General features: G+C 46.0%; 46 protein-coding genes (2 of these 46 cut by a window edge). 22 read left to right on the top strand and 24 right to left on the bottom strand.

The features are described from left to right. Nucleotides 1-587 carry the 5' portion of a pyruvate formate lyase 1-activating protein gene (pflA, locus tag U9J37_RS05840; RefSeq protein WP_038213738.1) on the bottom strand. The gene continues 154 nt to the left of window position 1, outside the view, so the window shows 587 of its 741 coding nt (coding positions 1-587); it begins with the start codon at nt 585-587; its stop codon lies beyond the left edge, outside the window. Nucleotides 588-813: 226 nt separating this feature from the next. Between pflA and U9J37_RS05835 the strand changes: the two genes are divergently transcribed. Beyond that, the gene (locus U9J37_RS05835) at nt 814-2694 is read left to right on the top strand and encodes a methyl-accepting chemotaxis protein (RefSeq protein ID WP_005474961.1); all 1881 of its coding nucleotides are present in this window, start codon (nt 814-816) and stop codon (nt 2692-2694) included. On the opposite strand, the gene U9J37_RS05830 is transcribed toward U9J37_RS05835, so the two are convergent. From U9J37_RS05830 to U9J37_RS05820, 3 genes are all read right to left on the bottom strand, one after another. Beyond that, nucleotides 2691-3686, bottom strand: coding sequence for a lipid A deacylase LpxR family protein (locus U9J37_RS05830; protein ID WP_416200454.1), 996 nt, complete (start codon nt 3684-3686; stop codon nt 2691-2693). The two genes, U9J37_RS05835 and U9J37_RS05830, sit on opposite strands and share 4 nt — an antisense overlap. A gap of 184 nt (nt 3687-3870) precedes the next feature. After that, the gene (pflB, locus tag U9J37_RS05825) at nt 3871-6147 is read right to left on the bottom strand and encodes a formate C-acetyltransferase (protein WP_005474959.1); all 2277 of its coding nucleotides are present in this window, start codon (nt 6145-6147) and stop codon (nt 3871-3873) included. A gap of 327 nt (nt 6148-6474) precedes the next feature. Then, on the bottom strand, nt 6475-8022 hold the full coding sequence (locus U9J37_RS05820) for a DUF3360 family protein (RefSeq protein ID WP_005474992.1): 1548 nt from the start codon (nt 8020-8022) through the stop codon (nt 6475-6477). A 665-nt stretch (nt 8023-8687) separates the two neighbouring features. On the opposite strand from U9J37_RS05820, the gene U9J37_RS05815 reads away from it, so the two are divergent. The 5 genes from U9J37_RS05815 (at nt 8688) to U9J37_RS05795 (ending at nt 14661) form a co-directional block, all read left to right on the top strand. Further along, complete coding sequence (locus U9J37_RS05815) at nt 8688-9458, top strand: ABC transporter ATP-binding protein (protein ID WP_005475015.1); 771 nt, start codon at nt 8688-8690, stop codon at nt 9456-9458. Between the two features lie 64 nt (nt 9459-9522). After that, a complete protein-coding gene (locus U9J37_RS05810) occupies nt 9523-10293 on the top strand; it encodes an L-arginine-binding protein AotJ (protein ID WP_038134223.1) in 771 nt (256 codons plus the stop codon). A gap of 83 nt (nt 10294-10376) precedes the next feature. Further along, the gene (locus tag U9J37_RS05805; protein ID WP_005474978.1) at nt 10377-11117 is read left to right on the top strand and encodes an ABC transporter permease; all 741 of its coding nucleotides are present in this window, start codon (nt 10377-10379) and stop codon (nt 11115-11117) included. A 3-nt stretch (nt 11118-11120) separates the two neighbouring features. Then, nucleotides 11121-11798, top strand: coding sequence for an ABC transporter permease (locus U9J37_RS05800; RefSeq protein WP_005474963.1), 678 nt, complete (start codon nt 11121-11123; stop codon nt 11796-11798). 142 nt (nt 11799-11940) lie between these two features. Further along, nucleotides 11941-14661 (top strand): ImpA family metalloprotease, encoded by a 2721-nt coding sequence (locus U9J37_RS05795; protein WP_043887270.1) that lies wholly within the window; start codon nt 11941-11943, stop codon nt 14659-14661. A gap of 50 nt (nt 14662-14711) precedes the next feature. Here the strand turns inward: U9J37_RS05795 and U9J37_RS05790 are convergent, their stop codons facing one another. Further along, nucleotides 14712-16394, bottom strand: a complete 1683-nt coding sequence (locus U9J37_RS05790; protein ID WP_038191153.1) for an aspartate:alanine antiporter — start codon at nt 16392-16394, stop codon at nt 14712-14714. A gap of 192 nt (nt 16395-16586) precedes the next feature. Beyond that, on the bottom strand, nt 16587-16856 hold the full coding sequence (locus tag U9J37_RS05785) for a GrxA family glutaredoxin (RefSeq protein ID WP_038134227.1): 270 nt from the start codon (nt 16854-16856) through the stop codon (nt 16587-16589). A gap of 266 nt (nt 16857-17122) precedes the next feature. Here U9J37_RS05785 and U9J37_RS05780 point away from each other — a divergent pair, with 266 nt between their 5' ends. Next, nucleotides 17123-18382 (top strand): iron-containing alcohol dehydrogenase, encoded by a 1260-nt coding sequence (locus U9J37_RS05780; protein ID WP_322413939.1) that lies wholly within the window; start codon nt 17123-17125, stop codon nt 18380-18382. Between the two features lie 26 nt (nt 18383-18408). Here U9J37_RS05780 and U9J37_RS05775 read toward each other — a convergent pair whose 3' ends face one another. The 5 genes from U9J37_RS05775 to U9J37_RS05755 all read right to left on the bottom strand — a co-directional run bounded on the left by U9J37_RS05775 (nt 18409) and on the right by U9J37_RS05755 (nt 23828). Continuing rightward, nucleotides 18409-19263, bottom strand: coding sequence for a MurR/RpiR family transcriptional regulator (locus U9J37_RS05775; protein ID WP_005474070.1), 855 nt, complete (start codon nt 19261-19263; stop codon nt 18409-18411). Between the two features lie 282 nt (nt 19264-19545). Next, a complete protein-coding gene (gene panP / locus U9J37_RS05770; protein ID WP_005474061.1) occupies nt 19546-21192 on the bottom strand; it encodes a pyridoxal-dependent aspartate 1-decarboxylase PanP in 1647 nt (548 codons plus the stop codon). Between the two features lie 141 nt (nt 21193-21333). Next, nucleotides 21334-21846, bottom strand: coding sequence for a hypothetical protein (locus U9J37_RS05765; RefSeq protein ID WP_005474104.1), 513 nt, complete (start codon nt 21844-21846; stop codon nt 21334-21336). A 140-nt stretch (nt 21847-21986) separates the two neighbouring features. Beyond that, complete coding sequence (locus U9J37_RS05760) at nt 21987-22892, bottom strand: LysO family transporter (RefSeq protein ID WP_005474108.1); 906 nt, start codon at nt 22890-22892, stop codon at nt 21987-21989. A gap of 15 nt (nt 22893-22907) precedes the next feature. Beyond that, nucleotides 22908-23828, bottom strand: coding sequence for an HDOD domain-containing protein (locus U9J37_RS05755; RefSeq protein WP_005474131.1), 921 nt, complete (start codon nt 23826-23828; stop codon nt 22908-22910). Nucleotides 23829-24184: 356 nt separating this feature from the next. On the opposite strand from U9J37_RS05755, the gene U9J37_RS05750 reads away from it, so the two are divergent. Next, nucleotides 24185-24772, top strand: a complete 588-nt coding sequence (locus U9J37_RS05750; RefSeq protein ID WP_005474063.1) for a TfoX/Sxy family DNA transformation protein — start codon at nt 24185-24187, stop codon at nt 24770-24772. A gap of 91 nt (nt 24773-24863) precedes the next feature. Here U9J37_RS05750 and U9J37_RS05745 read toward each other — a convergent pair whose 3' ends face one another. The 3 genes from U9J37_RS05745 to U9J37_RS05735 form a co-directional block, all read right to left on the bottom strand. Next, nucleotides 24864-25412 carry a hypothetical protein gene (locus tag U9J37_RS05745; protein WP_005474055.1) on the bottom strand — a complete coding sequence of 183 codons (549 nt, stop codon included), beginning with the start codon at nt 25410-25412 and terminating at the stop codon, nt 24864-24866. Between the two features lie 164 nt (nt 25413-25576). Further along, the gene (locus tag U9J37_RS05740) at nt 25577-26074 is read right to left on the bottom strand and encodes a response regulator (RefSeq protein WP_005474065.1); all 498 of its coding nucleotides are present in this window, start codon (nt 26072-26074) and stop codon (nt 25577-25579) included. Nucleotides 26075-26094: 20 nt separating this feature from the next. Continuing rightward, complete coding sequence (locus U9J37_RS05735) at nt 26095-28020, bottom strand: ATP-binding protein (RefSeq protein WP_322413938.1); 1926 nt, start codon at nt 28018-28020, stop codon at nt 26095-26097. A 170-nt stretch (nt 28021-28190) separates the two neighbouring features. Here U9J37_RS05735 and U9J37_RS05730 point away from each other — a divergent pair, with 170 nt between their 5' ends. The 3 genes from U9J37_RS05730 (at nt 28191) to U9J37_RS05720 (ending at nt 31341) form a co-directional block, all read left to right on the top strand. Then, complete coding sequence (locus U9J37_RS05730) at nt 28191-29459, top strand: DUF945 family protein (protein WP_005474088.1); 1269 nt, start codon at nt 28191-28193, stop codon at nt 29457-29459. Nucleotides 29460-29584: 125 nt separating this feature from the next. Continuing rightward, a complete protein-coding gene (gene serC / locus U9J37_RS05725; RefSeq protein WP_005474092.1) occupies nt 29585-30667 on the top strand; it encodes a 3-phosphoserine/phosphohydroxythreonine transaminase in 1083 nt (360 codons plus the stop codon). 152 nt (nt 30668-30819) lie between these two features. Continuing rightward, a complete protein-coding gene (locus U9J37_RS05720; RefSeq protein WP_043887179.1) occupies nt 30820-31341 on the top strand; it encodes a hypothetical protein in 522 nt (173 codons plus the stop codon). A 43-nt stretch (nt 31342-31384) separates the two neighbouring features. Here the strand turns inward: U9J37_RS05720 and U9J37_RS05715 are convergent, their stop codons facing one another. Then, on the bottom strand, nt 31385-33709 hold the full coding sequence (locus U9J37_RS05715; protein WP_322413937.1) for a YgiQ family radical SAM protein: 2325 nt from the start codon (nt 33707-33709) through the stop codon (nt 31385-31387). Between the two features lie 248 nt (nt 33710-33957). Here U9J37_RS05715 and U9J37_RS05710 point away from each other — a divergent pair, with 248 nt between their 5' ends. The 4 genes from U9J37_RS05710 to U9J37_RS05695 all read left to right on the top strand — a co-directional run bounded on the left by U9J37_RS05710 (nt 33958) and on the right by U9J37_RS05695 (nt 40009). After that, nucleotides 33958-36405 (top strand): EAL domain-containing protein, encoded by a 2448-nt coding sequence (locus U9J37_RS05710; RefSeq protein ID WP_322413936.1) that lies wholly within the window; start codon nt 33958-33960, stop codon nt 36403-36405. A gap of 100 nt (nt 36406-36505) precedes the next feature. Next, the gene (locus tag U9J37_RS05705; RefSeq protein WP_005474109.1) at nt 36506-38983 is read left to right on the top strand and encodes an EAL domain-containing protein; all 2478 of its coding nucleotides are present in this window, start codon (nt 36506-36508) and stop codon (nt 38981-38983) included. Nucleotides 38984-39055: 72 nt separating this feature from the next. After that, nucleotides 39056-39736: an HI_1241 family integral membrane domain gene (locus U9J37_RS05700; RefSeq protein WP_005474134.1), complete on the top strand. Its 681-nt coding sequence runs from the start codon at nt 39056-39058 to the stop codon at nt 39734-39736. 72 nt (nt 39737-39808) lie between these two features. After that, a complete protein-coding gene (locus tag U9J37_RS05695; RefSeq protein WP_005474111.1) occupies nt 39809-40009 on the top strand; it encodes a DUF4250 domain-containing protein in 201 nt (66 codons plus the stop codon). A gap of 41 nt (nt 40010-40050) precedes the next feature. Here the strand turns inward: U9J37_RS05695 and metR are convergent, their stop codons facing one another. Beyond that, nucleotides 40051-40962 carry an HTH-type transcriptional regulator MetR gene (gene metR / locus U9J37_RS05690; protein ID WP_005474037.1) on the bottom strand — a complete coding sequence of 304 codons (912 nt, stop codon included), beginning with the start codon at nt 40960-40962 and terminating at the stop codon, nt 40051-40053. A gap of 268 nt (nt 40963-41230) precedes the next feature. Between metR and metE the strand changes: the two genes are divergently transcribed. Then, on the top strand, nt 41231-43513 hold the full coding sequence (metE, locus tag U9J37_RS05685) for a 5-methyltetrahydropteroyltriglutamate--homocysteine S-methyltransferase (protein ID WP_005474043.1): 2283 nt from the start codon (nt 41231-41233) through the stop codon (nt 43511-43513). Nucleotides 43514-43590: 77 nt separating this feature from the next. Here the strand turns inward: metE and U9J37_RS05680 are convergent, their stop codons facing one another. Beyond that, on the bottom strand, nt 43591-44013 hold the full coding sequence (locus U9J37_RS05680; protein WP_005474031.1) for an organic hydroperoxide reductase Ohr: 423 nt from the start codon (nt 44011-44013) through the stop codon (nt 43591-43593). A gap of 113 nt (nt 44014-44126) precedes the next feature. On the opposite strand from U9J37_RS05680, the gene U9J37_RS05675 reads away from it, so the two are divergent. Continuing rightward, nucleotides 44127-44585 carry a transcriptional regulator OhrR gene (locus U9J37_RS05675; RefSeq protein ID WP_005474045.1) on the top strand — a complete coding sequence of 153 codons (459 nt, stop codon included), beginning with the start codon at nt 44127-44129 and terminating at the stop codon, nt 44583-44585. 66 nt (nt 44586-44651) lie between these two features. Here U9J37_RS05675 and U9J37_RS05670 read toward each other — a convergent pair whose 3' ends face one another. Further along, entirely contained in the window at nt 44652-46538 is a 1887-nt protein-coding gene (locus U9J37_RS05670; RefSeq protein ID WP_005474033.1) for a bifunctional diguanylate cyclase/phosphodiesterase, read from the bottom strand. 256 nt (nt 46539-46794) lie between these two features. After that, nucleotides 46795-47496 (bottom strand): DNA-3-methyladenine glycosylase I, encoded by a 702-nt coding sequence (locus U9J37_RS05665; RefSeq protein ID WP_005474079.1) that lies wholly within the window; start codon nt 47494-47496, stop codon nt 46795-46797. Between the two features lie 129 nt (nt 47497-47625). Here U9J37_RS05665 and U9J37_RS05660 point away from each other — a divergent pair, with 129 nt between their 5' ends. Beyond that, on the top strand, nt 47626-47796 hold the full coding sequence (locus tag U9J37_RS05660) for a hypothetical protein (protein WP_005474100.1): 171 nt from the start codon (nt 47626-47628) through the stop codon (nt 47794-47796). Nucleotides 47797-47843: 47 nt separating this feature from the next. Here the strand turns inward: U9J37_RS05660 and U9J37_RS05655 are convergent, their stop codons facing one another. Further along, the gene (locus U9J37_RS05655) at nt 47844-48443 is read right to left on the bottom strand and encodes a thiol:disulfide interchange protein DsbA/DsbL (RefSeq protein WP_005474127.1); all 600 of its coding nucleotides are present in this window, start codon (nt 48441-48443) and stop codon (nt 47844-47846) included. A gap of 487 nt (nt 48444-48930) precedes the next feature. Further along, the gene (locus U9J37_RS05650; protein ID WP_005474102.1) at nt 48931-50007 is read right to left on the bottom strand and encodes a helix-turn-helix domain-containing protein; all 1077 of its coding nucleotides are present in this window, start codon (nt 50005-50007) and stop codon (nt 48931-48933) included. Between the two features lie 197 nt (nt 50008-50204). Here U9J37_RS05650 and U9J37_RS05645 point away from each other — a divergent pair, with 197 nt between their 5' ends. Then, nucleotides 50205-50537 (top strand): DUF805 domain-containing protein, encoded by a 333-nt coding sequence (locus U9J37_RS05645; protein WP_043887178.1) that lies wholly within the window; start codon nt 50205-50207, stop codon nt 50535-50537. Next, nucleotides 50534-51016 (top strand): hypothetical protein, encoded by a 483-nt coding sequence (locus U9J37_RS05640; RefSeq protein WP_005474077.1) that lies wholly within the window; start codon nt 50534-50536, stop codon nt 51014-51016. Before U9J37_RS05645 ends, U9J37_RS05640 begins: the two co-directional genes overlap by 4 nt. A gap of 27 nt (nt 51017-51043) precedes the next feature. On the opposite strand, the gene U9J37_RS05635 is transcribed toward U9J37_RS05640, so the two are convergent. Next, the gene (locus U9J37_RS05635; protein ID WP_005474136.1) at nt 51044-51892 is read right to left on the bottom strand and encodes a sterol desaturase family protein; all 849 of its coding nucleotides are present in this window, start codon (nt 51890-51892) and stop codon (nt 51044-51046) included. Nucleotides 51893-51904: 12 nt separating this feature from the next. Then, nucleotides 51905-52924 (bottom strand): DUF2804 domain-containing protein, encoded by a 1020-nt coding sequence (locus U9J37_RS05630; protein WP_005474041.1) that lies wholly within the window; start codon nt 52922-52924, stop codon nt 51905-51907. Between the two features lie 130 nt (nt 52925-53054). Between U9J37_RS05630 and U9J37_RS05625 the strand changes: the two genes are divergently transcribed. Both U9J37_RS05625 and U9J37_RS05620 read left to right on the top strand, forming a co-directional pair. Then, nucleotides 53055-54140, top strand: a complete 1086-nt coding sequence (locus tag U9J37_RS05625) for an AraC family transcriptional regulator (protein ID WP_005474047.1) — start codon at nt 53055-53057, stop codon at nt 54138-54140. 147 nt (nt 54141-54287) lie between these two features. Beyond that, entirely contained in the window at nt 54288-55463 is a 1176-nt protein-coding gene (locus U9J37_RS05620; protein ID WP_005474084.1) for a lytic polysaccharide monooxygenase, read from the top strand. A gap of 59 nt (nt 55464-55522) precedes the next feature. Here U9J37_RS05620 and U9J37_RS05615 read toward each other — a convergent pair whose 3' ends face one another. Beyond that, nucleotides 55523-57671 carry the 3' portion of an Hsp70 family protein gene (locus U9J37_RS05615; protein WP_005474120.1) on the bottom strand. The gene runs 662 nt beyond the window's last position, so the window shows 2149 of its 2811 coding nt (coding positions 663-2811); the start codon falls outside the window, past its right edge — the gene reads right to left on this strand; the stop codon is at nt 55523-55525.

Raw genomic sequence — 57671 nt, 5'->3', positions numbered from 1 at the left:
TTTTCGATATTGTCCATATCTTTGATGAATTCACCGAGCATGTGAGCGGCTTCTTCATCATCTGTGTAGCCAGGTACCACAACGTAACGGATCCAAGTTTTTTGCCCCAGCTTATGTAGGTAACGAGCGAAATCCAACGTACGCTTGTTCGACACACCGATAAAATCATGATGGATTTCATCTTTCATATGCTTGAGATCAAGCATGACTAAATCCGTTGCTTCGAGGACTTCATCAATCACATCGGTGTGTTTGCGGATGTAGCCATTGGTGTCTAGGCAAGTGTGGATACCCTCTGATTGAGCTGCACGGAAAAAGTCTCTAACAAATTCTGGTTGCAGCATGGCTTCACCACCAGAGCAGGTCACACCGCCGCCCGAAGCGTTCATAAAATGACGATAGCTTTTTGCTTCGTTGATGATTTCGTCAACGGTCACTTCCTTGCCGCCATGAGTGTCCCAAGTGTCACGGTTGTGGCAGTACATACAGCGCATCAGACAGCCTTGCATAAAGACAATGAAACGGATTCCAGGTCCGTCGACGGTGCCACAGGACTCAAAAGAATGAATACGACCAGTTGTTGACATGAGCTCATCTCTAATAGGTTATTTGCGTGTCATTTTATTACAAAAAGTGTGGTTTAAATAGGGAAAGGGGGAGTTTCAAACAACATTTTACCGAATAAGAAAAAAAAACGTACTTAGGCTAAAATGTATGTTATAAAAATGTTGCGAATAATAATATTAATAACAAAAAATAAATAATAGTGGCTAGGCAAGTATTTTACATCCCACTGATGTTTAAGGATTATTTATGGATATGCTTGCGCTTTCACAGAAACAAAAAGTGATTGTCTTTTTGGTTATACTGACGATTGGATTTATTGCGTTAGCAGGGTACTCGTCGTCCAGGCTAACGCAAATGAGCGATCAGTATCACTCTAGTGCCGATATTGCTTCAGGTTCACTCTCTATTTATCAAACACAAAGTAAGATTCTTACACTGAGCAGCAACCTAGACAATTTGTCGGGGGCAAGTGTCAGTCAAGCCAAACAAGACATTTCAGTAATAGTTGCTTCTGTACAGGAAGACGCGGAGTTTTTAAACCGTGTCGGATTTGCCTCTCAGGCTGACACGCTCACCCAAAATGTGGCTCAGTTTGAGTCTGCAGCCAATCCGTGGTTAAAGCTAAAGTCGGAGCTAGGTTTTACCATCGATGAAGGGAAACTAGGCGAACTCAAACAACTTGCTACAACGATCGAAAAGAAAATCGAAGAAACAGGTATGGTGACCCTCAATTCAGATTTTCAGGCGATGGTGAAATCTCAGCAAAACTATCTACTTCAGCCCAATGAGCAAAATCTAAAACTGTTTAATCGTGCTATGGCTGGCTTTGAAAGCATGTCGAATGTTTATGCGATGTTGGAGCTATACGAAAAAGAAATAGAGCAGTATAAATCGACGTTCGTTAGAGTCAGTGAACTCTCACAACAGCTAGGCAGTGTTGAGCAACAGTTATTGGTGTCAAAAGCGCAACTCACCAAGATCATAGGGGCGATTACTCTTGAGCTTGCTTCTTTATCTGAGCAATATCAAACGTCTGCTACTAAAGCGTCAAATCAGACCCTTTGGTCAATTTTGGTCGCGTGTACAGTGTTGGCTGTGTTGACCATTACCATATTTGTGATGCAGAGCTCATCACTATCACGTTCGTTGAACAAAACAAGAAAAGTGCTAAGCGGTGTATCCGCAGGTGATCTCTCTCAACGAATGTCGCTAACGAAAAATAAGAACGACGAGTTTAATCAACTGGCACAGAGCATCAACGAGAGCTGTGAAAATCTCGGTGGTTTAGTTCAGGGGGTGCAGCGAAGCAGTCAAGAGTTATCAGGTAACGCGGCGGAACTTAATCAGGGGTTGGACAAGCTTGCTCATCATCAAAGTGAGGTGTTGGGGCAAACGGAGTTGTTGGCGTCGGCGACAGAAGAAGTGAGCGTAACGACGCAAGAAGTTTCGAATTCATTAGAGTTTGTTGCAGAAATCAGCCGATCATCAACTCGTTCAGCAGAAGATGGCGCCAAAGTCATTGGTGCGGCTATCGGCTCTCTCGATGAAGTGGCGACCATTTTGACCTCAGCTGCTGGACACATTCAGCAGTTGGAAGATGCGTCTGCGAAAGTCGATTCGGTAATGGAAATCATCAATGGTATCGCTGAGCAAACAAACTTGTTGGCACTGAATGCTGCGATTGAAGCGGCACGTGCTGGTGAGCAAGGACGCGGTTTTGCTGTCGTTGCTGATGAAGTGCGAAGTCTTGCGGTCAGAACTGTAGATGCGGTCTCTGAGATTTCTGAGACAATCGACACCATGAAGAAAGAAAGCGCGGAGGTCATTCAATATATTGGCCAATCGGAATCGTCCATGGCGACCGGACGAGAGCGCGGGCAAGAAGCGATGGATGCGCTAAAAACCATTACAGACAAAGCGGACGAAGCGTCCCATCAAACAGAAGTCATATTCCGTTCCATCAAAGAGCTGGCAACAACGAGTCAATCAATGGCTGATAACATGACTCAAATATCGGGTGCAATGAAAGATCTTGAAGAAAACAACGAACAACTCAAGGCAATCAGTGCGCAAGTTGAAGGAAGCGCGAGCAGCCTAAACACAGACTGCCAGCGATTCAATATTTAGAAAAACGCATACAACGAGAGGCTGCCATTTCCGTATAAGGAGTCGGACGCCTCTCGGTAATCTGGGGTTTTCGCCGCACTGCTCAAAGTCGCTCCAAAGCCGCGTCCATACCATGCAATGCCCGCCACAGCCGTCGCCTGCCAGTTTTCGAGTGTGACATCATAAATGCTCGGATCGGAGATTGAAGGATTCTCTTCAATGGCAGGACGATAGCCTTCGACGGTGAAATCATTGAACCTATATCGTCCCTCGATACCTGCAAACAAGAACCACCCTCCTTTTGAGCCACCTAACATTCCCGGTCTGAATGTGTATTCGTTGTCGATGTTTGCCGCACCCATGCTACCGGCAAGATCCGTCCCCCACCGGAACATAAAGCCAGTCGAGACATCAGAACGGAAACTACCGAAGTTACCTTCCGAAACGTTCGAGATTTCAAAATCCGTATTGGCAATTGAGCGCGCTCTCATCACATTAAAGTGAGACAGATATCCAACGCTACCTACTCGAGCATCTTCGATCTGGTAGTCCCAGCCGTTTGGCTCTTTTGACCCCGTGAGGCTGTGTACGATACTTTGAGCTCTATCAGCAAGAGAGCTCTCACCCGTTGTACCAATTGTCAAATTGAAGCGTTGCGCTTGTTGCGGGTGGAGGCTGATGTAGTTGAATTCAGTGTGTAAGTAACCCGCGTATGGACGCTCATTTTCCAAAGGATAGTCGGCTGAAATGTCGCTAGGAGTATACATTTTGTGGCCGAGCGTGAACTCAATTTTATCGAGAGACGCTGCACCCCAAATCGATAAACTCAATGGACTGAGAAGCCAGTGAGGGTTTATCGCGCTAGAGGTGTAAGTGAGAAAAAGACCATTGGTGTAATCTTGATCCACACCAAACAGCCCATCATTGTCTAATGCAAATGTAAAAGTTGAACGCTCTGATGCTTGAGCATTCAAAGAGAGTAAGAGCAATGGAACTAAGCAGGTTTTTTTAATCATCATTATTGTTAACCGCGGTAGACAAAGTGTGAAAGCTAAGCGAAAAGTAAATTTAGATCTATCACTAGCATAAGCAATTATTATGCCGGGGAAAATTTGACGATAGGGGATACATTGGGGGGTTTAGGGTACAAAAAAAGCCCCGCTTTTAAAGCGGGGCTTTCGATTCATTCAACTGAGATTATAGAGACTCAGTGAAAGTACGTGCGATTACGTCAGCTTGTTGCTCTGCAGTTAGAGAGTTGAAGCGTACAGCGTAACCAGATACGCGGATTGTTAGCTGAGGGTATTTCTCAGGGTGCTTAACTGCGTCTTCTAGAGTGTCACGGTTAAGTACGTTAACGTTCAGGTGCTGACCGCCTTCGATACCAGCTTCGTGGTGGAAGTAACCATCCATTAGACCAGCAAGGTTAGCGCGCTGTGAGTCTTCTTCTTTACCCAGTGCGTTCGGTACGATAGAGAAGGTGTAAGAGATACCATCTTTAGCGTGAGCAAACGGCAGTTTACCTACAGATGTTAGAGATGCTACCGCACCTTTCTCATCACGGCCGTGCATTGGGTTTGCACCTGGAGCGAATGGAGCGCCTGCACGACGACCATCTGGCGTGTTACCTGTCTTCTTGCCGTATACAACGTTAGATGTGATAGTAAGGATAGACTGAGTAGGAACAGCGTCACGGTAAGTCTTAAGCTTACGGATCTTGTTCATGAACACTTCAACAAGTTCACAAGCGATGTCATCTACGCGAGCATCGTTGTTACCGAATTTAGGGTAGTCGCCTTCGATTTCGAAGTCGATCGCTACGCCATCTTCGTCACGGATTGGTTTAACTTTCGCGTGCTTGATTGCAGATAGTGAGTCCGCAGCGATAGATAGACCAGCAATACCACAAGCCATAGTACGGTAAACGTCACGATCGTGTAGCGCCATTAGTGCAGACTCGTAGCTGTACTTGTCGTGCATGAAGTGGATGCTGTTTAGTGCAGCAACGTACTGCTTAGCTAACCAGTCCATGAAGTGGTCTAGGTTGCTCCACACTTCGTCGAAGTCTAGTACTTCTGAAGTGATTTTCGGCATTTCTGGACCAACTTGCATCTTCAGCTTCTCATCAACACCACCGTTGATTGCGTAAAGCATCGTTTTAGCAAGGTTCGCACGAGCGCCGAAGAACTGCATTTGCTTACCAACAACCATTGGAGATACACAACATGCGATTGCGTAGTCGTCTGACTCCATGTCTGGGCGCATTAGGTCATCATTTTCGTACTGGATAGAAGACGTATCGATAGATACTTTCGCACAGAACTTCTTGAAGCCATCAGGTAGTTGCTCAGACCAAAGTACAGTGATGTTTGGCTCTGGAGAAGGACCCATTGTGTATAGAGAGTTTAGGAAACGGAAGTTCGTACGAGTAACTAGCGTACGGCCGTCAAGACCCATACCACCCATAGATTCTGTTGCCCAGATTGGGTCTCCAGAGAATAGGTCATCGTACTCTGGAGTACGTAGGAAACGAACCATACGTAGTTTCATTACGAAGTGGTCAATCATCTCCTGAGCTTCTACTTCAGTGATCTTACCTGCAGCGATATCACGCTCGATGAAGATATCTAGGAACGTAGAAGTACGACCTAGAGACATAGCAGCGCCGTTTTGAGATTTAACAGCAGCTAGGTAACCGAAGTAAGTCCACTGAATAGCTTCTTGTGCAGTTTCTGCTGGGCGAGAGATATCGTAACCGTATTTCTCAGCCATAACTTTCATTTGGCCAAGTGCACGGTGCTGCTCAGCGATCTCTTCGCGAAGCTGCATAGTCATTTGAAGATCTTCACCGTTCTCAAATTTCTCTTGTAGAGAAGCGAATTGAGCTAGCTTGTCTTTCATTAGGAAGTCAATACCGTAAAGTGCAACACGACGGTAGTCACCGATGATACGACCACGACCGTAAGCATCTGGAAGACCTGTTAGAACACCAGATTTACGACATTTTAGGATATCAGGAGTGTAGATATCGAAAACACCCGCGTTGTGTGTTTTACGGTAATCTGTGTAGATTTCTTTGATTTTAGGATCCAGTTCACGACCGTAAACTTTACAAGAACCTTCAACCATGCGGATACCACCGTTAGGGATGATAGCGCGCTTAAGAGGAGCATCAGTTTGAAGACCAACGATAGTCTCTAGATCTTTTTCGATGTAGCCTGCATCGTGAGCAGTGATGGTAGAGATAACGTCAGTATCGAAGTCAACAGGTGCGTGAGTTGAGTTCTCAATTTTGATACCTTCCATTACCTTAGCCCAAAGCTTGTTAGTTGCTTCAGTACCTTCAGAAACTAGGAAAGATTCGTCGCCTTCATACGGTGCGTAGTTCTTCTGAATGAAATCACGAACGTTTACTTCATTTTGCCAATCACCTTCAGCAAAACCTTCCCAAGCTTTAGCAAATTGCTCTGCCATGACATACCTACCTTTTTAGTAGAAAAAACACGTACCTATCTGATCCGTTGAGCGAGTCAGATTCCCTATAGTGGGACGGTACACTCTTATGAATAACAATATGTATAGCCTTTAAATACGTTTATCGAAAGAACATAAAGCTATAAATATTGTCACTAGTTTTTACATGCTGTCTTATCAACTTGGCTTTAAGGGTAAACTAAAATTTTTTTGCAAACCTTAAACTAAATCAATAAAACGCCTTCTAGCTAAAAAAAATTTTAAAATATTTATTGAAACTAAAAAAAAGTTGAGAGCCCAAACAGGCTCTCAACGTCTATTGTGTTTTTATAGGAATGCTGGGATTCCATATTGCCCTTCTAGCATACCAACGGCAAGCATAGCAACTAAACAGATAATCAGAACGCCAACTGGGATAACGATTTTATCGACAAACGACAGGCGTGCTGCACGCTCTTTGTCACCAATTAGACCGTTGTTGTCTAGCAGCATTGTTAGCGCCCATGCAAGAACTGGGTTAACAACTGCTGAACCAAAGATACAGATACCTGCTGCTTGAGAATCTTTCGAATCTTTTACCATTTGCATACCCGCTTCAAGTAGAGGTAGAGATACACCTACAAGAAGAGCAACACGCATTACTGGTGGCCATACCGCGATGTCCATTGGGAAACCAAGGATTGCGATGATCATTACTAGCAGACCTAGAAGGATTGCACCACCAGGGATAGGACGCTTAGCGATTGCTGCAGGGATCATGTAAGTACCCCAAGATGATGTGATGTTACCACCACCAACCGCTGTACCTACCATCTGACGGATAGAACACATAGTCATCGTGTCATCAACGTCCATCAGTACTTTTTCAGTTTTCTTAGGGTAGTTCAGTTCTTGGAAGATACGGTGACCTAAGAAATCAGGAGACCACATCGCCACTGCAAGGATTGCAAACGGTAGTGATGCGATGAAGTGTTCCATATTAGGAAGACCTAGCATCCAACCTTCTTCTGTGCTGCCCCACCAGTAAACAGGGTTTAGGTTAGGAAGACCAGTTTCAGTAACGAACTTGATATCGAAACCTGCACCTAGAACAAGTGCAATCACCAAACCTGTGAAAGCACAAACTGGGATAGCTAACCAACGCTTGTTTACTTTCGCAAGGAATGCGTACAGTGCGATAGTCACAGCCAGTACGATAAGACCAACATAGCCCATGCTGCCAGCTGCTACTGTGTCAGACTGTAGACCAACCGCCCAAGCTTGGATCGAGTTGATTTGGCTCATGGTTCCGGTTAAACCAAGGAAGATAAGCAAACCGCCTGCGGTCCCTTGAGAGGTGAGGTTTACCAGCTTAGAGCCACCTTTAAGGAAGCTTAAAAGCAGACCAAATACACCGATAAGGATTGCCAATGCAAGAGGGTGTGCACCTGCTAAAGCGATGGTGCCGATAAGAGGGATCATTGGGCCGTGGTTACCGGCGAGGTTCGCTTTCGGGTTAATGAAGCCTGATGCGAGTACGCAGAATAGTAACGCAGGGATTAGCATTTCTACACGAGCAACCTCGATGGCGAAATCTTTACCAAGGTTTACGTGATCCCATGCTGCTGTAAGACCCTCTGCCCAAGACATCATTACCGCAGAGTACATCGCGATAATACCGATAGTACCTGCAAGTGCTGGTACCAAATCTTCTAATTCGAAACGGAAATCGCGACCAGGTAGGTTCAAACCAAAGCGGCGTGGCTTCATGATCTGAAGTTCGTGATCTAGATAGTCGCTACGGCTTTCAAACTCTGAAGCTGGACGGTGCAGCTCTCGGTAGCTCTTGTTTTCGATATCCGAATCAGAGTGCGGTTTATTGACTGCGTCTGACATAGATTCCTCATATTTAAAAAAGTTAATGATTCTTGGAAGAGTCGCCCTTAATTATTGTTTTCAGGCGTTCCTATAAAAACTCGCACAGCTTCCTGCATAAAAGTCCTTGTTCTATTGTTCTGTAGCGCAAACCCTTCGTGCTTAAGCTTAGACAATAGAAAAGACAAAAATTCGCTTATTGAGGCTTTTATCTTTGAGGCGAGTTTAACGTGCTAACCCTTAAGAGTGATTGATTTAGATCACTTTATGACAGAATGTGAAAGAAAACTACACACTTATAGGTTGTGGTTTAAATGGTGCAAACCCAAGCTGAAATTAATTTTCATAATGTAAGGTTTATAAGACAAGTTTTATAGTGTGCTTTCTGGTTCATATCGATTTCATGTTGAAGATTGCGTTAGATCTTGTTTTTATAAAAATGTTAATTGCTAGGCGTGTGATTAATTGTGCCTCTTGGTTTGATTTATGCGATAAATAAAGCCTTTTAAACTAAAAATTGAATTATTAGTCGTAGGATCTAACTTAATATCCTAAAAATGCAGGTTAATAATTTGTTGCAACTTGCGAGTCGTAGTGCTAGTTTGTAGCGAAATGTGAGTTAACACTCCACATTTACCCATCACACTGATGAAGGATGGGCAAAATAATAACAGGGAGTTGAGCGCATGAATGAAGTAGCAGCGCTGGATATAAAAGATTTACACAAGACCTTTGGTCAAAATGAAGTGTTAAAGGGTATCTCATTAGAAGCCCACAAAGGGGACGTCATTTCTATTATCGGGTCATCGGGCTCCGGTAAAAGTACCTTTCTTAGATGCATTAATCTTCTTGAGACCCCAACTGCTGGGGAAATTTGGGTTAACGGTGAGCTAATCCAAATGAAAAACAATCGTCAAGGAGAAGCCATTCCTGCCAACGAAAAGCAAGTTCAGCGTATCCGTTCGCGCTTAGCTATGGTTTTTCAAGGCTTTAATCTTTGGTCACATTTGACCGTCCTGGAAAACGTTATAGAAGCACCTGTGCACGTATTAGGTGTACCAAAAGCTCAAGCGATCGAAAACGCAGAACTTTTACTGAAAAAAGTTGGCCTGTATGAGCGCAAAGATTACTACCCAGGTCACTTGTCAGGAGGCCAGCAGCAGCGTGCGGCCATTGCCCGCGCGTTAGCCGTAGACCCAGAAGTTATGTTATTTGATGAGCCTACATCGGCTTTGGATCCAGAGTTGGTAGGTGAGGTTCTTGGTGTAATGCGTGATTTGGCTGAGGAAGGCCGAACCATGTTGGTGGTTACGCATGAAATGGCATTCGCTCGAGATGTGTCTAATCACGTAATGTTCTTGCATCAAGGGTTAGTCGAAGAGCAGGGCCATCCCGACAAGCTATTTACAAATCCAGATTCTGAACGCTTGAAGCAGTTCGTATCTTCTATCTACTAGCTGTAGTGACACAGCAAACACAACATAAGCAATATTTAAAATAAGAAATCACAGGAGTATGGAAATGAAAAAGTGGTTATTAGCAGCAACTCTGGCAGCAACAGCGGTATCTGGCGTTGCTCAAGCGAAAGATTGGAAAACAGTTCGCTTTGGCATTGAAGGCGCATACCCTCCATTCAGCTGGACAGAAGCAGATGGCTCTCTGAAAGGCTTTGACGTTGACATGGCCAACGCGCTTTGTACTGAGATGCAAGTCAAATGTAAGATCGTTGCGCAAGACTGGGATGGCATTATCCCTTCATTACTTGCTCGTAAATACGATGCAATCATTGCGGCAATGTCTATTACAGAAGAGCGTAAGAAGAAAGTAGATTTTACTGGTAAGTACGCGCTTATCCCTAACAAGTTCATCGCTAAGAAAGGCGCAGGTCTAGATTTTGACAACCTAGACGGGCAAAAAATCGCGGTACAACGTGCAACAACGCACGACAAGTACCTAACTGACAACTATGGCGATAAAGTTGAAATCGTTCGTTACGGCTCTTTCGATGAAGCGTACCTTGATCTAGCTAATGGTCGTGTTGCCGCAGTACTTGGCGATGCATCGGCATTAGAAGAAGGTGTATTGAATAAAGCGGGTGGCGAGGCATACGAATTTGTTGGTCCATCACTGACTGACCCTAAATGGTTCGGCGAAGGGTTTGGTATTGCGGTTCGCAAACAAGACAAAGACCTAACTCAGAAGCTAGATGCGGCGATTCTTTCTCTACGTGAGAAAGGTGTCTACCAAGAAATCGCAGCAAAATACTTCAACTACGACGTTTACGGTAAGTAAGCTCGATAATAAGGCCGCTGATAGGTTCCTAGAGGTAATCAGCGGCCAAGTTATATTTGAGTCTAGGGATCAGGAACTCACCTATGCTAGATCTACAAGGATACGAAGCCTCAATATTCAAAGGGGCCATAGTGACCATAGAAGTGGCACTACTTTCATTATTGCTCGCTGTTGTATTGGGCATGCTTGGTGCGCTTGCAAAAATGGCACCTTACCGTTGGGCGAGAGCCATCGCTACTCTCTACACAACAGTAATTCGCGGCATTCCCGATTTAGTCCTCATGATGCTGATTTTCTTCGGTGGACAAATCTTACTTAACAATAGTCTGTATTCCATCAATGAGTCGCTTAACGAGTGGTTTGCTTCTAGCGATCCAAATCATGAGTGGACATCTTACTTGCCTGATTATATTGATGTCAGTCCTTTCATTGCGGGGGTGTTGACGATCGGTTTTATCTTCGGTGCATACATGGCGGAAACCTTCCGTGGTGCGATCATGGCGGTTGATAAAGGCGAACTTGAAGCGGGTAAAGCTTATGGTATGAGTCCAATCATGTCATTTCGTCGAATTCTTTTACCACAGATGATTCGTCATGCTTTGCCTGGCTTTGGTAATAACTGGCTGGTATTGCTCAAGACCACCGCTCTGGTCTCCATCATCGGTTTAGAAGATATGGTTCGCGTGAGTGCGTTAGCGGCAGGCTCAACAAAAATGCCATTTACATTTTATATGGCGGTCGCGATGATTTTCCTTCTATTCACCAGCATCTCAACGGGCCTTCTTAAGGTGGTTGAGCGCAAATTTAGCATTCATGCGAGGTAGAGTATGGACTTTTCATTGATCGTCGAAAGTTTACCTGTCTACTTGGAAGGTTTGTGGACGACCGTATGGCTGGTTTGCCTTGCATTGGTCATCGGTTTAGTTGTTGCCATACCACTTGGTGTTGCTCGCAATAGCCAGAGCTATTTTATTTCAGGACCAAGTTGGGCGTTTATTTACTTCTTCCGTGGTACCCCGTTACTGATTCAACTCTATTTGATCTACTACGGAATGGATCAGTTTTTCCCAGTTAAAGACACGCTGTGGGAGAATGCTTGGTTCTGTGCTTTAGTCGCATTTGTACTCAATACCTCCGCTTATACAGCAGAGATCATCCGTGGCGCCATCAACGGTTTACCAAAAGGTGAAGTGGAAGCTGCGAAAGCTTATGGCATGAGTCATTTTATGACTTACCGAAGAATCATTTTGCCAAGTGCGTTGAGACGAGCGTTGCCAGCTTACAGTAATGAAGTGATCTTCATGCTTCACGGAAGCGCAGTTGCAGGCATCGTGACTATCGTTGACTTAACGGGTGCTGCTAGATTGGTGAATTCGCGTTACTACGCGCCGTTTGAGTCTTTCTTAACGGCCGGATTATTCTATATGGCGCTGACCTTTATCATTCTTTGGTGTTTCAAACATGCCGAGAAGCGCTTCTTGGCTTACCTAAGACCTCTGAGCTAAGCAAAAACGGCACCTTTTGGTGCCGTTGTTATTTTCGTTTTGTTATCACGCTTCAAACTTTCAAATTCGCTTTTCACCACCAGATTACTTTGCCTCTTTGCTCACTTACACTCGCGATACTGACATAACAATAATCAAGAACATGAGTAAAAAACAGACATACACAGGTTTAGCCTTTACCTTATCTTTCTTTCTAATAGGTTGCGGTGGCGGAGGAGGTAGTGATTCGCCCGCAAAGGAGACGTTAACCGAAGTAGAAAGAGCACTTATCTCCGGAAATGCACTTGCCGTGAAAGACGCGAATGCGTTTATCTCTTACAACCGAACATGGGTTGCAAGTCATAAAAAGGTATTTGATCAGGTCAAAAAGTCCATTAATGGTGAGACAAGCGGCTTATTCTGGGATCCGACTCATGACGCGGCGATTTTGTCTCCAACCTATGGTTTCAACGATACCATCTTAATGACCAATAAAGCGATGCAAGATGGCTACACGGATCAGACGCTATCGATTGGTGTCGCTGGAGTTGAACCCAGTCGATATGCCGTGTTAGCAAGTAATCCATTTCGTACGTCAAAGCGCTTTCCATCATCGGTCAATGACCAAATGGCACAATGGATGGATAACTTACTGGTTTGGCTAAATGGGGCTCCATTCGCTGGCGAGACCAAGGTGGTCATAGCGCAAATGGATCAGTCTTACTACTTTCCAGACGAGACAGCAACGCGAGAGTGGCTAGATGCTCGTTACGGAAACAGGCTCAAATATAACGACGCAAACACTTGTGACGGTGCATCGCTGCTGGCTTGTGTTGAAGCCAAACCTAATTTACTGATTCTCTCTCAGCATCTTGAGCAAGCAGACGAGCTTGAGTTGGTCAAGCAGGCTGTGGCGAGAGCTAAGCAACTTAACATCCCCTTCTTGTATCTACATTGGGATGGCGGAATGACCGCATTAGGACAATCGCTGTTTCGCGAATTTCGCGTCAACTATGTTGGCGATAACTACTGGCGCAAGCTCGGTGTTTCCGATTGGAATGGTAACGAACTACTGAATACGGTTCCTGAACACATTGAGTTGCAGCAAGCATTACTCAAACGTTTGGAGGATGACTCATTCACGGTTGATTTAACCCTATGTGACGACAAATCCTGTCCCGATGAGGCGAACATGGCGACGGAGTTTTACTCCGCGGCGCAAAGTATTCGAAATCAGCTAGGTTCGTTGGATGAGCAGGGGATTCGTTTGTTCGACTCAAAAGGCTATGAGTATGAAAAATCGATTGTGCTATTGGCAGACCACTTTCGCCAAGACGTACAGTTCCCAATGGATAAAAGCACCACAGAGCGTATCAATTTTCTGCGTTCCTACTTTGCTGACTACGTTCAGTACAATAGCCGCGACATTAACCCCGCGCAGCCAGACATGGGTAACTTCAGCCGCAGCGAATTCGATGATCAAGTCGAGCGCGTTACCCATACCGTAAATCTGGATTCAAAACGGAACTTTCGCGCTGCGGGTGTTTATGCTTTGCCTGGAGAAACATTCACTGTTACCCGAAATGATCGCTCTCCGGTGACAACAAAAATTGTCGTCAACACATTGCGAAGCGGCGCCACGCATGAGTTTTCCAAAAATGGTTACTCTAGACCTAAATTGCTAACGTCACATGCCTACACTGTACAACCTGGTGAAACGATTCACTTAACGTCGTCCTACGGTGGCCCTGTTCAAGTACACTTTAATACCAATAATCAACCTGTGAAGCTTACATTCCAAGGCGTGGCCCGTCATCCCGTTTGGCGAAGTAGTGAAGATAACGAGAATTTTGTGACTCAACTGAATGCGGGCCAATTTGACTGGGCGGAGTTGATAACCCCGGGTTTCGAAGTACATTCAAAAACAGACAAAATGATGGAATCAATCGGCGCGGAGGACTGGGCACAACCTGCCGATATGGCACTAGCAACCGAGCGCTACGTTCATAACTTGCCTCATGCACTGGCGGGATTTAAAGGACCGGGAATTGATAGGATCGTCGATATCCATCAATACGCTGAAACCAAAGGTTGGCAGATCGAAACGATTGATATCGTGAAACACATGAATGCGGACCAAGCGACGTGTGGTTATGGCTGCTCTGGAAATCCATATGATGCGTATTGGTCTTTCCACCCATTGGGGCATGGAGATTTGCACGAACTTGGTCATGGATTAGAAAAAGGGCGTTTCAGATTTGCTGACTGGGAAGGACACTCGACAACGAATTATTACTCCTACTACAGTAAGTCACGCTACCTCGCTGAGACGGGTAGGGAATCAACCTGCCAGAATTTGGATTTTGCTGGTCAATACCAGCTGTTGCAACAAAGTCGTTTGAACCCAGACCCTAACGCTTTTATGGCGGCACAAAATCAGACTGGCTGGAGTTGGGGCGCACGAGTTTTTATCCAAATTATGATGCAAGCAGAGAACCAAGGTGTGGTTAACAATGGTTGGCATTTGCTTGGTCGGTTGCATATCTTGGAACGAGAGTTCAATCGCCTAAAAAGTGATGATGAACTCTGGTTGGCAAACCGAGCCAACATTGGTTTTACGAGCTACAGTCGTGATGAAGCAAATGCAATCAGCAATAACGATTGGCTGCTAATTGCATTTAGTACGATAACCAGCCGCGATATGCGCCAGTACTTGGATATGTGGGGATTCAGCTTCTCGGACAAAGCGAAGCAAGAGGTGATCGCGAAGAGCCTAGAGTCGATGCCTCTGAGCTACTTTGCAACAAGTGGGACGGGCTATTGCCGAGATGAGTTCGCGAAGACAGAGATTCCTGTTGATGGGACAACCGTTTGGCCGCTATAAGCAGTAAACAAAAAGAGGAGGCAATGCCTCCTCTTTTACGTTGTCTGGGGTCAACTCAATATTATCAAAATAGTACCTGCCAACGTCATCAAGATATTGGCGATAGCATATGTGCCCGCATAGCCTAAGGCTGGAATCGTCGACTTCGCATAGTCATTCACAATGTCCATCGCCGGAGCGCAAGTGCGCGCACCAATGATGGCACCAAACAACAAGGCTCGGTTCATCTTAAGTAAGTAGGCGCCAACTAAGTAAGCACAAACAACAGGCAGTACACTGACCAAAAATGCTAACCCGATGACCTGAACGCCCACTTGTGATAGATGCTCAAACATTTTTCCACCGGCACTTAAGCCAATGCCGACCATGAATATCATCAAACCTAAGTCTTTGACCATGTTGAGCGCCCCTTGAGGGACATAGCCGAACGTAGGGTGATTCGCACGTAAGAACCCTAAGGTAATGCCAGAGAGTAAAAGACCAACCGCATTACCCAAGCCAAATGACACATGCCCGAAGGTCATTGTGATCAAGCCGAACATGATGCCAAGAATAAAAAAGCTACAAAAAGCGAGCAGATCCGCCATTTGGCTATGAATTGAGATGAAACCGATTTTCTCTGCAAGACCATGGACGCGACTTTTCTCGCCACTGACTTGCAGGACATCACCTTTGGCTAGAACAATGTCCAAGTCCATCGGCATTTCAATTTGAGCGCGAACTACACGGTTCAAGAAACAGCCGTATTCAGACAGGTTGAGGTCAGAAAGACGCTTTCCTGCAATCGCATCACTTTTCACGACGATTTCTTCTTCGACGATGCGTAGATCGAGCAGGTTACGATCAAATACTTCTTTGCCGTTTCTAAAGCTTGGGTCAAGGCGAGCGTGGCTATCAGGGAAGCCGACTAACGCTATTTCGTCACCTTCTTGCAAAATGGCGTCACCATCAGGGTGAGCGAGAATCCCATTACGACGGATTCGTTCAATATAACAACCTGTTTGACGATAAATACCCAGCTCTCGAAGGTTTTTGCCATCAATCCAATCGATCAGCTCCTGGCCGACTCGGTAAGCGCGGATGATCGGTAAGTAGACCTTTCTTTGCCCAGTGCTACCAAGCCCACGTTCTTGAGCAATTTGCTGGGCGGAATCCGATAAGTTTTGTTTTTGTAACTTGGGTAACAGCTTTGCAAACATGATCATGCTGATCAGTCCAATCAGGTAAGCCATCGCGTAGCCCACAGAAAGATTCTCAAGCACCAACGAGAAGTCCATGTTGCGTGGAACCGTTGCTAGACCTGAAGTTAATGCATCCTGGGCGCCAACTAAAACAGGAGTCGAGGTGAGTGCACCTGCCATCATACCGGCTGATAATCCGAACCCTAAGCCGAGGTAATGACTGCCAAAGTAAGTGATGCACACAGCTGTCGACAACACCACCATACTCAATATGAAATAGTGTTTACCATCACGGAAGAAAATACCAAAGAAGTTTGGCCCTGCTTCTATACCAACACAGTAAATAAACAGCATGAAACCAATGGTTAATGCGTCAGCGTTGAAGGTGAAACCAAGGTGTCCCATGACCAACGCGGTAACCAATACGCCGATTGAATTACCAAGTTGAAGGTTTCCGAAACGAATTTTGCCAATCGCGAGACCGATGGCGAGAACCACAAAAATGAGGAGGATAGGGTTTTGCTCGAGCAATTGTACGACGTCGATGTTCACTGGGCAGGTCTTGTATTTTGCCGGGGTAAGTTAAGTATGTGAATTGTATCTCAATGCTGTGAAATGGATAGTGAAATTTTTTATATTTTACTCTGAGTTTACATAACAAGAACGAATGCCAAATATCGGTCAAGCGGAGCTAACTATAGGCATTAAAAAAGCCGCGTTAAGCGGCTTTCTTGAAACAGTGGATTACTCGTCGTCGAATAAACCTAGGTGCTCTTTTGCGTATGCTTCGAAGTCATCACAACCACCGATGTGGTCTTGGTCGATAAAGATTTGAGGTACAGTCTCAACCGGTTTGCCTACTGTCTTCTCTAGGTCAGCTTTCGAGATGCCTTCCGCATGAATGTCTACATAGCGGTAGTTGAAGTCATCGCGCTTTGCTTTAAGCGTTTCTGCGTGCTCTTTCGCACGAACACAGTATGGGCAAGCTGGGCGACCAAAGATAACTACGAACATATTCTTTCTCCTATTTTTTGTTAAAGCAACTATGCCCGATCCAGAGTCGGAAATAAAGAAGCAATTACCTGTTGTTTCGATAGATGAAACCTATTGACGAAAATTTGATCGGTACTAGTGAGTTCGCGGTATAAAAAGCGAATTTGGTCGATAAAACACTATTATTAACAAGGTTATTTTGTACAAGTTGCACCAGTTCAATTTTATTTCACCTAGACAAAGGCATGCTAGAAAGAGTTTAGGCTTGCTTAAGGGGAGTCCTGTTTATGTTTCAGTTTATGACCTCCACAAGAATCATATTTGGTGAAGGAGCGCTTCAGTCCTCGCTGTCTGTACTCAACCAGTTTGGGTATAGCGTTTTATTGGTTTCCGGAAAAACGACTGATCGTGCCTCAGTGCTTATCAATTATCTCAAATCACAAAACATGCGTTATCAGCATGTTGCTATATCTGGCGAACCCAATATCACAATGGTTGAAGAAACGGCGTTAGTCGGACGCAAGTTCAAGCCAGATATGGTGGTGGCGATAGGTGGTGGTAGCGTACTTGATATGGGTAAAGCGCTCGCTGCTGTGATACCCAATCAAGGGGATGTGTATGACTATGTTGAGGTGGTAGGGCGAAATGTCCCTCTTAAATCGAAACCTTTACCCTTTATTGCCATTCCAACGACTGCAAGCACGGGATCGGAAGTGACTAAAAATGCTGTGCTGCGCTCAGGACAGGATCAAGTGAAAGTCAGCCTTCGTAGCCCTGATATGCTCGCTGACGTTGCGATCGTTGACCCAACGTTAACCTATGGCACCGATCTCTATACTTCGGGTAGAGGGGCCATGGATACCTTTACTCATTTAATGGAAGCATACGTGTGTGGTGATCCTAATCCATTAACGGATATGATTTGCGAAGAGGGACTCCGACGGTTAAGCCGCTCGTTACTTGCAGGGTGTATTGACGATGATTTTCGAGCCCGCTCTGATTTGTCTTTTGCGGCGATGCTAGGAGGCATGGCCATTACCAATGCGAAATTAGGTGCGGCTCACGGACTTGCGTCTGCACTAGGGGGGAAGTTGGAAGCACCGCACAGCGTTATTACGGCTAGACTTGCTCCTCACGTTATGGCTGAGAACATCAAGGTAGCGCAACAGCAGGGAAGAAACGATTTGTTAAGCCGCTATACCCATATGGCGAAGCTGTTAACTGGGAAAGAAGACGCAAGTCGAGAAGAAGCGATCACTTGGGTAAGTTGGGCGCTCGCTAAGCTAAACTTGCCGCAACTCAGTCAGTTTGGGGTGTGCGCAACGTCGTTTGAAACGGTCGCGGAAGATGCGCTTAAATCTGTGGCGATTCGTGGCAACCCAATACCACTGACGAAAGAGAGGCTCACTTACATTCTTGAGCAAGTGTGCGAATGTCGGGGTGATTGTGAGCAAGCTCAGCCTGTTGGTGAGCTGTCGAAAACGGAACTGATCCACAGTAGTGGTTATGTGGAGCCAAACAAAACGTCAAACTTACAACAAGAGTAATAAAAAAGGAGCCTAAGGCTCCTTTTTTAAAACTGAGATAGCTTGTCGTAACGAGAATCTTTTAATGCGTCTTTAACACGCTTAAGGTTCTCTCTAAAGCCTGTGCCTCTGCGCAATGTAAAGCCTGTTGCAAGAACGTCAATCACGGTCATCTGAACAACTCGACTTGCCATTGGCATGTACACGTCTGTGTCTTCTGGGACATCAAGAGAAATCGACAATGAACTTGCTTTATCAAGCGGTGAATCTTTCGCGGTAATCGCTATCACCGTTGCACCATTTTCGCGAGCAAGGTTGGCAATTTCAACCAGACTTTTGGTACGACCTGTATGAGAAATCAACACAACCACATCATTGTCAGTACAGTTAATACAACTCATGCGCTGCATTACGATGTCTTCAAAACAAGTGATTGGAATATTGAAGCGAATGAACTTGTTTTGCGCGTCTTTCGCCACTGCAGAAGACGCACCCAAACCGAAAAACGAAATTCGTTTCGCTTGGGTTAGCAGATCTACAGCACGATTGATTTGCATCGAATCAAGGCTATTTTTCGCAACATCCAGACACGCCATAGTCGATTCAAAAATCTTGTGCGTGTAGGCGTCTGGTCCATCGTCTTCTTCAACGTTACGATTTACGTAAGGCGTACCGTTCGCCAAACTTTGGGCCAAATGCAGTTTAAAGTCTGGAAAACCTTTGGTATCCAAGCGTCGACAGAAGCGGTTAACCGTTGGCTCACTTACATCAGCCATCTTTGCCAGCGTAGCAATACTAGAGTGAATCGCAGTTTGTGGAGACGCCATAATAACTTCCGCTACTTTGCGTTCTGACTTACTGAAATTCTCTAGGTTTTTCTGAATTTTTTCTAATGTGTTCATAGTGTTCACGAGGGTAAGAGAACAACTCGCTAGACATACCAATCGAAATATTCGAGAGGAAACAAACTGTTCCCTAATAGGTACTCACTATCTAGCGCCATAGGGCCAGTATAAACCTAAGCCATAGGTTTACAGTAACAATTATCGGCTCGAAGTGGTGATAATATGACAAGCCTCAAACTAAATTTTGTCAAAACTACACAAATGAAATCTAACCCGCACATTTCATTGCTTATTTGGCCAGTATTGTTGCTCGAATTACAAGATCTTAGAAAGAAACTTTCACTTGTTGCTGATTGAATCGACGACTGATTCGATTCTAGCCATTAAATTCGGTGCTGTTTTTGCGATCTCACGTTGCTCGACCAAAACAGAGCTAAGAATGTCTCGGCTGGTTAACGGGTTGGCTAACACCACTCGGAATACGATGGTATTCAAACGCTCCCACTGACTAGGATTTAAACGAGTCCTTGATACGAAGGACTTACCCGTTTCACGCTGACGCTTTTGAATGTATTTCGTTAACTCGTTGAGAAGCTCATTGAGTTCTGCTTTTTGGGTGGAGTCTGCTTTTTCTAACGCGTGACGCACATGAGTTGGGATGTAGCGATAGGTAAGTAAACACAGTTCTGGTTCTGAAACGAGTTCAAAGTCAGGCTGCTGTTTGATCAATGAAGCAAAGTACTTGGCTTTCTCGATACTCTGATCGATCAACAATTCATACCCAGGACGGCTGATAATGTGCATGGCTGCGTAAACCAGCATCGCCATACCGGAACGCGATCCTTCCAGTGTGTGGCTACCAAGGTCTTTCGAGCCCTTACGCAGAATATATTGAGCGTGGTGTTCAATAGACTTCATAGCGTCTGGGTTTTTAAACAGCACCATTCCCGCACCCATTGGGATGTAGAGCTGCTTATGCGCATCAATAGTCACTGAGTCAGCCAGTTCCACCCCATCGAGCAATTGACGGTAGTTGTTTGACATTAAAGTCGCGCCACCCCAAGCAGCGTCGACGTGGAAATGGCAGTCTTCTTGTGAACAAATATTGGCGATATCACGCAAAGGATCGATATTGCCTGTTTCCGTCGTGCCAGCTACCCCAATCACAGCGAAAGGTTTGATGTTGCTTTGCTTTAACTCGGCGATTTTCTCTTGCAAGGCAACAGGGTCGATGCGGTTGTTGTTGTCTGTTTTGACAGCAACCAACCCTTCTTGGCCGATGCCTAAAACATCTGCGGCTTTTTTCAATGAGTAGTGGCCGCGCTCTGAAACCAATACCGCTAATCCTTCATAGCCGTAATGCTTCATCGCTTTAAATAAGCCTTCTTTTTCTACACCTTTGAACTCACCTTGTGCTCTCAGCGCATTATTGCGAGCGACCCAAAGCGCGGTGATGTTGGCGATGGTACCACCCGAGCAGAAAGCGCCAAGGGAATGATTTGCGCTGTGCATCCACTGGCTGTAGAAAGAGTCTTCGCGGTGATAGATAAGGCGATGCAGCATCCCAAGAACTTGACGCTCTAGCGGAGTAAACGCTTTTGATGTCTCAATTTTCACCAAGTTTTGGTTAAGTGCGATCATGATTTTAGACAAGGGCATTAGAAAATAGGGTAATGCGGATGTCATATGACCAATGAAGCTTGGTGCCGAAGTATGGACGGAGTGAGAGACGAGTGTATCGAGCAGGTGTTGTGTATGGTCCGAAACGAACTCCGGTTGCTCAGGAATCGTCGCGTTAGAGAAATCTTTCTCAATCTCCCAAAGCGGTTTTTCTTCAGCAACGATATGCTCACGCAAAAACTTATTTAAGTTGCGTGATAGCTCTTCGTCAATTTGGGTTAGCGTTGAGTCTGGCCCTTCAGGTACTGTGAAAATTCGAAGTAAACTTTCGAAGCTCACATCAGCCGTTTTATGTTCAGATACCATACAGCTACATTGCTCTAATCTTTTTTCTTGCAAGCGGGACAATCTAAACGAAAACGGGCACAAAGTCCCGTTTTAAATTCGCTAATCTTAGTTTTAAGTCCGTCAAATTGGTTGCGATTTGAGCGAAAAATCGGCAATACGTTATTGACAGTTAATCGACTCCAACTCTTTGATCGCTGCATTATAGCGCTGCAATGCGGAGTCGATTTTTGTAGGGTGACTTAAAAGATCGGCAAACGCTGAACGCAATTCGTAGTTCTTTTCGTGTGGCTTGGCTTGGCGGTCTGCAAAAGTGGTTTTGGCCAGTTGCCCTAGCTCATCACTACGCGACGCAAGCACTTTGATGTCTTTTTGTTCCAACTGTAACCAACCTTCGACGGGTTGGGCTGTTGCAACTTTCGTTGCGTCATTGTCAAGGTAGTAGTGGACAGCGGCACGATTAAGCTCAAAGTGATTCACACGACCGTTCAGAAACCATTTAGAAACTTCGGCTAAATCCGGATATTGCTCAGCAGTGAGTTTTGACAAATCTTCATACCAATGCAGTGATGCATCGATATAAGCATCGTATTTTTTTGATAGACAAGCATTGTCGGCTGCAACAGCGAGGGACGATGAGGCACTTAGAGCGAGTGCAACAATCAGGCGTTTCATATTGATTCCTTTTGAATAATCGTTCTTATAGGCTCCGTAGATTGTATTTCAATTCTACGGGCGACTTTAAATTAGGGCTTTCTAAATTAATATTGAGCGTCGTGGTTAATATAGTGAATTTTGACAATGATTCCTGAGATCTAGCTTGCAAGAGAGACAAAGAACAGCATCATAACTGGCACAAGCAGACTGAGAATAAACCCACTGACGATAGCAATAGGCACGCATCGAACGCCACCTGTGGTTTGTATGACCGGCAAAGTAAAGTCCATGGCTGTTGCACCCGCGTAGCCGATTGCAGTGCATGGTCGCGTGCGAATGAATAAAGGAATCAGCACCAATGCGATCAACTCTCGCAGCAGCTCAATCATAAATGACGCGCCACCGTAAATCGGACCAAATGCATCACCCATCAAGATGCCTGCTAATGAATACCAGCCAAATCCAGAAGACATCGCGAGCGCTTTGAATAGGTCAATTTCGAGGATTTGCGCGGCAATAATCCCTCCAAGCATCGAGCTCACTATAATGAGTAATGCAATCACCATCCCATGCTTGTTGAGAAGTATTTGGCGTAATGTTAGACCGCTATTGCGCAATTGGATACCAATGAAGAACAGCAATAAGAAGAGAATCCATTCGCTCGCGGTATCGACCCAATTGAGTTCATAAGGCAGTGCCAATCCGACAATTAAACCGCTGCCGACCACAAGGATGAGTTTAACTGATTCCAACGCCATACTAGACAAGGGAAGTTTGCTATTGCTGGCGTCGGTTTGGATGGGTAAAAACTTATCGACTAAGGGCAATACCGCTAGGTTAGCTAAGCTCAGGCAAGTAAAGAACACCGCAGTGAACTTTAAAATAATTTGCAGATTTTGCCCGAGGTTGTCGAGGGCAGCCAAGCTCAAACCCATCAGTGCAAGTATGACGTAGATAAGGTTTGAGGTGGTCTTATTGATTTTATTGAGCAGTGACTGGCTTGATATCGAAATGAAATACCCGACAACAAGCGGGGTAAAGATAAACAACATCCCTGAAAACATGATACTTCCTGTACATTACAATCCACTCGCGCTGATTAACTCATCAATTTGCGCATTGAACTCAATATCACTTAAATTACTGAGTTTGTACAGTATATCCGCACCTGTAACGTCAAATTCTACCGAATGTTCATCTATGTTTTCGTCTTGACGGCGGAACATTAAGATATGATTTGCGATTCTCGCCAACGCAAGATAGCTGACCGCTTTCTCCGATGGTTTAATCGCTTGATTTGAAGCAACCTCTAAGAAGTCATCATCAAACCCCCAGCTTTCTAAAACAAGTTTGCTCGCTTTGGAACATTGATTGTCGAAGATCTGGAAAGCGATTTCTTCGTCAAGGTAGTTGCCATTTTCCAAATAGTAGTGGTACTCGTTGACGATACAGAAAAGACCGATGTCAGCGAGCAAACCAGTAAGTAGCGCTTTGTCCGCTTCTAGGTGCTTGTATGCCTGTGAGCCACTTTCACGGAATCCTTTTGCCACTAGGACCATCGTTGCCGCCAATTCGCGAGAATTCGCCGCACTTTGAACTAAGATTTTGTTGCAAGAACCGCTTAAATTGACAGAGTGTTTCAACTGCTCAATCGCTTGTGCAGTCACGATATCTCGTACTCGAAGAATGCCCAACCGAGACACCGCGGTAACCAAGTCGGTACATGTGATGTTTCGGCGGTTAAATATCACCGAATTTGCCACGCGAATAACAATAGCGGCGAGCCCAGGATCTTCCAACAGTGAGTCTGCGACATCTGCTACCGTGGTTGTATCTTGGGTGCACAAACGCTGAATCTTTAAGACTACGTCAGGAATTGGAGGAAGTGATATTTTCTTATTAGCGATAGAATGCTCAATAAGTTGAGAAAACTCAGTCTCAATACCTTTGACTAATAGGTCTTTATTTTGTGGGAGCCAGTAAAATGCTAGGTGATTCATACAGTATTAGAAAGTAAATTCAACGTTTACAGTGTAACGTTTCTCTCTGTATTTAAGCAAACAATTGCTTTCTAATATTGATATTTTTCGCAACGACATATTTCACGAGCGAAATTGCTCGCACTTCTGCATGGTGGGGACTTAGGCGTGATTGATCTCTCATAAAATTCGTCATTAAGTTTAATCGATGTGACGTATGCACAGACTTATTTCGTTTCGTTAACTATCATTTGGGTACTTGCTGTGGTTGGACGAACAACATTATAAATTTCATAGTTCAACCGACAGATTTTTCGCTTATAACTGCTGCTATCTGGTGATCGTAAATAATCGGGGTTTCGATATTTGAAGGATCAATGGATATGACAGAGCAACATTTTATTCAATATGTAAACAAGTTTGGCATGTTTCAAAAGCGTTCGATGTTTGGTGGAACAGGATTGTTCAGGGAAGACGCCATGTTCGCTTTACTTAGCGCAAACAAGATCTTTATCCGTGGTGGGGACCATTTAGATAAAGAGTTTTCTCAGCTTGGTTGCGAGAAATATCGCCATGTTAAGAAACAGACAACGGCGACCGTAAATTATTATGATATTACGGAGCTGTTTGAATCGGACAGCGATCGTTTGGATGACCTTGTTAAGCAATCTATCGATTACTCGGTTTCTGAGCGACAGTTTAAACGTTCTGCGGCAAATCGTAGACTGCGAGACTTGCCAAACATGCAGCTCACTTTAGAGCGTATGGTAAAAAAAGCAGGCATCGATGATGTTGATACGTTTATGGAACTAGGTGCTCCGGCGGTATTTGCTAAAGTTAAGCAAGCCTACGGAAGCGATGTAGACGTTAAGCTACTTTGGAAGTTTGCCGGTGCTATCGATGGTATTCACTGGAAATTAATCCAAGAGCCACGCAAACGCCAGCTATTGGCAAGCTGCCCATAAAGGTTGGTATATCAACTTGTTATTATTGCAGCAATCAGAATGAAAAAACCGAGGCAAGTGCCTCGGTTTTTTGTTTAAGATTCTAAACGGATTAGAATTTGAAACGCGTGGTAAACATCAATTGATCACCATACGTGTCATTGATGCGCGCTTCACCGCCGATCGAAAACAGCTCTGTTGAGTGGAAACGTGCGTATGCAGAACCAATCCAATCTTCTTCACTATCGATAGAGGTGTAACCAACTTTGCCACCCACTTCGAGTTGCGGACCAAGCCATTGGCGAACACCTAGGTTCAGTTCAAGACCTGTGTCGGTGCCGCTTGTGTCATCATTGTCCACCAAACGGAATAACATTTCACCAGTGAAATCAGCCCAGTTATTGATAGGTGCGTGGAAGCCAAAACCCGCGCCTGCGTCAAAATCACCTTCGAATTCAGAGTCAATACGGCCAATAAGGTGGGCATTTGGGTGAACAGTTTTGCTCATTGCAGCACCAAAAGTCACTGGGCTTGCGCCAATTCGAGCTTCAACGTAGTCGTAGCTAAAGTTGCTCATTACGGTTGGGCTGTTTGGATCAATTTGAGCGAAAGATTGACCAGATGCTAGCACTAAAGCTGCGGCTAAGATTGTTTTACGCATAAGGACGATAAACCTTTATCTTGTTAATTTCCTTGGTCTTAAGCGACGACTCGCTATGACGATAAATCGACATCATAATGCATCCAAGCGGTTGCCACTATAAAAATGTCATTGTTTTGTCGTGATAATAAGAATCTAGCAAGCTATGTGCCAAAATCGTTTAACTACTCACCATAATTGAGGCGATTTTTCGCCATTTCCTCAAATATTTTTTCAGTGTTCAGTACTGATGCCCAGGGCATGAGTTCAGGCTCGTTCTCAATCATGTATTGGGTCAATTGTTCTTTGATGACGTTACGTAACTCATCGCCACGCCAAGGTTTAGCAATGTAAAAGTGAAGGCTAGAGTGGTTAATGGCTTCGACTGTATCTTCGAGTCCTGCTTGGCCAGTGAGGAGCAGTTTTCGTGTCGCTTGAGTGGATGCTTGCTCGTTTAGTTCAATAAGAAAACTGATCCCGGTTTGCTCGGGCATGATATGGTCGCAAAGGATGAGCGCCAATTTTATGCCGTCGCGTTCAGCATCTTCAATGATCTGTTTGGCTTCTTGAACAGATTCGGCTGCCTCTAACGAAAAATGCTCTTCGAATTCATCCAAATCTTGGACAACGCTATCAAGAACTTCTCTTTCATCGTCGACGCATAAGATAAGGTATTTACTCATGTTAAGTTCCTCGTTATTGGTTAGTCTTGGCTAAAGGGCAGCCAAACCGACATTTTTGTGTATTGGTGTTGTTCTGACTCGACGCTGATGAAGCCGCCGTGTTGTCGAACGATTTGTTGGCAAACGGACAACCCAATCCCTAAACCGAAGTTGCCTTCTTTTTTAGTCGTGAAATTCAATTCAAAAATCTGCTGCTGAAGTTCAACAGGGATACCGTGTCCATTATCTTCGAAGCTCGCCACAAACCATTGGCGTCTGTCTTTTGTCACCAGTTCAGTCGTGATGCGCAGTTTTCCTTTTGCAGGGAACGCATCAATGGCGTTAGAAATTAAGTTGGTCCAAACCTGCTGAAGGGCGATGGGCAAACAGTACACTGAGTTTGTCGAGCAAAACGCTTTTTCTACCTTGTGAAGTTTGAGTTTGCTTTCGAATATCACCAAGGTGTCTTCGATACCCTCGTGGATATCCGCTCGGTGGAATCGTTCATCATCAGAACGCGCGTACCCTTTAAGGCTTTTGACCATATCGGCGATTCGTAGCGCACAGACGTTGATTGATCTGAGCGTCGACCCTGCAAGGTAATAGTGTTCAAGTTGCTCTAGATCGCCGAGCAGGGTTGGGTCTGAGTTTTGGGCGCGATCGAGCCAAGGTTGATATTGGTGTAAGTTTAACTTAACCAGTTTTTTAGCTACTCTCCGGTTGTTGATTTGCTCGTTGACCGTGTTGACTAACGCACGTTCGTCTGCAGTTGATCGCGGTTTTGCCGAAAGTGCGTGCGTCAATATTTCGATGTTTTTGCTATTACTATCGAGTTTAGGTGCGTCGACCAAGATCTGTATTTTATCGGTTAACGTCTCTGTCCCACGTAAGATGGCGGCGACGGGGTTGTTGAGCTCGTGTGCGACGCCCGCGATCAACTGGCCAAGCATGGCCATTTTTTCCCTCTCAACCAGTTGTTTTTGTGCCTGTTCGAGTGACTCTAGCGTTTTCTGCAGTTCAAGTTTTGTCGTGATGCTTCGCTGCAAGCGACGATTAAAGTGACGCAGCAGTAAGTTAGTGAATAGCGGCAATAATTCGGTGTTTGAGTGCATTACCTCGGCAAACACTTCCCGCTTGAGCTTGATCACCTCGGTCGGTTTAAGCGTAATCGCCGTTGAAAAAGAGGGCTCTCCTGTCACAAAGGACATCCCTCCAACAATGTTACCTTGTGTATGCCTAACGACTTCTCGTTGTACGCCCGTGTCGTCTTTCTTGTATAGCGCAACTTCACCTTTGGTAATGAACCACAAAAAGCTATTTTCTTCCCCTTCTCGGGTTAGTAGGTGATCGGTGGAGTACGTGCGGCAGGCTTTGGTTTCATCTTTGTCTGCGAAAAAGGCGAGTAGGGCATCGGTGACTTGTTGGGCGAGCTCTTGATCGGAGAGTCGATGGTGTTCACTAATAAACCCTTCTCGATACGAGCGCATTTTGTTGTCGATGTGAGCCCTAAGTAGGCGCTGGTGGTCGAGTATTTGGCTGTAATGGAGCAGGTTTTCCGAGTCATTCTCGAGAATGAAGGTCGTGAGCTCTTTTTGGACGGTTTTATGGACGAGGTTGTCTTGTAGCGGTTTAGTTAAACAGTGATCTAGGCGTCCGTCGTTGACAGCAGACAGAATGGCTTGAATGTCTTGACCGCAACTGATCAGGATTTTACGAGCTTGCTGAGTGTGGCTCATTTTGTCGAGCTGGATTAAGAAATCAGCGCCATTGAAACTTTCGTTGTGGCTGGCGATAACTAATGCGACGGTCTGCTTTTGCTCCAAGCAGTAATCCAATGCAGCGTTTGCATCGTCAATTGAGTCTTCAGTATGTAGATCGAATCGAGATGAAAAAGGGCTCAACTCACGACGCAGTTGTTCGACACTGACGGGATTATTATCAAGACACAAAACGGCAAATTGATTCACGTATGGGCTCTCATTCGACAAATACATTGGCTACTGTATCAGGCTCGCGCGAGTTTGTTTGAGAGCTGAGTACTAGAATGCTTGCTCATTTTGGAAGAAAGCCAATACTCTGATTTATCTCAATGTTTTTTGGTGTACACTAAATCAAATTTATTGTTAAAGATGATGACATGAACCAGCTTAAAAAATATGGCGCTATTGGTGGCGCGATTGCTCTTGCTTTGTGTTGGCCACTTGCGGTTGGTCAAATCGGCCAGAATGTGGTGACTGATGGTATAAACCAACTGAATTCGGGGAGTGTAACGGCAGAAATCGTCAAGTATGACCGTGGCTATCTCTCTTCAGAAGTGCAAACGCGATACGTGGTCACTGACCCAGAAATGGCAGAGATGCTAGCCGCAGATGGCTTACCTAACCAGTTTGTAGTGAATAGTCATGTTTCTCACGGTTTACTGAGCCTAAAAGCGCATTCAGTACTGGATGATGTCGATGAACTACCCGTGACTCTTGATACGGTGACACAGTTAAACGGCAATACCGACTTTACCCTCACGTTTGACGCTTGGCATCAAGCCACTGACGATGTTGACGGCGCGATGGTGTCTATTTCTCGTTCTGTCCTTAAAGGTCATGCGACTGTCCTCGGGGAGATAACCTATGATCTCAACGTACCTTCAGTCGAAGTGGATTTTAATAGTGGTGAGAAATTACTGCTGTCTGCACTGAAAGGTAGTGGCCAAGGTCGTATGTCAAATGGCTTATGGCTTGGTGAGCAAATGATGCGCTTTGGTGATGTTTCTATCTCAAGCACTGACCAAGTGACTATGTTTGGCATGAAAAACGCACAGTACGAGTTTTCTTCACTAGTAGAAGAAACGACCCAGCGTGTCAGTAGTCAGCATGTCTTTTCGGTAGAAGATCTGGTGACCACAGAAGGAACGGTAGACAAGTTATTGGTTGATGTTGAACTGGGTAACCTCGACAGCGAGTCGTTTGAACATTTGTTGAATCTTTATCAAAGTAATCCAGTGTTAACGGAAGAAGATGTACAAAACGCGATTCCTTACGTTGAAACCTTGGTCGAAAAAGGTTTCTACTTGTCGATGAACAAAATGGCCTTAACGTTAGGAGAGAATGGCGAGTTTGAAAGCCAGTGGAAAATCACCTTGCCTGAGGGTACAGACAACATCACCCAAAACCCTGCGATGATCCTTCCAGCACTGACTGGTCAATTGGATACCTTCTTCTCCAATGAATTGGTTGAGCAATACCCATTTATTAAGCAAGGTGTTGATGAAGCGATCGTGATGGAGTTTGTCGAGCAAACGGACAAAGGTTATCAAATCAACGCAGAGCTAAAAGAAGGCAATTTATTGTTTAAGAGTGGCCAAGAAATTCCCCTTATGGCGCTGCTGATTTCAGGTGCGATGCAGCCATAAGTATTCTTTTTCAATGTTTATTAAGAAAAGAGGTCTAAAGACCTCTTTTCTTGCTTTTTATCGCTGAAAAAACGTGGTATTAATCCTGTTAGTTCTCAATTGAAGCATGAGCAAGGAAACTCAGAATGGATAATGTATATAACTTTAGTGCAGGCCCTGCCGGATTGCCTAAAGCCGTGATGGAACAAGCGCAAGCTGAATTTATCAACTGGAATGAACTGGGTACTTCGGTAATGGAAATCAGCCACCGTAGTAAAGAGTTTATTAAAGTTGCTGAAGATTCGGAGCAAGATCTGCGCGATCTACTTAATATTCCTGATAACTACAAAGTTCTATTCTGTCAGGGTGGTGCTCGTGCCCAGTTTGCTGCAGTGCCACTCAATTTGCTTGGCTCGGCCAAAAAAGCAACGTACATCGATGCGGGTTACTGGGCAGAAAGTGCGGTTCAAGAAGCGCGTAAGTACTGCGACGTTGATGTGTTTGACGCAAAAGTAACCAAAGCAGGCAAAACTGCGGTACGTGAAGTTAGCGAGTGGGTTATTGATCCTGAAGCGGCTTACGTTCACTTCTGTCCAAATGAAACCATTGATGGTATCGAGATCAGTGAGCTTCCTGATACAGACAAACCGATCGTAGCGGACATGTCGTCAAACATCTTATCTCGTCGCATTGATGTGTCTAAGTACGGCGTTATTTATGCGGGTGCGCAGAAAAACATCGGTCCAGCGGGTCTTTGTATCGCGATTGTTCGTGATGACCTTCTCGGTCTTGCGAACGACTTGCTGCCAAGCTTTATCAATTACAAAACCTTGGCTGAGAAAGATTCGATGTTCAACACGCCTCCGACCTTCGCCTGGTATTTGTCGGGCTTAGTGTTTAAGTGGCTGAAAGCCAATGGTGGGGTTGAAGCGATGGAGCAAATCAACCAGGAGAAAGCGACACTGCTTTACAATGCGATTGACCAGTCAGACTTCTATCGCAATGAAGTGCATCCAGACAACCGTTCGCGTATGAATGTGCCATTCCAATTGGCGAAACCAGAACTTGACGAGTTGTTCCTAGAGCAAGCTAAGCAACGAGGCTTGGTCTCTTTGAAAGGACATCGTGCTGTTGGTGGAATGCGAGCGTCAATCTACAACGCGATGCCATTAGCAGGCGTACAAGCGCTTGTAGACTTCATGCAAGAGTTTGAAGCACAAAACGCTTAATTAAGCAGCCGCATCTTATTGAGTAAGGCTTAACCTATGGGTTAAGCCTTTTTTATTATTTCTCGTTCACAACGCAGACGAATCTAAACTAAGCTATTAACTGAATTGTCATTAAATGTGTGGTTTCCGTGACTTTCTATCAACGAAACTTGATGGCTTTATGCGCTGCTGTTGCCGGGATTCAGATCTTACTGCTAGGTTTCACTCTGCCTGCTCTTGTGAGCACAGTAATAATCTGTGGTCTAGTGAATATGGCGATGAAGACGGCTGAAAAAGAAGCGAATGAAGCGTTATTGCGAATCACGACGTCGTTGACGGATTGGGTTCTCCCTGAGCTTGAGCAGCAGGCTGAGTCCCTTCAAAAATATACAACTAAAACATTTTCTGACGTATCTAGTGCATTAAGCCGCTTAAAAAAGTGTCGCAGTGTGCTAGACAAAATCCCTGATCGTGCGCCAAAAGAGATCAAGCTCGCCCTGAAAGGCATCACTTTGATGCAAAATGAAATGTCAGAGTCACTGATCGAAAGTAAGGCGCTAGGTATAAAGCACGAACACCTAGTGAAAAGCCTCGAGATGACGAAGAAAGAGCTAAAACGGGCGAAAATATCTCAATGGCAAGATGAACATCTCCTCAAAGTGATCAGAAGGCGCGATAACTCGAGTACTCATTGAACTGATGAAAAAAATCGCAGCCGAAGCTGCGATTTCTCAATGTTTAGCGGTGTTTAGGTTTTCGATTGCCGCTCGGTTTTCCACTGTTGCTGGGTTTGTTGGCGCCAGTTGGTTTACCACCGCGGCCGTTTTGCGGTTTGGCGTTAGGCCCAGCGTTTGGTCGACTGCCTGACGGTTTACTGCCTGGTTTACCATTGCGGTTACCTGGCTTACCGCCTTTGTTTCCACCACGGTTGTCACCATGCATTTTCTCAAAACCAGGTTGGCTTTTGGTGTGCTTAGTTGCAAATCGTTGGGAGCCATGACGTCCTGATTTTCTGCGCTGCGCTGGCGTTTTCGCATCAAGATCTTCTGCTGGTATCAAACAACCAGGTTTATCACCGATTAGATGCTTTTTGCCCATGTTGATCAATGCTTCACGAATCATTGGCCAGTTTGCTGGATCATGGTAACGCAGCAGCGCTTTGTGGAGTCGACGTTGTCGCTCACCTTTTGCCACTGGCACGTCTTCGCGTTTTTTGTATTTCACGCGTTTAAGCGGGTTGGTCTCTGAGTAGTACATCGACGTTGCATTACACATCGGTGATGGGTAGAAGTTTTGTACTTGGTCACACTCAAAGTTGTTTTTCTTCAACCACAGAGCAAGGTTGAGCATGTCTTCGTCTTCGGTACCTGGGTGTGCCGAGATAAAGTAAGGGATTAAATACTGCTTTTTACCCGCTTCTTCGCTGTACTTCTCAAACATCTCTTTAAAGCGGTCGTAAGTGCCCATGCCTGGTTTCATCATCAGATCCAGCGGGCCTTTTTCCGTATGCTCTGGTGCAATTTTCAAGTAGCCGCCCACGTGATGAGTGACAAGTTCTTTTACGTATTCTGGTGACTCTATGGCAAGGTCGTAACGTACGCCTGATGCAATCATCACTTTTTTCACGCCTTTCACTTTTCGAGCGGCGCGGTAAAGGTCGATGGTGTGTTTGTGGTCGGTATTCAGCTTATTACAGATCCCCGGGAATACACATGACGGACGACGACAGTTCGCTTCTGCTTTTGGATCGCTACAACCCAAACGATACATGTTAGCAGTTGGGCCGCCGAGATCAGAAATTGTGCCTGTAAAGCCGGGTACTTTGTCGCGGATTTCTTCCAGTTCGTTGAGGATCGATTCTTGCGAACGGTTTTGGATAATACGTCCTTCGTGCTCGGTGATCGAACAGAAAGAACAGCCACCGAAACAACCACGCATGATGTTCACCGACGTTTTGATCATGTCATACGCTGGGATTTTTGCTTTGCCATACATTGGGTGGGGAACACGCGCATAAGGCAAGCCAAACACGTAGTCCATCTCTTCGGTGGTGAGAGGGATTGGCGCTTGGTTAACCCACAATTCGCGGTCACCATGGCGCTGAATCAATGCGCGGCCTGAGTATGGGTTTGTCTCTAGGTGCATGATTCTGCTCGCGTGAGCATAAAGAATTCGGTCGTTATTGAGTTTTTCAAACGGCGGAATGCGTACGGCTGTGGTCGCCGCATCGTGACGAGACGGGCGAATAGTGATTGGCTTCGCTTCGGTTTCTTGCGCTTTGGCGTTGGTATCACATTGCTCTTCGACCACGTATGGGTTCGGCGGAATAAAGGCTTCTTTGCGCGGCTTCTCGATTCGTGATGAATCAATCACGTTGTAGCCTTCTGGCGCGGCAGCGAGGTTTACTGCCGTACCACGGATATTGGTTAGTGTTGAAATCTCCTCACCATCGGCCAACCGATGCGCGACTTCTACCAGCGCGCGTTCAGCATTACCAAACAGCAGAATATCTGCTTTTGCATCAAACAACACTGAGCGGCGTACTTTATCTGACCAATAATCGTAGTGCGCGAGTCGACGTAAGCTCGCTTCGATACCACCTAAAACAATGGGTACGCCTTTGTATGCTTCACGACAACGTTGTGAGTAAACTAAAGTTGCACGATCAGGGCGTTTGCCGCCTTCATTGTTTGGCGTGTAGGCATCATCATGACGCAGTTTTTTGTCTGCGGTGTAGCGGTTAATCATGGAGTCCATGTTGCCGGCGGTAATACCAAAGAAAAGGTTTGGTTTGCCTAGCGCCATGAAGGCATCTTTGTTGTTCCATTCTGGTTGAGCAATGATGCCGACTCGAAAGCCTTGCGCTTCAAGTAATCGACCGATGATCGCCATACCAAAACTTGGATGATCAACGTAGGCATCGCCGGTTACGATGATAATGTCACAGCTATCCCATCCAAGAGCGTCCATTTCTTTTCGGCTCGTTGGAAGAAAAGGTGCGGTGCCAAAGCACTCAGCCCAATATTTCTTTTGCTCGTGAATAGGGGTGTTTTCGCTGTACATATTTTGCTCTCGGATCCAGGAAGCGCGAATTATAGCGGCTTGGCGCCCATCTATCTAGCCTTACATATCCTTAGATTATTGGGGGATTTTTAAGTGGTTTGTGTGGTTTATCCGCTGGCTAAACTAATTGGTGAAGGTCAAAGGATATTTGCCCAATTTGTTAGCGGATTAACGTCAACATCGCGCTAAATGCGATAGATTTACTTATAGAAATATAAAACTGGTTGGGTATTGGGATGGATGATGTCATGAATGAGTCGCATGCTACTGTGCCTCAGCAGCAGGGCAGAAAAAGCAAATACGTTGTTTACGACTGGGCGATGAACCTTAAAACACAAGCCTTCTATTGCGATAACGAAGGGCAAACCTTGATGTTTGGCGAGGTGTATTCAACCTTCTCGGCGACACGTTTGATTCGCTTAGTCCCGCCTGGCCAAAGAGATAGAGTGAAGCGCGCGTTTCAAACCGCGTTGACGACTGGCGAGGATTGTTACCTCCATTGCTGCCTTGTTACACCCACATCACTGTTTACATTCGTTGAAATCTACATGTACAAAGCGGATGAACATCACCTGAAAGGCACGATCTCGCCTTGCTTGGTGATTTCGAATGCGCAAGAAGCATCAGAGATATTTTACGGCATTTTTGAAAATCAGCATCACGGTGTGGTAGTGACTGACTCGGATACGCGCATCCTTGCCTGTAATCACTATTTTGAAAAGATGACGGGGTATCTTCGCAACGAACTTGTCGGACTAAAAACCAACATCTTTAACTCGTCGAGTCATGATGACGAGCACTATCGGGCACTATGGGAATCATTAGGTTCACAGGGGTATTGGAGTGGGGTACTGCTTTCACGCCATGCACAAGGTAAGGTGTTTCCCCAGAGCTTAACGATCCAGAAAATTGGCTTGGGCAGTGGGCAAGACTATTATATCGGCTTGAGTACAGATCTATCGTCTGATCTCGATCGATTGGAAGACACCCAGTCTGGCGGGGTTGATATCCTGACGCAATTACCGACGTCGGATCATTTTCTTGCCCAGCTGACCAAGCGATGTAAAGCGACGGACCGAGACAATACCTTACTGGTTCTCGCCATCCAACCGCGCTTTGCTTCAAAGGGCACCAATGAGCAAAAAAAACGTTTTGCCGCTTATTTAAAAGAGAAAACCAGCGCGTTGTTTTCAGGGTATATGGACAGCGGACGCTTTCTAGCCTGTTTGCCTGTGGTGGTTGAACACCCAGAGCAACGGGTACGCGACATCGCCAAGACATTAACGACCTTTTTCCATTGTTTTAAGCATGCTACTAAGGATATTCATGAGGTCTTAAAGACTGGGTTGTTGGGCGTTTCAATCTATGGTGTGGATGCTGAGACGCCCAATCGGCTTGTGTCTCATGCTTGCCAAGCGATTCTCGAACTCCACTCAGGAGAAAATAGACGCATCGCGTTTTATGATCGCTCGATCCATTTGCAAATTGAGCGCAAGAAACGCCTTGAAGCGCATGTGCAAAAATCGATGCTGAACAAAAATGTAGAGGTCTACTTCCAACCCATAGTCAGCGTAAAGCAGCAGTGCGTAGAGAAATTTGAAGCGCTGTGCCGTTTCCCTCCTTTGGAGTCGGAGCCTGCGACTACCCAAGACTATATTCAAGTCGCTGAAGATATGGGCAAAATTTTCGAGTTAGATAATTTGGTCTGTGGGATGGCATTTGAACAATTCAAAGCACTACAAAAGCGGTTTGGTGACACCTTGCAGTTGTCAGTCAATCGCTCATTGAATACCGATGTTGGCATTGTCGATGTGCTGAAGCATACCGCACTCGCGCTGGATGATGCGGGCTTATCCCCAGATTGCCTAAACATAGAATTCACCGAAAGCGCTTTTTTGGACAATTCAGATAACAGCCAGCAACTGATTCAAACGCTTCGCGATGCAGGGGTAAAAATTGCTGTTGATGATTTCGGCTCTGGCTGTGCTTCGTTCCATTACTTAACCAAGAGTTTCTTTGATGTACTCAAGATTGATCGTCAGTTTATCTCCGGATTAGAAAAAGGGACGCGGGAGTATCATATTGTCCATACGCTTGTGCATCTGGCGCATCAGCTCAATCTTGATGTGGTTGCCGAAGGGGTAGAGACAGAAAGTGAGCTGGCGTTGCTGACTGAACTTGGGGTGGACTACATTCAAGGTTACTTGTTTGCAAAACCAGAAAGCACGGAGCAAATCGTCGCCCATGAGCATTATTGCCAGTGGCCGAAAACCGCACCAAGTGCACCAGAACAAACTCTCATGAAGCTGGTCAGCAAAAATAGCCATCACCTTGACCCAGGAGATCCGTTATCCCTCGCGCATCAATATTTTAATGTGTCTCATGGCGATTACTTGGCTGTCGTTGACAATAAAAAATGTGTCGGTGTGCTGTCGCGATCAACCATGCATTTACATATGACACCAACGATGGGCACGGATCTCGAAACCAGCAAAGAGAAAAATTATTGGCATAAGAGTGTCAACCGAATGATGGCTCCCGGAGGAACGGTACTCGATTGGCATACGCCAGTAAAAGAGGTTCATCGACTCGTTACGCAAGGCACGCCTTTGCCTTGGATATTGACTGACGAGCTTGGGGTGTTCAAAGGGTTAGTGGAAATGGCGACGGTATTGAGTTTCTGTGTAGAAGATTAAAGTTAAATTTATCAATTGTTATTCTAATGCTTAGGTGTAACTAAGACTCTTGTCCTAAAGTTAAGGATAAAGGGAGCTAATTTTAGGTGAGCAGTGGATAATGCTTAGTGGGCCAAAGGTAACGGAATCTGACTTGAGTCGTGAAATAGGGGCGCCGCTCACTTCTATTGCTTGGACTTGGGACATTAAACATCACAAACTCGATGTTGACCGACAAGCGCTTGGTTTGCTTTTGCATTCACGTTTGCCCAATGTGTCAGGAAACGTAATACTGGCTTGCTTGGATTACAGCGATCAAACCAAATTTATTGACCTCATAAAAGAAGCATGTCGTTGTCAGCGGACGTTAAATTATGCCTGTTGTATGACGCTCGATGGTGACCAGTGTTGCTACGTCAATTTCTCTTTTAGTGCTGAGAGTACTTTGACGGTAAAAGGGCACATTACTCCTTTGCTCTACTTTTCCGTCTCTACTGCGCTATTCAATGAGTTCTTCCAGCAGTTGTTTGAAAACCCGCATCATGGCGTTGTCTTACTCAACAGCCACAAGTCGATGCTTGCCTGCAACACCTATTTCCTCGATCACACTGGTTACAGCGCCAGAGAGTTGTTGATGAAGTCTGTTGATACACTCAACTCAGATAAGCATAGTGAAGAGTTCTACCAATCGATTTGGTCTGATGTAGACAGCAAAGGCTACTGGTCCGGTGTTGTCCTCATCAAGCAGGTCGATGGCAAAACCATACCCCAAGATCTGACTCTACAAAGAGTGACGTTTGCTGGTCAGCTGTTTTACCTTGGCTATTATCTGGATTTGTCGAAAAATCTATATCGCGTCGCAGACATTGAGCTCGGTGGCGTCGAGCTGTTAACTCAACTTCCTACCGAATCGCAATTTACCCACATGGTGGCGAAGCGTTGGATAAACGATAGCTCCGAGGCGATCAGTATGGTGGTGGCATTTGTCCCTCGTTTTGAGCAGAAGGACGATTTTGAACTCAAATCGACGCTTTCGGAACACCTGTCACGCAATCGCATCGCGCAGCAAGTGGGGTATATTGGTAACAACCATTTTGTGGCGTGTTTAGAGTGCCCGAAAACGGATTCTCCCGGCCAAGTACGGATCATTCACCAAACCATTCGCCGTTTTTTCTCAACCCTGAATCAGTCAGCAGGCAAAGCAATCCACCGCGCGATTTTAAAAGGGAAAGTAGGCGTTTCAGTGCTCGGTCACGATACTTACAATCCCAAACTGCTAGTTAGTCATGCGGTGCAAGCCTTATTGGAGCAAAGCAATAACAGCCAAGGGCAGATTACGTTTTATCATGGTGCGATTCACAAAGAGGTATTGAGACGAAAAGAGCTTGAAGAATGGGCGGCCAAGCTGATTAAATCGCAAAGTGTTGAGGTGTATTACCAGCCGATTGTCGACGTAAGAACGTGGGACATTGTGAAGTTCGAAGCGCTTAGTCGATTTAAAGGGCCGAATGGGCAGATGCTCAATACGCAAGAGATGGTGACCATCGCAGAGGACCTCGATCTCGTGGCTGATTTGGATTGGTGCGCGGGGAAAAAGGCGCTCGAAGAGCTGACAGCAATACAAGAACGTTTTGGCGCCAAGCTAGGCGTGACAATCAACCGTTCACTCAACACCAAGCTAGACGTAGATGAAGTGCTGCAGAGTGCCGAATCATTGATTTATCAGTACGCCAAAACGCCGGAACTTGTCACCATCGAGCTTACCGAAAGTGCTTACTTTGATAGTGAATCTCGCCAGTCTGCATTGATTCGCAGCATTCGCCGTAAAGGAGTGAGCATCGCGATTGATGACTTTGGCACAGGCTACAGCTCATTCAGTTATTTAAGTGATTCAAACTTTGATTTGCTTAAGGTTGATCGAGAATTTGTCACCAATATTAAAATGGGCTCGCATCAGTATTTCATCGTCAAGATGATCACAGAGCTGGCGCACACACTCGGCGTTAAAGTGGTGGCAGAAGGTGTGGAAACGCGGCATGAATTAGAGGTGTTGTGTGGACTAGGGGTGGATTTTATTCAAGGCTACTTCTTTTCTAAACCGCTGCCTCTCAATGAGTTAGAGAAGGCCTGGGGCTATTACGACAAGTTGGAAGACTTTCTCAGCCGAACGTCGAGTATGCGTAAAGTGGGTATTCTTAGCATTACCCAAACTCACATTCCTACTTTGGCGCCAAGAGATACCTTGGATCAGGCGTTGGCGATATTTGAGTCTGGTCGTTACAACATTCAAGTTGTGCCAATCATTGATGGGCAGACTTGCTTGGGTATTGTCGGTCGCAAGGAACTCAACTTTCACATTACGCCTACGTTAGGAACCAAGCTCGAAACGACCAAAGACATGACCATAGCGAAAAAGCGGTTAAACCAAGTGATGCAGCCAGAGGTACACAAGATCTCCTATCAGATGAAGTTGATAGAGATCTCTGATCTGATTCGAAGCGGGATCAAATTGCCTTGGATTGTTGAAAACGAGCTAGGTGAGTACCTCGGGATCGTTACGACGCAAGACGTGTTAAACTACTTTGCGAGCTTACGTTAACTGCCACGCTAACACCCAAGCGGTAAGTTTGCTATTATCCGCACCCATCACTTTCAAACAGAACATGACATCATGGTGCAGCAACTTTTGGCCGTGTCGGCTCCGATGCTTTTGGGCGCACAGCTTATTTTGACGTTAATCTTAATCAAAGGTGAAATTTGTCCCGGTCAACGTGGACGAATTCACAAAGTACTCCCAGCCCTCGCTGTGATGTGGCTTGCCGTTGCTTCGTTGAAGATAGAAGCAATGATGGTGGTGTTTGCCATCGCCTATTTCTACTCCCAAGTACAAACCAAAAAGACCCGCGATCAGGGCCCTCTTTGGGTGATGTATCTAGCGAATGGTTTGGCGCTCTCTTATGTCGCTATCATGATCGCAGAGCAAGCGAGTCTCGCAGGGGGCATTAATGTTTTTGTCCAGATCGCGCTGCTTGGTGCGTTGTTTGCGCATCTGTTGCTGACCGTCGCACGAACTCGACTTCAGGCGTTTCACCGAATTCTTCCCGTGTCGGGTGTCATTTCTGCGATGCTAATGACACTGGCTATTGCAATTAAAGCGGTATCTTTGGATGAGCCGGTGCTGATGAGTGTGCTGCAACCCTTGTTGATTGGCTTTGCACTCATGATTGCTGCGGTTGTTGTATGGTGCTGGCACATGTTGCTATCACGCGAAATCAGCAAGCCACAGTTAGGATTTGCGCTTGCGGTGATGCTGCTGGCGGTGACATCCAACCAAGCTTTGTTTGCACTTTAGACTGGGCTCACTTTAAATTTGCTCAATTGTGGCTAGGCTTGTTAGTAGGCGTACTAAGAAAGGAGCGTGGCTATGGATCTGAGCAATGTGAGCCGCTTTGATAGCGTCATTCTGCTAGGTATCGTTAATGAAAAGCTTCGGTTGGAATGCGGTAGCTTTGATGAGTTAGTCAGTATGTACGAAATGGACGTTGAGTCCGTGGTGGGAAAATTGGATGTGTTGGGCTACCAATATGATCCGCTCACCAACCAATTTAAGTCTTATTCTAGATAATCGACCACTTGATAGTGAAAAGGAGGCAACTGCCTCCTTTTTTATACGGTTTTTATTCCTTCCAAATGACTCTTTGATTGCTGGCGAGCGGTATTGAAAAAGGCTTGCAAGTAACGCTTATCCTTATCAGCATGTCGCGTTGCGGCAAACAATCTTCGCCATAATCCTTCACCAAGCGGGATACTCGTAATCAATCCTTGACGAGAGAACTCGCTGATGGCCCAGTTGGGCAGTGCTGCAACCCCAAGGCCGGCCGAGACCATCTGGATCAGCATAAGCGTATTGTCAGACTGTTTCCAACGAGCGGGCTCAATGCCGGCTGGCTGAAGGAAATGTTTGACCACATCGAGACGACTTTTCTGAACCGGGTAAGAGAGCATGGTTTGATCGGCTAAGTCCTGAGGTTCAATGCGCGCACGGCTTGCCAGAGGGTGTGTGGTTGCCGTTACAAGTCGCATTTCAAAATCAAACAATGGCTCGTAGTGGACTTCTGAGCGCGGGGCAATGTCAGATGTAATCACTAGATCCAGCTCTCCTCCAATTAGTGCTGGCAAAGGCTCGAACCCAAAACCGGAGGAAAAGTCTAACGTAACACTTGGCCAAGCGACTTGGTACTCCCTTAATGCGGGCATCAACCATTGAAAACACGAATGGCATTCGATCGCCATGTGCAATCGTCCGTTCACATCTTCTTTCAGGCTGGCTAACTCGTTCTCTGCCTTGGCCAAACGGGGAAGCACATCATCCGCGAGCCGAAGCAAAATCTCACCCTCGGAGGTGAATTTTACTGGGCGAGTTTTACGCAGAAACAAAGCACCTCCAATACGCGCCTCTAGATCCTTTAATTGGTGTGATAGGGCCGATTGAGTTAGGTGCAAAGCGGTGGCAGTGGCGGTCAATGATCCTGTATCACGCAATGTGGTTAACGTTTTTAAATGCTTGAGCTCTACCATGAGTTCCTTTCAAACTGAGTTATTCCGCATGAGTGTTTTTAACATACGTCGTTTAGAAAGAAGTGTAAACATCTAGACGTCTAAAATGTTTGGTTTTATTCATTTCGCTTCAATGTTGTCGAGCCATCATGAACAAAACTAATAAACAAGTTGAATATTTGGAGATTGCTTCGTCTAGGGTTTAGCGCAATATTTTAGCCATCCAGACGCCTTTGGTGTGCTGAAAAATATAAACATTGTGAATGAAAAGAATGACAGGACGACGATTATGACAACAACGACTCACATCCTTGGCTATCCCCGTATTGGCGAAAAGCGAGAGCTAAAATTTGCCCTAGAGAAATATTGGCGAGGTGAGATTGACCAAGCTCAATTGAAATCGGTCGGTTCAGACCTGCGCGTCAGCAACTGGCAAACTCAGCAACAAGCTGGCTTAGACTACGTGACAGCAGGCGATTTCGCTTGGTATGACCATGTTCTCACTACCACGTTATTGTTAGGTCACGTGCCTAAACGCCACCGTTCTGGTTTTCCTGATTTAGATACCTTGTTTAAGGTTGGTCGCGGACAATCTCAGGCAAGCTGCGGTTGTAGCGGCAGTGCGGCGTCTGATATGACCAAGTGGTTCAATACCAACTACCACTACATTGTGCCTGAGTTCAGCCAAGAAGATACCTTCGAGGTGAGCTGGCCTCAGCTGTTTGAAGAGGTGAATGAGGCGATTCAAGATGGTCATAAAGTTAAACCTGTCCTACTAGGGCCGCTGAGTTACCTTTATTTGGGTAAAGAGGTGGAAGAGGGCTTTGATCGCTTGAGCTTGTTGCCGCGTCTGTTAACCGCTTACCAAGCGATCTTGTCAAAGTTGGCCAACTTAGGCGTAGAGTGGGTCCAAATTGATGAGCCTATTTTATCTCTTGAGCTTGAAAAACCATGGCTCGACGCGTTTAAGTTGGCGTATCAAGTGATTCGAACAGACGTAAAAGTGCTACTGACAACCTATTTCGATTCTGTTCTCGATACGTTAGACAAAATTGTTGAGCTCAACGTTGACGGCTTACACATCGACCTGTCGGCATCCCCAGAACAGTTGCAGCTGGTGGCAAATAAATTACCTAAAGATTGGGTGTTGTCTGCGGGTGTGATCAATGGGCGTAACGTGTGGCGCGCAGACTTAAGCGCTCAGCTTGCATTGCTACAACCGGTTAAAGACAAACTGGGTGATAAACTGTGGGTGGCAAGTTCTTGTTCTTTGCTGCATAGCCCTGTTGATCTATCGCTTGAAACAGAGCTTTCTGAGGAAGTGCGCAGTTGGTTTGCCTTTGCTAAGCAAAAAGTGACGGAAGTTGCGCTACTTGGCAAAGCGCTTGATGGCGATCAAGAGGCGATTCTGGCTTGCGATACTTATAGCGCCCCAATTCAAGCGCGTAAAACCGCGACTCACGTAAACAAACCTCAGGTACAGGCTCGCCTAAACGGAATTACTAAACAACTGACTGAGCGAACGGCCCCTTACCCAGAACGAGCAGCGCATCAGAGTGAAGTTTTAGGGCTGCCTTTGTTCCCAACGACGACCATTGGGTCATTCCCGCAGACCAGTGAAATTCGAGTCCAACGCAGTGCGTTTCGCTCGGGGCAATTGTCGCAGCAAGAGTACGAAGTGGCACTAAAAGGGCACATCGAAGACGCCGTTAAACGCCAAGAGGCCCTTGACCTCGATGTCCTTGTGCATGGTGAAGCAGAGCGTAACGATATGGTTGAATACTTTGCCGAGAATTTGGCTGGCTTCCAAACCACTAAGTTCGGTTGGGTTCAAAGCTATGGTTCTCGCTGCGTGAAACCGGCTATCGTGGTGGCGGACATTGAACGTGAAAAACCGATTACCGTAGAGTGGTCGACCTACGCACAATCCCTTACCTCCAAGCAGATGAAAGGCATGTTGACTGGCCCGGTGACCATCTTATGTTGGACTTTCCCAAGAGAAGACATTTCTCGCAAACAGATCGCCGAGCAACTTGCGTTGGCGCTGCGTGATGAAGTCTCTGATTTGCAAGATGCGGGCATTAACATCATTCAGATCGATGAGCCTGCGATTCGTGAAGGTTTGCCGCTGAAAAAGCGCGATCACAAAGCGTATTTGGAGTGGGCGGTAGACGCATTTAAGATCTCTGCATCGAGCGCTAAGCCGGAAACACAAATCCATACGCACATGTGTTACTCGGAGTTCAATGAAATCATTGATTCAGTGGCCGCGTTAGATGCAGATGTGATTACCATTGAAACCTCTCGCTCAAACATGGAGCTGCTGAAAGCATTTGAAGAGTTCAACTACCCAAATGAAATCGGCCCTGGCGTTTATGATATCCATTCGCCAAATGTACCCACGCAAGAGTGGATAGAAGGATTGTTGACGACAGCGGCGGAGAAGATTCCTGCACAGAGGCTTTGGGTGAATCCAGATTGTGGTCTGAAAACCCGAAACTGGGAAGAGACGGAAGCCTCGTTAGCCAACATGGTGTCAGCTGCGAAGAAACTGCGTAAAGAATACGCATAAAGCGCGAAAGAGAAACGAAACAAGCCGATCACATGATCGGCTTGTTTTCTATGGCAGTGGATGAATTTGTCGGCTGATTAAATTGCTTGGCCGTTCACCGTGACTTTAACGTCAATGTTGCCACGAACCGCGTTTGAGTAAGGGCAAACTTGGTGGGCGACTTTTGTCAGTTCAAGTGCTTGCTCTTGAGGTAAATCCAGCTCTGCCGCTAAACTCACCGTTAAAGCAAAGCCCCCTGTTTCATTAGGACCAATGCCTACTTCAGCGGTAACTGGCGCGTTTTTTAGCGCAACTTTCGCTTCACGAGCGACATGTAGAATGGCGTTAGAGAAACACGCAGAGTAGCCTGCAGCAAATAGCTGTTCTGGGTTGGTCGCCGCGCCACTGCCCCCCATCTCTTTAGGGTAAGAAAGTTCTAAGTCGAGAAGTCCATCATCTGTTTTTACTTGGCCATTACGACCTGCGAGTGCTGTTGCTTGAGTCTTGTATAGGGTAGTCATGGAGAGTTTCCTTATTGATTTAAGTTGTGTGCAATTTAATTGTTTGCAATCTTATATCGAAATCCATGTAGAATGCAACTATATTGTGCGCAATTTATTTTTTAGGTGACATTATGAGTGAATGCCAAACGCAACCAAGTTTGAGTGATGATGAGAAACTGCTGCTTGATAACCAGATCTGCTTTCCACTTTACAGTGCGGCAAATGCGGTGATTCGAGCTTATCGTCCTCTGCTTGATGAATTGGATCTGACTTACTCGCAGTACTTGGTGATGATGGTGCTGTGGGAGCAAGATGGCGCAAGTGTTAAAGATGTTGGCTCGCGCTTGCACCTTGACTCTGGAACATTGACTCCCTTGTTAAAGCGTTTGGAAAGCAAAGGCTACGTGCTAAGAGAGCGAAGCGAGACGGACGAAAGGGTAAGAGTGCTAAACCTCACCTCATCTGGGCAAGCGCTCAAACAAACCGCAAAAGCCGTTCCGAATGCGATGAAGTGCAAAATTAACTTAGAGCTTGAAGAACTTATCTCGTTGAAGACGCTGTGTGAAAAAGTACTGAGCAAGCTAGGTTAATTACCCCACCAAGCCGATGGGGTGATAAGTGTCTATTGTTGGCGAGTGCCAATGCGCTTGATTAAACTAAAGCCCATTTGTCATTTGTTGCGTGAACTCATCAGCAGGAACCGCTTTACCATACAAAAATCCTTGAGCGTAGTTGCACTCTTCGGTTCGAATAAAGTCTTCCTGATAGAGCTCTTCAACTCCTTCGGCTATCACCATCATATTGAGTTTGTGTGCCATTGCGATAATGGCTCTTGTCAGCTCACGGTTGTGTTGATTGTGCTCTAACTGATTAATAAAGCTGCGATCAATTTTTAACGTATCAAACGCGTATTTTTGCAGATAACTGAGTGAAGAGTACCCAGTACCAAAGTCATCAAGAGAAATGCTGACGCCAAATTGACGCAACTGAGCAAGGATATTTTGCGCATACTCCTCATCTTGCAACAGAATACCTTCTGTTAGTTCCAGTTCAATGCACTTCGCGGGCAGTTGGTAAAGATCAATGATGTCTTGTAAGTGTTGGACGAAGTGCTGCTCTTGGAATTGGATTGGTGAGATGTTGATCGCCATTTTAAACGAGTGCGGGGATGCGCGATGCCACTCTGCAGCTTGCTTCAGTGCTTGATGCAAAACAAAGTAGCCGATTTCTATTATTTGGCCGTTGCTTTCCGCGAGAGGGATAAAACGGTCTGGCGACACTTGCCCCAGTATTGGATTGTTCCATCGTAATAGCGCTTCAGCACCAATGATCTTCCCCCCTTGTTTGAGGCAAATGATAGGCTGGAAATGAACCTCGAGTTCGTTGTTCTCCAGCGCCTTAGAAAGGTGTGATTCAAGTCGTAAGCGCTCTTCGGCGGCTTTTTGTGCTGCCGCATTAAAGTAAGCGACCTGCAAACCTTCTTTTTTACCTTCACTCATTGCTGAGCAGGCTCGCTGAATAAGGCTAAATGAGTCTGTTGCATCCATTGGGAAGACGGCAATACCCAAGTTACATTGCAAATTGATACTCATACCGTTGACATTAAAAGGCTGAGTGCACGCATTGGTAATTCGTTCTATGGCTTTTTCTTGCAGCTCTGGCGTGCGCAGGTGCTGGGCGGCGAGAACAAAATCTGAGCCAACAATTCTGGCCAGTTTCCACTTTTTGGGCAGCTTGTGGCAGATCCGCTGGCTCAGTGACGACAAAATCTGATCACCGAACATGTAGCCATAGCTTGCGTTTACAAACTTAAAGTTTCTCAAACTGAAATAAATCAGGGTAATTTGTTCATCGTCTTCTAGAGAGGCCATCTGTTTGGCGAGATCGTCAGCCAGTGTGATTCGATTGGGGAGTTTAGTGAGCGGGTCGTAGTGAAGATGAAAATCCAAGTGGCTTTCCGCCGCGGTGCGCTGCTCAATTTCTTTGAGTAAGCGGCTGCTGAGATCGGCAAGTGTCTTGGTTCTTTCTGCGACTTTGTTTTCTAACTCCTGATTGAGTAGGGCAAGCTCTTCTTTACGGTAAAGGGTTTCTAGCTGGCCTTCGATGGCTGTTTGAAAGCGACCAAGCAGCGACATCGCATCTTCATCAAAGTAGCGCTCTTGGCTGTCGAGCATGCAGATGGTGCCAAAAGGGGTGTCATCAGGCCAAAACACAGGCAGTCCGCAGTAACAAATCATACCCAGCTTGATGTCTGGATTACTATCCCATTCTGGGTCGTTGAGCGCATTGGGGACGTTCAGCATACGCCGCTCGCTAATCACGGTTTCACAATATAGACCATGGCCAAGTGAGTCTTTGGCATTGGGTGCGTAAGGGTTGTTTTCGCTTCGACTGCTAGAAAATACCTCAATGTCATTTTTGTGAATACGCATGACTAGCGCGGCAGGGCATTGCGTCATCTTGGCAACCAAATCAACAATTTCTTGCCAGCTATTAAGTACAGAATCCGGAACGACTAATTGAGAGGTATCTATGTCTGCCATGACGCTTATCCTTTGCCTGATAGTGACGGTATTCACTCAGCGATGATTTGAGTCGCTTTGCTTTTTAGTATAGGTGATATGAATTCATAATTACTGTGAATACTTTAACGTTCAAAGCTTATTTTTATAGGAATTCAAATTCATAAAAGCGCGAATCAATCACTCAATATGTGGGTAACGGTTCAGCTTACAGCTATGCTCAATTGAAGAAATTGTTGGTTGTAATTTGAAGTAAGCTGAATGACCGGGAGTTGGGCTATTCAATCGGACTCTGGACGCGATTGTCTCCACCGCTAAAGGCGATCACTTGGCTAATATGAGTCAGACTGCGGCCACTCTCTTTCTGCCAGTGAGCAAAGGCTTGATTAACAGAATCCAGTGAGCGTTTGGTGTCTCTGCCGCCTTCAATCACTTTGTTACTGCGTAGGTATGCCTCAACATCCTTAGACAAGATAAATGTGTCCACGCCCAGTTGCCTAAGACTGTAAGGCCCTGTGTTTCCGCCTAGTCGTTGTCCCTGTTTTTTCAAGTAGGACCATAGACCCGTGATGTCATCATCTGGCCAGTTGGCGACCATCTGACCAAAGCTGCCATGCTTCAGTGAAGCTTCATAGATCATTTGCGCGTTGGCGCGTATCGATTTGACTTTGGTATGGTGGCGGATAATTCGGGTATCGGCTGCTTTGTCGTCCCACTGTTCGTCTGACATCATCAGCAAGGGTTCTATTTTGAAACCAAAAAACACCTCTTCAAACTGAGGCCATTTGTTACGTACCACTTTCCACGATATGCCACTTTGAAAGACCTTCATACTAAACGCAGACAGCCAGCGGTCATTAGGGATTGACGCAATTGCTTCCTTGCTTAATGGCGTCGCAAGTATGGATTCAAGCTGTTTGACGCCGCCTTTTCGCTTGGCGGCGCGTTGATAGATGTCGGCAAATTTCTCTAAAGCCAATGTGATGACTCCTTGTAATGTTTATCTTTCTTCCCGTCTTAACCGAGTCAAGACACGAATTAACGACTCAATGACATTCTAAGGCGTGGCAAACATAAAGTCAGTGACCTAAACGTAAGGAGTAAAAAGATGAAGAAAACCTGTATTGCGTTGTGCTTTGCTGCAATGCTTGCTGGCTGCCAGATCACTAGCGTGGAAGGCGAGTACAGAGATGTGGAAGTCAAACTGAAAAATAAAGAGTCTTCGACAAGTGGTGATCGTTTCTGTCCTCCTGGGCAAGCGAAAAAGGGCAATTGCTAGATTAAAAAAGGCCAGCGTGATGCTGGCCTTGTTGATTGGTTTGGTTGCTACAGGGTCAGTAAGTAGTTAACCAGTTGGTTGTACTCTTCAAAAGAACGGATTTGGTCCGCTTTGACGATGTATTTGTCGTTTACCACAACGCCAGGAACGCCGGTTAAGGTGCTCTGCTTAAATTGCTTATCGAAGCTTCGCTGCATAGAGCTTACGACAAAGCTGTTGTACGCAGAGTCAAACTTTGCGCCATCGATACCGTTGTCGATAAAGACTTGGCGCAACTGCGCTTCATCTTTTGGTGCGCTGCGCAGGTCATGAATTTGCTTAAACATCGCTGGCACCATCGTCTTCTCTGCATTCAATGCCACCATGGTCGCGTATGACTTTGCCATTGGAACTGCCATGTTGCCTCCCATAAAAGCGACGTGCACTTTTTCAAATGTGGTACCATCTGGCAGTGAGGCTTTTAGGTTGTCAATCACAGGTTCAAACTTGTAACAGTGGGGGCAGTAGAACGAAAAATACTCAGTGACTTTCGGCTTGGAAGCCTTCTCTCCGGATAAAACCGTGTAGTGTGTCCCTTCTTCAAATTGTGCCGCGTGTACATTTAGCGCGAGCAATAGCGTAGAAAATAGTGCAAATAACGTCTTCATTGCATAATCCTAAATTAAGTGAATCAAATAGTACTGCAGCATCAGGCCGCAGGGTGTTTGCGAAATTTAGGACGTAATAATAGGAGGGCGAAACAGTGTTTGAATTCGTGTTATCGCTTTTTGATTATCATCTTGGCCAATAAGGGCGAGTGATGAAAGCGGTAAAGAATGGGTACTAATGCAGTGGGCGCAAGGCATTTTAAGCAAGCAAATAGACGCGCAGCATTGATGGTTGCTGGTGCTAGTAGGTTCGTGCTGAGTACACTCCAAGTTATGTATTGGCGCAATCACACTTAGCAGGTTACCAGCATGAGGGTTAAGCGGCCAATGATGTTCCTCAGCTTGCACACTCACCGCTACGCAGGTAAAAAACAGCGCAAATACAGCTAAAAAGGTAATACAAAACTGGCGTTGAACTGGCAATAACCCATCCTCAAAATACATCGCCGCTAGCTTAACTGATTTAAAACTAAATAAAAACGTTCTGTTAACCGTTATTTGTTGCATCCGTTTTTACCGCGCGATGTTCTTTGCGATATTGACTCGGTGACATGCCGCTGACGCGCGAAAACTCTCGGTTGAAATTTGATTTAGTCTGAAAGCCACTGCTGAGTGATATCTGGGTGATGCTGTCTTTGGTTTCTACCAGTGCTTTCTGGGCGTGTTGGATCCGATATTCGTTAATGAGTTTGGATATATTGCGTTGATGGACTTGGTTAACGGCGATGGAGATCTGTTTTGCTGGGTAACCAAGCTTTCTCGACAACTTGGAAAGCGTCAGTTCAGGATCAAGGTAGCTTGATTTACGACGCATGTTGTCGTCGAGTGCTTGGATGATCTCTTTTGCAGTTGACTCGAGTAGGGGTGTTTCTACTCCAGCTGATGGCTGCATTCTGCTAGTGGTACAAGGTTCCTTTGACAGCGACGTGTCTGACACCTCCTCTTGTATCGGCGTGTGGATAGCGGCGGTGACGACCGCCAGTGACAGGATCGGTAAAAGCAGTAAGTGAGCGGTGGTTAAAATGTAGATGGCGTAGGAGCCTTGATTGAGGGCGAAATCAACCGATATGCCAATGTCGATGACTGCCGATAAGAGCAGAGCGGTTGCAGCGATTCGTTGGGATTTTTGGACTGATTCCCAGTGACCTAAAGAGACATTGAGCATCGCATTACGAAGCTGCGATTGTCGCAACAGAGCGAAACCGTAACCAAGGTAGATGAGCGTTAAGATTAAGTCGACGGAAACCATCAGCCAATCTTGGATCAGTAAGCTAACGATGACGACAAGCGGACTGAACAAGTGAGTGTGGACTCGGCTCTTTTCCCCAATATGAGCAAAGGTAATCCACGCAGATACGGGAATTAAACATGCCAATACGGGTTGTACATAGTGGAAAACTGGGAACGGGAAAGACCACCTTAGCCCCACGACAATTGTCGTGACGCAGCAGAGCAATAAAAACCCACAAGCGCCCTTCGTTTGCTGTGAATCTCGCATATATAAGGTAATGGCGAACAGTCCAAACAGCATGGAGACAACGAATGGGACGGGAATGGCTAACATTTCTCTTTCCTTGATTTTATGGAAACGTTTCTTGGTAGTTACCTTGTACTGACAAGCTCTTAGGATAATCAAACCCTTGTCCAATAAACAGTCTGCGACGGACGAAAATCGGTTTTAGAACGTCCTAGAACGGGTTTTAGGACGCATGCTCATCGTTATTTTCCTACTGTGTTCTTTGACAAACTAAGGAGGACACGATGTCTTATTATTTTCTGGCATGGAAACACGCATTTCAGTTTGATGGCCGTGCATCTCGTTATGCATTTTGGTCTTTTATCGGGGTACACATAGCGGTGACTCTGCTATGCATTACATGGGATGTGATCACGGCTGCAACAATTGGGGCGGACCTTATTTATGGCGTTGTCAGTCTTGTGCCGATGATTTCTATCGCTGTACGTCGTTTACACGACATTGAGCATAGTGGCTGGTGGGGATGGGTATTTCTTGTCCCGGTCATTGGTCCAATTTGGCTAATTTACTTACTCGCAAAACCCGGCGTTGGCTTAGCGCTTGAGGAGGCGGTATGAAAATCTGGATCATATTTGGACTGCTACTCAGTTGTTCTAGTTATGCCGTTGCTAAGCATCATCCTGAGATACCCAACGATGCCATCGGAGTCTTGACCGTGGAGTCAACCACACAAGGTGAGTTGCTTTGGATAAAAGGGAGAGTAGGCAGCGGTCAATACATCAGCATTGATCAACAGGGTCGTCATTGTTCGTTGGAGGTCCCCGTAGCAATCGGTGAGGTCGGCGATGCAGATATTGGTATCGAATGGGCCAAGGGATTAACGATGATTATCACCAGCCAAGCGTTAAGTGATGCGCTCAACCAAGGAAAAAGAGTTAACAGCGCCGATTGGCGAATCTCCTACGTGACAGAAGCTAGGCAAGCCGATGCTCGAGTCGTGAGCGGCATTACCGCAGATGAAGGATTTATCCTTAACTCGAGAAGGCGTTGGATCTCTTGGTTACTGGATGACCGACCAGCGCCTATCTGTTGGTAATATATTCGGGCCGCCGAACCTGATCATTTAGTCCTTGGGAGGCGAAAACAGTACGCTGAGTCTTTGCTTAACAGAGAGTGGTTTGCCAAATGCGGCAGACCACATCTCTTTCCATTCATGGAATGTGACTGTGATTGGATTGAAGCTGTTTACGGGTGTTGTGATACCGTAACGAACAGGCTCAGCTTCTGGCTCAAAGGTGCCAAACAGTTTGTCCCAGATGATCAGCACTCCGGCGTAGTTCTTGTCGATGTATTGTGGGTTGGTACCGTGATGAACACGATGGTGAGAAGGCGTGTTAAAGATGAACTCCAAAGGACCTAAGGTTCTAATCCACTGGGTATGGACGAAAAACTGCAATCCAAGGTTGAGTAATACAACGAAGATGACCCACTTTGGCTCGAAACCGATGATTACAAGCGGCACCCAAAACAGCCACATTCCCGCGAGCGGGTACATCAAACTTTGGCGAAATGCGGTACTGAAGTTCATGTTCTCAGAGCTATGGTGGGCGACATGGGCTGCCCACATCCAGCGAACTCGATGGCTTGCTCGATGAAACCAGTAGTAGCAAAAATCTTGCAATATCATTAGTGCGAGGAAGCTAAGCGCCGTCATCGAAATATCAAACAAGCGCCAATCAAATAACCAAAGATATAGATTGGCGATAACTAATCCGGTAAGCAGATCGGCTATTTGGTGCATTCCTGCCAACGTAAAGTTACATAGTGTTTCTGGTAATGAATAGCGTGAGTTTTCTGGCAGTTTTTGCCTGCGTTGCCCCAGCCAATATTCTGCAAGCATACAAAGAACAAATATAGGTGCGAGAACGATCAACAGCCATTCTGGGTGATTGACTAAACTATCGACGGTCATTTTTACTTCCTCCTACCAACGCGCAAAATGGTCTTCCGTTAGCCCCAACACATTATTGAGTGTATGAACTTGACCACTGTTATCTGTGAGCGTGCCTGAAAAGCGACCGATGAACTGACGAAAGTTACTTTTGAGCAGCCAAAGGTTTAGCTTCTCACTGCGTTTGTTTTTCGGTGTAAATAGCAGATCGACTTCTCCTGATTCTGAAAACAGTCGCCAATCACCGTGAGGAGACATTCGTTGAAACTCAAAGTGGACTGGACCGAGTAAGTGTCGTTGACCGTTGACCCACATAGCGTTTTCGCAGCTGCCTGTTTCGTTAACGCCCGCCGCGAGGTTTAGGCCAAGTGTAGCGCCAGCACTTTGTGTGCTGATGCTAGCCCAGCGCCAACTCGTTTCTCGACGCATATAACCCGCCGAAAAATCATAACCCGCTAAGGCGCTATCAAGCTTGATTGGTAATCCGTTGATAGTGAGCTCTCCTGTCACACTCAGGGCATTGTGTTTCGCTGTATACGTCCAACCTGAATAGCCTGTTGGCGTGCACATTGACAGTGGCTTGCTGTCTGGTGGGGCGGTTAAAGAGAGGCTAGCTTGGATGGCAGAGGTGTTGATTGAAACCTGCCAACTGGCGTCAAGAATGTGAAATTGGATTCGCTTTCCGGCAATCCAACTGGTGCCTTGGTACGGGGAATCAGACATTTGCTTATCAAAGTGAAGAGGTCGAAGCCAGTTTTCTTCGACCATTCTGTCTTCACTAAGGTCGTAAACGTAGCAAAATGCTGATCCAAGATAGCGGATATCAGCGATAGCCACGCCGATCACAAAGTGGTCGACAAACACGCTGACAAATTGAAATTGCTTGTAGGCAAAGTGTTTGCTGAGCGATCCGACGGGTTTATCCATGTCATTCAGGCGTTCATAGTGCTCAAGCCCCAACTTTTTCGGGATACCGTTGATTTGACCAAATAGAGGACGACCATCCTTATTGATCAACGTCTCTGGGGCCGGAAAAAGATGATGGTCTCGCATGGGTTGATTTTAACCTTTTGTTCACATTTCTATTATTCTTGCTTGAAACTTGCCTTTTTGTTAGGTCATATTCGGACATTAAAGTCATCTTGATCACTTTAATTCAACTTGATGCCTAAGGAGACATGTCTTGCAACTGATCGCCCAGTATCTCGCGATGGATCACCGCAGCCAGCTCGGTACATTGGATATTGCCTTGTTAGTTCGGGCTTTGGAGTCAAAAGGCGCTGACCTTCCATCGTTGTTGGCGCAGCAAGGTATTGCTGAATACGAGTGGAGCCGAAGTGAGTCGACATTAAGCTATACAGACAAGCTCAAATTGTTTCACGCGGCAGTGCAATTGTACCCAAACGAGGGGCTAGGATTGCTTGCGGGTAGACAAATGGATTTACATCAGTTCGGCGTTCTTGGCTATGCGATTCGAACCAGCCCCTCAGTGTTGGATGCAGTGAAAACTGGCTTTAAATATTTGAGGTTGAATGGCCCACTATTTACAGTGCGATTGACTGTAGATGGCGAACGCGCGGCGCTGCAGATAGAAGAGGCGGTCGACATTAGTGAGTTGCTGCCATTTTGCTGTGAGTTTTTTCTCGCCGCAGTCGTGTCGATATATCGCCAACTTACGGGACAGGCAATGCCACTGATCCAACTCTCCTTGCCGTATTCCTCCCCGATCTATTGCCATCAGTATCGGTCAGTGTTTGATTGCGCTGTGCATTTTAACCAAGCAAGCATTGAACTGATTTTTCCGCGCTCAGCGCTTGAGTTGCCAGTTGCTCAATATGATGCGGTGGCTTTGAGACACTCATTGCGCTCTTGTCAGTCAATTGTTGAGACACTTGAATCACCTCAGTCGCTTGTTCAACAGATCAAATCTCGCTTTTATCAACAGCCAATGATGCTGCCGTCTTTAGAAGAGCTTGCTCAAGATTATGGCTGTTCTTCTCGGACGATGAGGCGAGAGCTTGCCAAGTACGGTGTCACGTATCAAGCGATTCGCAATGAAGTCATGGCCAGCTTGGCGACCGAGCTACTACTGCAAACGGAACTCACCGTGGAAGAGATTGGCTATCGATTAGGGTATAGCGATGTCGCCAATTTTCGCCGTGCATTTCGAACCATGACCAAACTTACGCCTTCGAGTCTGCGTAGTACCCACGTGCAAGGGGAGGCAGGCTTTGAAGTGACTCGAAAAGATTTTTTACGTGCTACTTAACATGACAAAAATGTTGGAAAGCAAACGATGCTCTAACAAAGTTTGATATTAATTCGCCAGATAAATAAAAGCAGCCTGCTAGTTTTGTGTTGTCCATAGTTAACTACTTGTTTTTGAGTAGATTGTCAGCACATTTAAGGATGAATTATGAAATCGAAGTTAAATATCGCACTGTTGAGCCTAGGGGTGTCCTCTGCGCTTTTCTCGTTCAATGTTCACGCTCACGGCTGGGTGGAGTTTCCGAATGCCCGTCAAAACATTTGTTATGAAGATGGCGGGTTCTGGACCAATGAAATTCCAAATTCAGCATGTCAGGCAGCGTTTAATGAGTCTGGCGCGTATCCCTTCGTCCAGCGAAGTGAGGTTGCCGCAAACGTACCTAACTATCGCGATATGGCCCATGTTAAAGCGATCGTTCCAGATGGCCAGTTATGTTCAGCGGGCGATGCAGCAAAGAAAGGGTTAAGTATTCCGTCGACGCAGTGGCAGCGCACGAATGTCAATCCGGATGAAAACAACCAGATTGAATTGGTCTTTTTTGGCAAAGCGCCTCACAACCCGTCTTACTGGGAGTTTTACTTAACCAAACCGAGCTACGATGAAACGCAACCTTTAACGTGGGATGATTTAGAACTGATAGACACAGCGGGTGATGTGCCTGTCGATGCTGAGAAGCGCTACCGAATGAAGGTCACGTTTCCTGCAGACCGTTCAGGTGATGCGATTCTTTATACGCGTTGGCAACGTATTGATGTGGCCGGGGAAGGTTTTTACAACTGTAGTGACATTACATTGAGAGGAAATGTCACCACGCCGCCAACGAACCCCGGTGAGCCAACAGATCCAGGTAATAATCTAACGACTCTAGGCTATTTTGTTCCTCAAGGCTTTGGGCCTGTAGAAGCTGGCGACACTGTGCGTTTCCGCACCTTTGATGCGTCTGGTCAGGAAATTGTTGATATCAATCACCCGATTAGTGCCAACAATACAAACACATGGGCGGCAGAGCTGGCGGATCAATTTAACTCGCAGCAAACGGGCGATTGGTATGTGGGTATTTGGCATCAAGAGATGAACCACTATATGTTCGACTCATCAAATATTCACGCTAATCAAGTACTAGCACCAAATGGAACATACAGCTATGCACTGTCATTGGTTAAAGCGGATGTACCGCCGGTTGAGCCGGTCAATCAGTGGAAAAAGGATGCGGTTTACACTCAAGGCGACACCGTGACTCATAACGGTAAAGAGTGGACGGCGCAGTGGTGGACCACAGGAGAGGAGCCTGGAACCACGGGAGAGTGGGGTGTGTGGCGCTAATACTAGACGTCAGTGACCATTAAAAAAACTGCCAGCATTGCTGGCAGTTTTTGGTTAGATTAATGGTTAACGAGCGTTAGTCCACTCGGCAGTGCATCACCAAAGATGCGCTTCGACTCGCTCTCAGACAGTTCTTTGACTTCCTCAACCAGTGATACCCAAGATTCCGGCACCTTGCTTTGCTTCAGCTTGGTGAGAACTTGTTCACGGTAGTCGTCTGAGATGTCGAATAGGCGATCGCCCGTCTTACGACATATCATTACGGCTGCGAAGGCGATCATTGGTTCTTTTTGCCAGTTCTGCTCTATCAGCTTAGGCAACCACTGTTCCGCTTGTTCACGAGGAACGACGTTATGCTGACTGCCATACAAAGGCGTACGTGATGCCAAGCGACCCATTGCCCACCAGTGTGCTTGCTCGAACTGGTTATGGTTGATGGCTTTGCTCAAGAACCACGTTGCCAATAGAACTTTGTCTTCGACTTCTAGATGTTCCAAAGAAGCAGATAGGCGCACCATCGACTCGTAACCCATATCTTGTGCCGCTTTGGCCGATTGAGGATTTTTTATCGCACCAGGGTGTAGGTATTTTGCGATGTCGGCTAAGATGGTCTCTTGCTGCTCTTGGCTCAAGCCACCTGCGATACGACGCCAGAATACCCACCAATCTGTCCAGCCTTGATGGTTTTTAAACTGAATACCTTGCTGATAAAGCCCCCATACCTGCTCGATACGCCATGAATCCGTGGCATCACCAAATCCCGGTCTTAAAGAGAAGCCAGCCAAACGCAGCCAGTTTTTCTCGTGTGGTTCGGAACGACGGCGACGCTTGCGACCCTGCGCAAACGCATCAAATAGTTGACGTAAGGTTGTGAAATCCCATTCATCGCGCTTGCCAAGTTTTTTCTCAAGATCTTTAGCTAAGGTTTTGATCTCTTTACCATCAGCGCTTTTTTTATTGCCACTGTAGATTCGACCGATCAGTTCCTTACACTCATTGAGGCGAGGGTGCAGTTCAACCTGATCGCCTTCCTCGGTTTGCTTATTACGAACTTCGAATTCAAGTTCCCAACGTTTGCTGTCTTCTTCTGCACTGACACATTCCATCTTAAGCGTGCCGACTTCGGTCAACTGACACGCAAGTTGTACTTCTACACGCTCTTTCTGGTTGGCTTGCAGTTCGGCACCTTCACCTTCAAGGGTGGTGATATAAGGCGGTAGAGGAGCAAACAAGTCAGGGTCAACGTCCACCATTACGCCGTTTTGAATGGCAGTGTTATTGGTTAAGGTGTCGTGGGTAGACGTCAGCAGGTCAAAGCGAACGGGTTCACCTAGGGTAAGCGAGAAGCGACGACCACTTAAGCGGATCTCGTGACCTTCTTCTGTGCCTTTTGCGAGCAAACAGAGCGCTTTACCCATCTTGTTCTTCTCTTGAAGGTGCAAGAAGTAAGAACGCGCTGCGCCACCGCCAATTTTAAGTTGTGCACCACGACGTGCTTTACCAAATGCAACGGCACCCAATGCAACCGACCAATCTGGATGTGGGTTATCTAATACCGTAACTGGAGCACCGCGCCAATCGGAGAGTAGGGTAGTGACACGTTCTGTCACAAGCTCACTGTTGAACACACCACCGTTGAGTAGCAAACCGACTGGAATGGCATTTTGTTTGTCGTCATCAATGCCAAGAGCGGCACGAGAGACTTGCTGATGCGTCGTTAAGAACTCGGCAACGTGTTTGCTCACTGCTGGGTCAGCAACGTATGGAAGACCAAACTCAACAACGGCGCTGCGGCGTTTGTCTGGCACTTCACTGAAATCAGAAAGCGGGAAGAAGCCATCTAAAGCGATTTGGTGCACTTCTTGTTTACTCAGCCCAATACTCTTTGTGCCACCAAGAAGTTTCGAGCCGCTGCCCAGCATGGTGATTTTTACTTCTTCAGGTGCATTCACTGAAAGCAGGTTTTCTTTCGCCTTACGAGTTTGCTGAATCAGCTTAGTCAGGCTTGCAGCAGTGAGCTTCTTACTTTGATTGAAGCGGCTTTCCGCAAGGTGCGCGAGTGCTAAGTCGAGGTTGTCACCGCCCAGCATCAAGTGCTCGCCAACGCCAATACGATCAAGGGCTAGTTCATCTTGAGAGGAGAAACTGGCTTCAATCAAGCTCAAGTCGGTAGTACCACCGCCCACATCGCACACCAGAATCAGCGGT

Origin of the sequence: Vibrio sp. 16 (assembly GCF_963681195.1) — a bacterium.
Lineage (GTDB): Bacteria > Pseudomonadota > Gammaproteobacteria > Enterobacterales > Vibrionaceae > Vibrio > Vibrio sinaloensis_D.
Note: the sequence above shows the minus strand (reverse complement) of the source record. Positions and strands in the feature narration are given on the sequence as shown.

Coding starts and splice junctions, on each gene's coding strand:
- U9J37_RS05730 (WP_005474088.1), top strand. CDS start 28,191: ATGAACCAGCTTAAAAAATATGGCGCTATTGGTGGCGCGATTGCTCTT.
- U9J37_RS05750 (WP_005474063.1), top strand. CDS start 24,185: ATGGATATGACAGAGCAACATTTTATTCAATATGTAAACAAGTTTGGC.
- U9J37_RS05640 (WP_005474077.1), top strand. CDS start 50,534: ATGAAAATCTGGATCATATTTGGACTGCTACTCAGTTGTTCTAGTTAT.
- U9J37_RS05800 (WP_005474963.1), top strand. CDS start 11,121: ATGGACTTTTCATTGATCGTCGAAAGTTTACCTGTCTACTTGGAAGGT.
- U9J37_RS05620 (WP_005474084.1), top strand. CDS start 54,288: ATGAAATCGAAGTTAAATATCGCACTGTTGAGCCTAGGGGTGTCCTCT.
- U9J37_RS05630 (WP_005474041.1), bottom strand. CDS start 52,924: ATGCGAGACCATCATCTTTTTCCGGCCCCAGAGACGTTGATCAATAAG.
- U9J37_RS05810 (WP_038134223.1), top strand. CDS start 9,523: ATGAAAAAGTGGTTATTAGCAGCAACTCTGGCAGCAACAGCGGTATCT.
- U9J37_RS05675 (WP_005474045.1), top strand. CDS start 44,127: ATGAGTGAATGCCAAACGCAACCAAGTTTGAGTGATGATGAGAAACTG.
- U9J37_RS05650 (WP_005474102.1), bottom strand. CDS start 50,007: ATGTTAGCCATTCCCGTCCCATTCGTTGTCTCCATGCTGTTTGGACTG.
- metE (WP_005474043.1), top strand. CDS start 41,231: ATGACAACAACGACTCACATCCTTGGCTATCCCCGTATTGGCGAAAAG.
- U9J37_RS05655 (WP_005474127.1), bottom strand. CDS start 48,443: ATGAAGACGTTATTTGCACTATTTTCTACGCTATTGCTCGCGCTAAAT.
- U9J37_RS05805 (WP_005474978.1), top strand. CDS start 10,377: ATGCTAGATCTACAAGGATACGAAGCCTCAATATTCAAAGGGGCCATA.
- U9J37_RS05755 (WP_005474131.1), bottom strand. CDS start 23,828: ATGAATCACCTAGCATTTTACTGGCTCCCACAAAATAAAGACCTATTA.
- U9J37_RS05795 (WP_043887270.1), top strand. CDS start 11,941: ATGAGTAAAAAACAGACATACACAGGTTTAGCCTTTACCTTATCTTTC.
- U9J37_RS05820 (WP_005474992.1), bottom strand. CDS start 8,022: ATGTCAGACGCAGTCAATAAACCGCACTCTGATTCGGATATCGAAAAC.
- panP (WP_005474061.1), bottom strand. CDS start 21,192: ATGGTATCTGAACATAAAACGGCTGATGTGAGCTTCGAAAGTTTACTT.
- U9J37_RS05720 (WP_043887179.1), top strand. CDS start 30,820: ATGGCTTTATGCGCTGCTGTTGCCGGGATTCAGATCTTACTGCTAGGT.
- U9J37_RS05695 (WP_005474111.1), top strand. CDS start 39,809: ATGGATCTGAGCAATGTGAGCCGCTTTGATAGCGTCATTCTGCTAGGT.
- U9J37_RS05760 (WP_005474108.1), bottom strand. CDS start 22,892: ATGTTTTCAGGGATGTTGTTTATCTTTACCCCGCTTGTTGTCGGGTAT.
- U9J37_RS05815 (WP_005475015.1), top strand. CDS start 8,688: ATGAATGAAGTAGCAGCGCTGGATATAAAAGATTTACACAAGACCTTT.
- metR (WP_005474037.1), bottom strand. CDS start 40,962: ATGGTAGAGCTCAAGCATTTAAAAACGTTAACCACATTGCGTGATACA.
- U9J37_RS05670 (WP_005474033.1), bottom strand. CDS start 46,538: ATGGCAGACATAGATACCTCTCAATTAGTCGTTCCGGATTCTGTACTT.
- U9J37_RS05680 (WP_005474031.1), bottom strand. CDS start 44,013: ATGACTACCCTATACAAGACTCAAGCAACAGCACTCGCAGGTCGTAAT.
- U9J37_RS05785 (WP_038134227.1), bottom strand. CDS start 16,856: ATGTTCGTAGTTATCTTTGGTCGCCCAGCTTGCCCATACTGTGTTCGT.
- U9J37_RS05715 (WP_322413937.1), bottom strand. CDS start 33,709: ATGTACAGCGAAAACACCCCTATTCACGAGCAAAAGAAATATTGGGCT.
- U9J37_RS05635 (WP_005474136.1), bottom strand. CDS start 51,892: ATGACCGTCGATAGTTTAGTCAATCACCCAGAATGGCTGTTGATCGTT.
- U9J37_RS05740 (WP_005474065.1), bottom strand. CDS start 26,074: ATGAGTAAATACCTTATCTTATGCGTCGACGATGAAAGAGAAGTTCTT.
- U9J37_RS05765 (WP_005474104.1), bottom strand. CDS start 21,846: ATGAAACGCCTGATTGTTGCACTCGCTCTAAGTGCCTCATCGTCCCTC.
- U9J37_RS05745 (WP_005474055.1), bottom strand. CDS start 25,412: ATGCGTAAAACAATCTTAGCCGCAGCTTTAGTGCTAGCATCTGGTCAA.
- U9J37_RS05835 (WP_005474961.1), top strand. CDS start 814: ATGGATATGCTTGCGCTTTCACAGAAACAAAAAGTGATTGTCTTTTTG.
- pflB (WP_005474959.1), bottom strand. CDS start 6,147: ATGGCAGAGCAATTTGCTAAAGCTTGGGAAGGTTTTGCTGAAGGTGAT.
- U9J37_RS05710 (WP_322413936.1), top strand. CDS start 33,958: ATGAATGAGTCGCATGCTACTGTGCCTCAGCAGCAGGGCAGAAAAAGC.
- U9J37_RS05780 (WP_322413939.1), top strand. CDS start 17,123: ATGTTTCAGTTTATGACCTCCACAAGAATCATATTTGGTGAAGGAGCG.
- U9J37_RS05705 (WP_005474109.1), top strand. CDS start 36,506: ATGCTTAGTGGGCCAAAGGTAACGGAATCTGACTTGAGTCGTGAAATA.
- serC (WP_005474092.1), top strand. CDS start 29,585: ATGGATAATGTATATAACTTTAGTGCAGGCCCTGCCGGATTGCCTAAA.
- U9J37_RS05660 (WP_005474100.1), top strand. CDS start 47,626: ATGAAGAAAACCTGTATTGCGTTGTGCTTTGCTGCAATGCTTGCTGGC.
- U9J37_RS05645 (WP_043887178.1), top strand. CDS start 50,205: ATGTCTTATTATTTTCTGGCATGGAAACACGCATTTCAGTTTGATGGC.
- U9J37_RS05700 (WP_005474134.1), top strand. CDS start 39,056: ATGGTGCAGCAACTTTTGGCCGTGTCGGCTCCGATGCTTTTGGGCGCA.
- U9J37_RS05775 (WP_005474070.1), bottom strand. CDS start 19,263: ATGAACACATTAGAAAAAATTCAGAAAAACCTAGAGAATTTCAGTAAG.